Consider the following 50371-nt stretch of genomic DNA (forward strand, 5'->3'; position numbering starts at 1 on the left):
GCTCCTCAGTTTCTACCTTCTTTCAATCTTCTCGGTGCTGAAAACCGAACTTTTTGAACTCGCAATGATAGAATTCAGAGATCGATGCCAATATTTCGCAAGTCAGCAACAGGATGCATGCGTTGACACGACATAGCCCTTGTGATAAAGTGTTTAGGTAGGCCTGCAAACGGGTTCTTTTTTTGTTTGGCCGAAGTATTGGTGATGGAATCAATAAACTTGACTATAGAGTTTCGCGATTCGTATTTTTTAGCAGTTCGGGAGGTGTAATTCAATGCGGGTAATCATCACGTTGGCATGCACAAACTGCAAACAAAGAAACTATGCGACAACCAAGAACAAACGTAATCACCCCGACCGCATCGAGTTGAAGAAGTTTTGCAAGTTCTGTAACGAGCAGACTCCTCATCGCGAGACGAGATAGTCCATTGGAGGTGTAACCGTGACATTTTTGGCCAAACTGAAGCAAGGCTTTGGAACGACGTTTAGTTTTTTTGCCGACAGCTGGGCGGAACTGAAGAAGGTTCGCTGGCCAAGTCGTAAGGAGTTGACGAGCTATTCCATCGTCGTCTTGCTGACAGTTGTCGCTGTGACGATTTACTTCTGGCTTCTTGACATCGGAATCTCTGAATTGGTTCAACTCATTGTCTAATAAGGGACCAAAGGTGGATTTGTGATGGAAAAAAGATGGTATGTCGTACACACTTACTCCGGCTACGAGAACAAGGTGAAAGCCAACTTGGAGCGCCGGGTTGAATCGATGGGCATGGAAGACAAGATCTTTCGCGTGCTCGTTCCTATGGAAGACGAAGTGGTAGAAAAGGACGGAAAGAAGAAAACCGTCCAACGCAAGGTCTACCCTGGCTACGTTCTCGTAGAGATGGTTCAAACCGACGATTCGTGGTACGTTGTTCGCAATACGCCGGGAGTAACGGGATTTGTAGGTTCGACGGGCTCCGGTTCCAAGCCGACTCCTCTGCTGCCTGACGAAGTGGATCAGATTCTGAAACACATGGGCATGGAAGAGCCGAAGCCGAAGATCGAATTCGATCTAAAGGAAACGGTTCGCGTCAAAGTTGGTCCTTTTGCGGACTTTGTCGGATCGGTAGAAGAAATTTTGCTGGACAAGGCGAAGCTGAAGGTTCACGTCAACATGTTTGGCAGGGAAACCCCGCTTGAGCTGGATTACACTCAGGTGGAGAAGATATAATTATCCGGTTTCCGGAGCATACTCGCTGACGCGGGTTTGTATATCAGGGCAAGGAGGTGTGAATCATGGCAAAAAAGGTCATCAAGATGGTCAAACTGCAAGTTCCTGCAGGCAAAGCGAATCCGGCTCCTCCAATCGGTCCGGCACTGGGTCAAGCAGGCGTTAACATCATGGCGTTCTGTAAAGAATTCAACGCTCGCACAGCGGATCAAGCAGGTCTGATTATTCCAGTCGTGATCACGGTATTCGAGGACCGTTCCTTCACATTCGAGACGAAGACTCCACCGGCAGCAGTATTGCTTCGCGTGGCAGCTGGTATCGAGAAGGGTTCCGGCGAACCGAACAAGAAAAAAGTCGCAACTGTGAAACGTGACAAAGTTCGCGAAATCGCAGAAACGAAGATGCAGGATCTGAACGCAGCTTCCGTTGAGGCGGCAATGCGTATGGTTGAAGGTACTGCCCGCAGCATGGGTATCTCCATCGCCGACTAATGGGGGAAACGTCCATCGGGACGGGAAGCCCAAGGTGTCTTCGAAGACGCCGACGCTTGGCGAAGCATAAGCTTCGCGAGGTGGGAGGATCGGTCCCAGGAGGCCGTTCCGTTATAACCACAAAGGAGGACAATTTCAATGGCTAAACACGGCAAGAAATATGCAGAAGCAGCCAAGCTGATCGACAGCGAAGCCACTTACGAGCCGGCTGAAGCAATCGAGCTTGTAAAGAAAACGGCAACAGCCAAGTTCGACGAATCCGTCGAAGTGGCCGTTCGTCTGGGTGTAGACCCACGTAAACAAGACCAAGCGGTACGCGGCGTTGTCGTACTTCCGCATGGCACAGGCAAAACAAAACGCGTTCTCGTTTTCGCCAAAGGCGAAAAAGTGAAAGAAGCGGAAGCTGCAGGCGCTGACTATGTCGGCGACGCAGACATGATCAACAAAATCCAACAAGGCTGGTTCGAATTCGACGTCTGCGTAGCAACGCCGGACATGATGGCTGAAGTTGGTAAGCTCGGTCGTATCCTGGGCGGTAAGGGCCTCATGCCTAACCCGAAAGCAGGTACAGTAACGTTCGACGTTGCCAAGGCCGTTCAAGAAATCAAAGCAGGTAAGATCGAGTACCGTCTGGACAAAGCGGGTCAAATCCACGCTCCAATCGGCAAAGTATCGTTCGACGCTGAAAAGCTGAACGAAAACCTGAAAGCTCTGATCGACGCTCTGGTGCGCGCTAAACCGGCTGCCGCCAAAGGCGTTTACCTGAAAAACATCGCCGTTTCCTCCACGATGGGCCCTGGCGCTCGCGTATCAACTGCTAGCTACCGCTAAGCAAGAGGGAAACGACACTAAATTCGAATACGCATACCGTAGACAGTAGGTGTCCGGAAGGACTTAATTTCCTACCGAGGTGTTATGATAATACGTTAATGAAGTCGCGGCCTGCCGCATGTACTTAATAACGACATCATGGCCTTCGCAGTGTCTGCGAAGGCCTTTTCTCATGCACCCAAGGAGAAGGAAATTTATCGTATCACGGCATGTAAAATTTAACGGGAGGTGTACAGTTTGGCTAACGCTAAGATCATCCAAGAGAAACAAGAAGCGGTTGCGGTTGTCGCGTCGAAGCTCACTTCGAGCTCCAGCACGGTTATCGCCGACTATCGCGGATTGAACGTCGCGCAAGTAACTGAACTGCGTAAGCAACTCCGCGAAGCGGGCGTTGACTTCCAGGTTCTGAAAAACTCGATCGTTCGTCGCGCCACGGAAGGTACAGAACTGACGTCGCTGAACGACATTCTTACAGGTCCTACGGCAGTAGCATTCAGCGGCGAAGACGCTGTTGCTCCGGCCAAGATTCTTAACAACTTTGCCAAAAAGAACGATGCCCTGAAATTAAAAGGCGGCATTGTAGAAGGTAAAGTCGTTAGCGCTGAAGAAATCAAGGCGCTTGCAGAGCTTCCTTCCCGCGAAGGCTTGCTCTCCATGCTCCTCAGCGTGCTTCAAGCTCCAATGCGCAACTTCGCGCTTGCGGTTAAAGCAGTTGGAGAAAAACAAGAAGCTAGCGCGTAAGCAAAGCTTCTGCCCCGGCAAGACCGATGCCGCCTGACAGGTCAGGCATCATAACTAGCAATACAACAACCAAAACTAAACCATTCGGAGGTATATACCATGTCTAAAGAGCAAATCTTGGAAGCCATTAAAGGTATGACAGTTCTTGAACTGAACGATCTCGTGAAAGCAATCGAAGAAGAATTCGGCGTAACTGCTGCAGCTCCAGTAGCAGTAGTAGCTGGCGGCGGCGCTGCTGAAGCTGCTGCTCAAACTGAATTCGACGTTATCCTGACAAGCGCTGGCGCTTCGAAGATCAACGTAATCAAAGTTGTTCGCGAAATCACGGGTCTTGGCCTGAAAGAAGCTAAAGAGCTGGTTGATGGCGCTCCTAAAGCTATCAAAGAAAAAATCGGCGAAGACGAAGCTAACGGTATCAAAGCTAAGCTTGAAGAAGCTGGCGCTGCCGTTGAAGTTAAGTAATATCGCTTCTCGATAACCTGCAGCGGGATGATCGTCTGACGAAAAACCCGCTGGCGAACCCCTTGATACCGTGAGGTAACAAGGGGTTCCTTGCATGTTGCCGAGTTATGAGGATAAGGAGGCGGCGGAACATGTCGAATCACTATTATTCCAAAGCGCCGGAGGCGAAACATAATCGCCAAACCGTCGAGACGCTTCTAAGGGGACGTAAGCTGAAGTTTACGACAGATGCAGGCGTGTTCTCCAAGACGGGCGTCGATTATGGCAGTAAAGTGTTGATTGATGCCATGGAGCTGTCGGAGAGCGACCGAGTGCTCGATATCGGCTGCGGCTATGGGCCCATCGGGCTTAGCGCAGCAGGACTAGTCCCGCGAGGGTCGGTAACAATGGTCGATATTAATGAGAGAGCAGTAGAACTTGCGAAGGAGAATGCTGCGCTCAACGAGATTAGCAATGTGCAGATTATGCAAAGCGATCTCTATGAGTCCGTATCCGAGAGAGAGTTCGACGCCATTTTGACAAACCCGCCGATTCGTGCAGGGAAGGTGGTTGTCCACCGGATTTTTGAAGAAGGACATGCTTTTTTGAAAAAGGGCGGCAGCTTGTGGGTCGTCATTCAGAAAAAGCAAGGGGCCCCATCCGCGCTGGAGAAGCTGGAGCAATTGTACGAGGAAGTGGTCGAAGTGACCAAAGACAAGGGATACCGGATTTTTCGAGCCAAAAAATAGAAATACCCGATTTTTGATCAAATGTCAATGTTTTTTTGTTTGAAACGTTGGAAATGAATTGACTTGACAATTTGGATATGGTAATATTATAAAATGTCAGTATAAAATTGCTGTAATTCTCTTTAGTTAACTAAAATGTCAAGTGCAATTTTCCGTGGTGAATGCATACTTTTGGAGCATTTGACGTATAATGTTTACATTTTGGGCAAAATACTTGATATGGGACCTGCGCGGTCAGCCGCGTCAGGCAAACTGCCGGAAACATGCTCTTTTTTCGAACCTATTCGATAAGGGCTTTTCTTTATTTATCTGTATGGGCGGCTGCCGCCGCCTAAGAGAGTAACGCAGTAGTATCGATGCTGTGAGACAGACACGAGGGGTGAGGTTAAGTTGGCAGGACAACTTGTTCAGTATGGTCGGCGTGCTAGAAGAAGCTACGCTAGGATCAGCGAGGTGCTGGAAGTCCCGAACCTGATTGAAATCCAACAAAAATCGTACGAGAAATTTTTGGACAGCGATTTAATCGAATTGTTCCAGGATATCTCTCCGATTTCGGACTTTACGGGCAATCTTTCACTGGAATTTATCGACTATAGCTTAGGCGAGCCGAAGTATTCGGTGGATGAGTCGAAGGAACGCGACGTAACTTACGCGGCTCCGCTGCGCGTAAAAGTAAGGCTGTTCAATAAGGAGACGGGCGAGGTTAAGGAGCAAGAAGTATTCATGGGCGATTTCCCGCTTATGACCGAGACCGGCACATTCATTATTAACGGCGCAGAACGCGTTATCGTCAGCCAATTGGTTCGTTCCCCGAGTGTGTACTTCAGCACGAAGGTAGATAAGAACGGCAAGAAGACGTACACGGCGACGGTTATTCCGAACCGTGGCGCTTGGCTGGAACTGGAAACGGATGCCAAGGACATCATCTACGTTCGTATCGACCGGACCCGGAAAATTCCGGTAACGGTACTTTTGCGCGCGCTTGGGTTTGGCACTGACGCCGAAATTTTGGATTTGCTCGGACATGACGAGTACATCCGCAACACGCTGGACAAAGACAGCACGGATTCCACGGAGAAAGCGCTGATCGAGATTTATGAGCGTCTTCGTCCGGGCGAGCCGCCTACTTTGGACAACGCGAAGAGCTTGCTTGTCGCTCGTTTCTTCGATCCCAAACGATATGACTTGGCCAATGTTGGCCGTTACAAAATAAACAAGAAGCTGCACATCAAGAACCGTCTGTTCAATCAGCGTCTAGCTGAGAACCTCGTTGATCCGTCTACCGGCGAGATCATCGCGGAATCCGGCCAGATGATTGACCGTCGCCTTCTTGACGAAATTCTCGAAAAGCTCGAGACCGACGTGGGTTTCAAAACGTACCATGTCGCTAACGGCGTTCTGGATGCGGATAGTATTCCACTCCAAGCCATCAGCGTATTCTCGCCGCTCGACGAAAATAAGGTAATCAAAGTTATCGCGAACGGTATAATCGATAAATCCGTCAAACATATTACGTCTGCGGATATTATTTCGTCGATTAACTACTTCATTAACTTGCTGCACGGCGTCGGCAGCACGGACGATATCGATCACCTGGGCAATCGTCGTCTGCGCTCCGTAGGCGAGCTGCTGCAGAACCAATTCCGAATTGGTCTATCCCGTATGGAACGCGTTGTCCGCGAGAGAATGTCGATTCAGGACGCCAACGCGATCACGCCGCAGGCGCTGATCAACATTCGTCCCGTTATCGCATCCATCAAGGAGTTTTTCGGTTCGTCCCAGCTGTCCCAGTTCATGGACCAGACGAATCCGCTTGCCGAGCTTACGCATAAGCGCCGTCTGTCCGCTCTGGGCCCCGGCGGTCTGACGCGGGAGCGCGCAGGCTTCGAAGTTCGTGACGTCCATCACTCGCATTATGGCCGGATGTGTCCGATCGAGACGCCTGAGGGACCGAACATCGGTTTGATCAACTCTTTGTCGACGTTCGCCCGCATTAACGAATACGGCTTTATCGAAGCGCCGTATCGCTGGGTGGATCCCAAGACGGGTATCGTGACGGATCAGATCGCTTATTTGACGGCAGACGAAGAGGATAACTACGTTATCGCGCAAGCGAACGCGGAGCTCACTCCGGATAACAAGTTCGCCGAGTCGCAGACGATTGTCCGTTACAATAAACAAGCCGATAACATTTTGACTATGCCAAGCGACCGCGTCGACTATATGGACGTATCGCCTAAGCAGGTCGTGTCGGTTGCGACGGCGCTCATTCCGTTCCTTGAAAATGACGACTCCAACCGCGCGCTTATGGGTTCCAACATGCAACGGCAGGCTGTACCGCTGCTCATTCCTAAAGCTCCATTCGTGGGCACTGGCATGGAGCATAAGGGTGCGAAAGACTCCGGCGTATGTATCGTGTCGAAATACGATGGCGTCATTGAACGTGCGTCCGCCAACGAAATTTGGCTTCGCCGCGTCGAGATGATCGATGGCAAGCCGGTGAACGGAGATCTCGTGAAGCATAAGCTTCACAAGTTTATGCGTTCCAACCAGGGCACATGCATCAATCAGCGTCCGCTGGTCCGCAAAGGCGATATCATCAAGAAGGGTGATATCATGGCGGATGGTCCTTCCACGGAGATGGGCGAACTCGCGCTTGGCCGCAACGTTGTCGTTGCGTTTATGACGTGGGAAGGCTACAACTACGAGGATGCCATCTTGCTTAGCGAGAAGCTGGTTAAGGAAGACGTATACACGTCCATTCATATCGAAGAATACGAATCCGAAGCCCGCGATACGAAGCTGGGTCCGGAAGAGATTACACGCGACATCCCGAACGTCGGCGAAGAGGCGCTTCGCAATCTCGACGAGCGCGGTATTATCCGCGTCGGCGCCGAGATCGGCGCAGGCGACATTTTGGTCGGCAAGGTTACTCCGAAGGGCGTTACTGAGCTGACGGCCGAAGAGAGATTGCTTCATGCCATCTTCGGAGAAAAAGCGCGCGAGGTTCGCGACACTTCGCTTCGCGTACCGCATGGTACCGACGGCATCGTCGTGGATGTAAAAGTATTTACCCGCGAAAACGGCGATGAACTGCCTCCAGGCGTTAACCAGCTCGTTCGCGCTTATATCGCTCAGAAGCGTAAGATCTCCGAAGGCGACAAGATGGCCGGACGTCACGGTAACAAAGGGGTTATCGCACGTATCATGCCGGAAGAAGATATGCCGTTCCTGCCGGACGGAACGCCTGTAGAGGTCGTTCTGAATCCGCTCGGCGTTCCTTCCCGGATGAACATCGGTCAAGCGCTGGAGGTTCACCTTGGCATGGCGTGCAAGCATCTGGGCATTCATGCCGCTACTCCTGTATTCGACGGCGCGAACGAAGAAGACGTCTTCGATACGATGGAAGAAGCAGGCATGCAGCGGAACGGTAAGACGGTTCTGTACGATGGACGTACAGGCGAATCGTTCGAACGCGAAGTAACGGTTGGCGTCATGTACATGATCAAGCTCGCGCACATGGTCGACGACAAGATCCATGCCCGTTCCACGGGTCCATACTCCCTCGTTACGCAACAGCCGCTGGGCGGTAAAGCCCAGTTCGGCGGACAGCGCTTCGGCGAGATGGAAGTTTGGGCGCTCGAGGCTTATGGCGCTGCTTATACGCTTCAAGAAATTCTTACCGTCAAGTCCGATGACGTGGTCGGCCGCGTGAAGACGTACGAGTCGATCGTCAAGGGCGAGAACGTGCCGGAGCCTGGCGTTCCAGAATCGTTTAAAGTTTTGATCAAAGAGCTTCAGAGCTTGGGTATGGACGTTAAAATCCTGTCCGAAAATGAAGAAGAGATCGAAATGAAAGAAATCGACGACGAGGATGAGGGTACGGGCGACAAGCTGAACCTCAATCTGGAAGGCGCCGAAGCAGGAGCCGAATAAGCTTTATCGACCGCATAAGAATTTACAGGTTTCCGATCATGTCGGAAATCTGAAATTCTTATTGGCGATAAAACCTGTCTCGTGCTTACCTAGCGGCTTTGCTTTGCAAAGCAGGAGGTCGCACATCTTCGAATTGGCCTCGATAGAGGTTTTCTCAATAGACACCGTCATACATGACGAAGGAGGGTTGCTCCTTGTTGGACGTGAACAACTTCGAGTATATGAAAATAGGTCTGGCTTCGCCGGATAAAATTCGCTCGTGGTCCCGCGGAGAAGTCAAGAAGCCGGAAACCATTAACTACAGAACGTTGAAACCCGAGAAGGAAGGTCTCTTCTGCGAGAAGATCTTCGGTCCGACCAAGGACTGGGAGTGCCATTGCGGCAAATATAAGCGGGTTCGTTACAAGGGCGTTGTCTGCGATCGCTGCGGCGTCGAAGTAACTCGCGCCAAAGTTCGCCGCGAGCGGATGGGTCATATTGAATTGGCCGCTCCCGTCTCCCATATCTGGTATTTTAAAGGCATTCCGAGCCGCATGGGGCTTGCACTAGATATGTCCCCGCGTTCGCTGGAGGAGATTATCTACTTTGCATCCTATGTCGTAACGGATCCAGGGGATACGCCTCTCGAAAAGAAACAGCTCCTGTCCGAGAAGGAATACCGCAGCTACCGTGAGAAATACGGCTACGGCTTCCAGGCCGGCATGGGCGCCGAAGCGGTCAAGAAGCTGCTTCAGGATATCGACGTAGAGCGTGAGCTCGAGCAGTTGAAGGAAGATCTTCGTACAGCTCAAGGGCAGCGTCGTAACCGCGCTATCAAGCGTCTCGAAGTTATCGAAGCTTTCCGCAACTCCGGCAACGAGCCGGAATGGATGATTCTAGACGTGCTCCCGGTTATCCCGCCGGAGCTTCGTCCGATGGTACAGCTGGACGGCGGCCGCTTTGCGACCTCCGACTTGAACGATCTGTATCGCCGCGTAATCAACCGGAACAACCGTCTTAAGCGTCTGCTTGATCTCGGCGCGCCGGACATTATCGTACAGAACGAAAAACGCATGCTTCAGGAAGCGGTTGACGCCCTGATCGATAACGGACGTCGCGGACGTCCGGTAACGGGTCCCGGCAACCGTCCGCTGAAATCCCTCAGTCACATGCTGAAGGGTAAGCAAGGACGTTTCCGTCAGAACCTTTTGGGTAAACGGGTTGACTATTCCGGTCGTTCCGTTATCGTCGTAGGTCCAAACCTTAAGATGTTCCAATGCGGTCTTCCTAAGGAAATGGCACTGGAGCTGTTCAAGCCGTTCGTGATGAAGGAGCTTGTAAACAAAGGCCTTGCCCATAATATCAAGAGCGCGAAACGTAAAGTCGAACGCGTAAGCCCTGAGGTATGGGATGTTCTCGAAGAAGTAATTAAAGAACATCCGGTTCTCCTGAACCGTGCCCCCACGCTGCACAGACTCGGCATTCAAGCATTCGAGCCGATTCTTGTCGAGGGACGCGCGATCAAGCTGCATCCGCTCGTATGTACGGCTTACAACGCCGACTTCGACGGTGACCAGATGGCCGTTCACGTACCGCTCTCCGCGGAAGCGCAAGCGGAAGCGCGCCTGCTTATGCTGGCGTCCGGCAACATCCTTAACCCTAAGGACGGCAAACCGGTCGTCACGCCTTCCCAGGATATGGTGCTTGGCAGCTTCTATCTGACGATGGACAACAAGGAAGCCAAAGGCTCCGGATCCGTCTTCGCGACGGTCAACGAAGCGATCTCCTCGTACCAACGTGGTATCGTATCGCTGCATGCGCGTATTTTCATCCCGGTGAAAGTGCTCAACAAGAAAAACTTTACGGAGAAACAGCAAGCTTCTCTAATGGCTACTACGGTAGGTAAAGTGATCTTTAACGAAATCTTCCCCGAAGATTTCCCATATATCAACGAAGCGACGAAAGTAAACCTTCTGCAAGGTACGCCTGACAAGTACTTTGTGTACGAGAAGGGTTCGGACTTGACGAAGTTTGTCGATGAGATCGCAACAGCTGGCGCGGTAGGCAAAGACTTCCTCGGCACGATCATTGCAGAATGCTTCCGTCAGTACCATACAACCTTGACTGCGGTTATTCTTGACCGCATCAAGCAGCTGGGCTTCACTTATTCCACCAAAGCGGGCATTACGATCGGCGTATCCGACGTTATTGTTCCGAAGGAAAAAGCGGAGATCATGAAGGCTTCCGACGAGAAGGTCGCTACCGTTATGAATCAGTACCGCCGCGGTCTGATTACGAACGAAGAGCGTTATGACCGGATCATCAGCATCTGGAGCAAATGCAAGGATGAGATTACGGAAGTCCTCATGAAATCGATGGATCGTTACAACAACATCATGCTCATGGTCGACTCCAAAGCACGGGGTAACAAATCCCAGATTACACAGCTCGGCGGCATGCGTGGTCTGATGGCGAATCCATCCGGCCGTATCATCGAGTTGCCGATCAAATCGAACTTCCGCGAAGGTCTGACCGTCCTCGAGTACTTCATCTCGACGCACGGAGCACGGAAAGGTCTTGCCGATACGGCTCTTCGTACGGCCGACTCCGGTTACCTGACTCGCCGTCTCGTAGACGTTGCGCAGGACGTTATCGTTCGCGAAGACGATTGCGGCACGGACAAAGGGTTTACCGTTAGCAAGATCCAGGACGGCAAAGAAGTCATCGAGGACCTGTACGACCGTATCGAAGGGCGTTACGCATTCGAGACGATTCGTCATCCGAAGACTGGCGAAATTATCGTCAACCGCAGCGAACTGATCGACTCCGGCAAAGCAGATGCGATTATCGATGCGGGCGTAGAGAAACTTCAAATCCGTTCCGTACTAAGCTGCCGCGCGCGTCATGGCGTCTGCAAAATCTGCTACGGCCGTAACCTGGCAACCGGCAAGCACGTTGAGATCGGCGAAGCGGTAGGCATTATCGCGGCGCAATCCATCGGCGAACCGGGAACACAGCTGACGATGCGTACATTCCATACCGGCGGCGTTGCCGGCGACGATATTACGCAAGGTCTCCCGCGTATCCAGGAGCTCTTTGAGGCGCGTAATCCGAAAGGTCAAGCGATTATCTCCGAGCTCGACGGCGTTATCAAGGAAATTCGCGAGGCGAAGGACCGCAGAGAGATCGAAGTGCAAGGCGAAGCCGAGACAAAGGTGTACGCTGTGACATACGGCTCGCGTATTCGCGTAACGGAAGGACAGCACATCGAAGCAGGCGACGAATTGACCGACGGTTCCATCGATCCGAAGGATATGCTGCGCATTAAGGGTATCCGTGGCGTTCAGAACTATATCCTGCAGGAAGTACAGCGCGTATACCGGAACCAGGGCGTTGAGATCAACGACAAACACGTCGAGGTTATGATCAAGCAAATGCTCCGGAAGATCCGTATCGTGGACGCTGGAGGTACGACACTGCTGCCAGGCGCGTTCGTAGACATTCACGAATACGAGTCCGCTAACCGCGAAGCGATTTTCGCTGACAAGGAGCCTGCGGTTGCGAAGCCCGTACTGCTTGGTATTACGAAGGCGTCGCTGGAGACGGATTCGTTCCTGTCCGCGGCATCGTTCCAAGAGACGACTCGCGTATTGACCGACGCTGCTATTAAAGGCAAAGTCGACCAGTTGCTCGGCCTGAAGGAGAATGTTATCATCGGCAAGCTGATCCCGGCTGGTACGGGTATGCAACGCTACCGCAACATTCGCTTTGCCGGGTTGGAAGACGAAATTGTCGAAGGCATGGAGCTTGAAGAAGCTGCTGAAGCTGTAGTGGTTGAATAATGATTAAGGATCAGCACAGATGTGTTGATCTCAACAGAAACGATGCTTTTCCCTTGAGGGGAAGGTGTCGTTTCTTTTTTTTTTGCATGCGAAAAAGAGTCGAAAAAATAGATAAAAATTTTTTTATAAAACCTACAACTACTTGCGTCTTACAGGTGTTTATAGGATGAAGGTACATGCGCGATAGGAGAGGGATCCATGTTGTCGAATAGCCACGAAATCGACGAAGTGCTTGAATACATCAGAATTAAATTTGAGGTTCCACATGGAGACGTTGAGCTTGAGCTTGAGCTGGCCGGCATTCGGGCAGAGCTCGAGAAGCTGCAAAAAAAATCGGTGATTATACAAGCGAATTTTGGATAGCCTGTACCTGCTCCGGTCGTAACAGCGAGTCGATTCCGTATGAGAAACGGGTATTGCATATCGATAAAGATCGGGCAGGTATAGAGCGGTCGCTGGCCAATCCGTACCTTTCCGCCAAGTCAATTGACTAAGAGCGATATGCAAAATATTCGTAAATATGGCTAAACGACAAAAAGTGCCATTAATCTTGCTTGACATTGGTATAGGCGAAGTGATAATATATCGAAGTGTGCCTGATGACCGGGCTTATGGAATACTTTTGTTTCATTATGAACCGCCTGGGTCTGTGGGCTTAAACTGTGGATGAAATGTCTACTATGAGAAAACCTTTATCGAGGTCAATCAAAGATGAGAGACCGCGTTTTTAAGGTAGGTTTTATCGCCAATAAGACTTTATGTTTCCGACATGTACGGGAATTGTCAATTCTTATGTGGACATCAAGACATGAATAAGGGGAAGGGGGTGGCAACATGCCAACTATTAACCAGCTCGTTCGCAAAGGCCGTCAAGCGAAAGTCGTGAAATCGAAATCGCCAGCCTTGCAAAGAGGTTTCAACGCTCTGAAACGTGAAGCAACTGAAATCAGCGCTCCGCAAAAACGCGGTGTGTGCACTCGTGTAGGTACAATGACTCCGAAAAAACCGAACTCCGCGCTTCGTAAGTACGCGCGTGTACGCTTGACTAACCGTGTTGAGGTTACTGCGTACATCCCAGGTATCGGTCATAACCTGCAAGAGCACAGCGTTGTTTTGATCCGTGGCGGTCGTGTTAAGGACCTTCCGGGTGTACGTTACCATATCGTTCGCGGCGCATTGGATACTGCGGGTGTTAACAACCGTAACCAGGCCCGTTCCAAATACGGTACGAAACGTCCGAAAGTTAAAAAGTAAGAATAGTCCGATCGGGATATTCCAAGCAAGTACAAGCCACTATTAGAAGAAAGGGGGACTTTACATGCCACGCAAAGGTCCTGTAACAAAACGCGATGTGCTGCCGGATCCGGTTTACAATAGCAAACTGGTAACTCGTCTGATCAACCGTATTATGATCGACGGCAAGAGAGGTACTGCACAAACGCTGTTATACGATGCTTTCAAGCTGATCCAGGAGCGTTCCGGTAAAGATCCAATGGAAGTGTTCGAAGCAGCATTGAAAAACATCATGCCGGTTCTTGAGGTTAAAGCTCGCCGTGTAGGCGGCGCTAACTATCAAGTGCCAATCGAGGTTAAGCCTGAGCGCCGTACGGCTCTTGGTCTTCGTTGGCTCGTGAACTACTCGCGCAACCGCGGCGAGAAAACGATGACTGAACGTCTGGCTGCCGAGATTTTGGATGCTTCCAATAACACAGGCGCATCTGTTAAGAAGCGTGAAGACACGCACAAAATGGCTGAAGCGAACAAAGCGTTTGCTCACTACCGTTGGTAGGATAACCATAATCGAGAGGAGACAAATTTATGGCAAGAGAGTTCTCCTTGGAAAATACGCGTAATATCGGGATTATGGCGCATATTGACGCTGGTAAAACTACAACCACTGAACGGATCTTGTTCTTCACGGGCCGTACCCACAAAATTGGCGAGGTGCACGAAGGTGCAGCTACAATGGACTGGATGGAACAGGAACAAGAGCGCGGCATCACGATTACGTCTGCCGCTACTACCGCTCAATGGAAGGGTAACCGCATCAATATCATCGATACTCCGGGTCACGTTGACTTCACAGTTGAAGTTGAACGCTCCCTACGCGTATTGGACGGGGCCGTTGGTGTTTTCAGTGCAAAAGAAGGCGTTGAGCCGCAATCCGAAACGGTATGGCGTCAAGCCGACCGCTATGGCGTTCCACGGATCGCTTACGTTAACAAGATGGATATCATTGGCGCAGACTACCTGAATGTTGTCAAAGACATGCGTGAGCGTCTGCAAGCCAATGCCGTTGCGATTCAATTGCCTATCGGCGCAGAATCCGACTTCGTCGGCGTAATCGACATTGTTGAGCGTGTGGCTTACAAGTACGTTGATGATCTGGGCAAGGACCCGGTTAAAGGCGAAATTCCTGCTGAGTATGCTGACCAAGTTGAAGAACTTCGCAGCGAGCTCGTAGAGAAGGTTGCAGAACTGGACGAAGATCTGATGATGAAGTATCTGGAAGGTGAAGAAATCACAATTCCAGAACTGAAGGCTGTTCTTCGTAAAGGCGTTTGCGACGTTAAGATTTTCCCTGTAGTAGCCGGTTCTTCCTATCGTAACAAAGGCGTTCAATTGGTATTGGATGCGGTTGTTGACTACTTGCCTGCGCCAGTTGACGTACCATCTATTAAAGGTACGCTCGAGGATGGCGAAGAAGCAGTACGTCCTTCTTCCGACTCGGAGCCGTTCTCGGCTCTGGCATTCAAAATCATGACGGACCCTTACGTAGGACGTTTGACGTTCTTCCGCGTTTACTCGGGTATCCTGAAATCCGGTTCGTATGTTCTTAACGCAACTAAGGGCAAACGCGAGCGGATTGGCCGGATTCTGCAGATGCACGCGAACAGCCGTCAAGAGATTTCGGAAGTACACTCGGGCGATATCGCTGCCGCGGTAGGTCTGAAGGATACGACTACGGGAGATACGCTGTGCGACGAGAAGTTCCCAATCGTTCTTGAATCGATGAACTTCCCTGAACCCGTTATCCAAATCGCAATCGAGCCTAAGACGAAAGCAGACCAAGACAAACTTGGCGTTGCAATCTCCAAGCTCGCCGAGGAAGATCCAACATTCCGCGCTTATACGGATGAAGAAACGAACCAAACGATCATCGCTGGTATGGGTGAGCTTCACCTCGAGATCCTCGTTGACCGTATGCTTCGTGAATTCAAAGTAGAGACGAATGTAGGTAAACCTCAGGTTGCTTACCGTGAGACCTTCCGTCAAGGCGCTAAGGTTGAAGGTAAATTCGTTCGTCAATCCGGCGGTAAAGGTCAGTTCGGTCATTGTTGGGTCGAGTTCGAACCACAAGAGGCTGGAGCAGGCTTCGTCTTCGAAAGCAAGGTTGTGGGTGGATCGATTCCTCGTGAATACATCGCTCCAATCCAAGCGGGTATCGAAGAGTCGATGAAGAATGGCGTTATCGCCGGCTTCCCGCTCGTTGATATCAAAGCGACTGTTGTCGATGGATCCTATCATGACGTCGACTCCTCTGAGATGGCATTTAAGATTGCTGGTTCCCTGGCGCTTAAAGCAGCGAAAGACAAGTGTAAACCTGTCCTTCTCGAGCCAATCATGAAGGTCGAAGTTACGGTTCCAGAAGAGTACATGGGCGACGTTATGGGTATGCTGAACTCCCGTCGTGGTCGCATCGAGGGTATGGATTCCCGCGCAGGCGCGCAAATTATCCGTTCCAAGGTGCCTCTCTCCGAGATGTTCGGTTACTCCACAACTCTTCGTTCCGGTACGCAAGGACGCGGCGTATTCTCGATGGAGCTTTCTCACTACGAAGAAGTTCCGAAATCGATCTCCGAAGAGATCATTGCCAAGCACAAAGGTTCGGCTGAGTAATAGCCGACTGGCTGCTCTAGCATGAACAAGTTGTATTTTGGCCGGTGTTCAGGTGTGATTTCGCTCTCGATGCCGGCCCACACATAAAATATCAAGTGATATTGAGGAGGATTAAGTTCAATGGCTAAGTCTAAATTTGAACGTACTAAACCGCATGTTAACATCGGTACAATCGGTCACGTCGACCATGGCAAAACAACTCTGACTGCTGCGATCACAACTGTACTTTCCAAAAGATACGGCGGCGCGGCTATCGCGTTTGACCAAATCGACAAAGCTCCAGAAGAGCGCGAGCGCGGTATCACAATCTCCACATCCCACGTTGAGTATGAGACTCCTAACCGTCACTATGCTCACGTTGACTGCCCAGGTCACGCCGACTATGTTAAAAACATGATCACAGGCGCTGCACAAATGGACGGAGCGATCCTGGTTGTATCCGCATCTGACGGCCCAATGCCGCAAACGCGCGAGCACATCCTGCTCTCCCGTCAAGTAGGCGTTCCTTACATCGTTGTATTCCTGAACAAATGCGACATGGTTGAAGACGAAGAGCTTCTTGAGCTGGTTGAAATGGAAGTTCGCGATCTTCTGTCCGAGTATGACTTCCCAGGCGACGACACGCCAATCATCCGCGGCGCGGCTCGTGAAGCACTTGCTAACCCAGATGGTCCTTGGGCTGACAAAGTCATCGAGCTGTTCGAGCAAGTTGACACTTACATCCCAACTCCTGAGCGCGACACGGCTAAGCCTTTCCTTATGCCTGTCGAGGACGTATTCACAATCACAGGCCGTGGTACAGTTGCTACAGGTCGCGTAGAGCGTGGCGTTATCAAAGTTGGCGACGAGATCGAAATTATCGGTCTTGCTGAAGAAACTCGCAAATCCGTTGTTACGGGCGTTGAGATGTTCCGTAAATTGCTTGACTCCGCTCAAGCTGGCGACAACGTAGGCGCACTTCTTCGCGGTGTTGACCGTAAAGACATCGAGCGCGGTCAAGTTCTGGCTAAACCAGGTTCCGTTAAGCCACACACGAACTTCACAGCTCAAATCTACGTTCTGACTAAAGAAGAGGGTGGCCGTCACAAGCCTTTCTTTACTGGCTACCGTCCACAGTTCTACTTCCGTACAACTGACGTTACAGGTATCATCAACCTGCCAGAAGGCACTGAGATGGTTATGCCTGGCGACAACATCACAGTTACAGTTGAACTGATCGCTCCAATCGCGGTTGAAGAAGGAACTCGCTTCTCCATCCGTGAAGGCGGCCGTACTGTAGGCGCTGGCGCTGTTGCAACGATCCAAAAATAATGACATGCGGCGACTCGCCGCATGCATGGAAAACCTCCACTTCGGTGGAGGTTTTTTTTCGTTGGATAGCAAATTATGTTACTCCGAAAGACACTATGGGTTCGTAATGGAGCCAATTTGCGCGATGATGATAGGCAGAGAGTGACTGGACGTTTGGAGTTTAATCACCTCCAAGTGTTTTTTAACGTTTCTTAATGACAATAATTATCATAAAAATTGGCATTGACGAGGTCGCTAGTAAACAATTATGATTAAGTTTATATGAGTATAAACGCATTTTTTTGTATTTATATCAAAATTATTATCGTTTTCTCTAATACTTTAACGACAAAAAGCGATAAAGCTTTGATGCATCTACAGGGAATTGCGGGAAAGTAATACAAAATAATGAAAAGAGCGAGAGGGGTTTTAAGGTGAAGAAGAAAGTAATAATCGGTTTGGCCTTAACAGCAATGATGACTGTTACTGCCGCATGCAGCGAAGAGAAGGTTGATTACACAGTTGCAATCTCCCAGGTAGTCGAACATCCTTCTTTGGATGCAACGCGTGAGGGATTTTTGAAAGCATTCGAAGATGCTGGCATCAAGGTGAAAGCTGATTATAACAATGCACAGGGCGATCCTAACAACTATAAGTCCATAGCGGAAACGATTGCTTCCAGCAAGGCTGACTTGGCTCTTGGTATTGCTACTCCAACAAGCCAAGCATTGGTCGAAGCCATTACTGACAAGCCTGTATTGTTCGCCGCTATCACTGACCCTGTCGATGCGGGTCTTGTACCCAAATTGCAGGCTCCCGGCGGTAACGTTACGGGCGCTTCGGACTTGGATCCTCAATCCATTACGGACTTAATGGAATTTATCGCGAAAGAATTTCCTAATGTAAAGAAAGTAGGCACGGTGATTAACGAGTCTGAGGACAATTCCGTCATTATGAGCGGTATTGCCGCTGAAGCTCTTGCTAAACATGGCATTGAGTACGTTAAAGCAGCGGTGGCCAACAGCTCGGACGTTCAGCAGGCTGCTCAATCTCTTGTCGGCCGGGTTGATGCAATCTACATCGCTTTGGATAACACGGCTGTGGAAGGGCTAGATGCCATTATCGACGTAGCCGAAGAGAACGATATTCCTTTCTTCTCGGCTGATAGGGATACGGTTGTAAGAGGAGCCTTCGCGACAATCGGCTTCCAGTACTTCGACCACGGTTATGAAGTCGGCCAAATGGCAATCGAAATCTTAAAGGATGGGAAAAATCCGGGCGAGATGGATGTTAAAACTCCGCAAAAGTTGGACTTCGTCCTGAACTTGAAGGCAGCTAAGGAGCAAGGGATCGAAGTAACGGACGCTATGAAAGCTTATGTGAAAGACAAGGCCAATATATTGGAATAAATAACATCAGGATAAACAAAACCATGGGGTGATCGGGGGGCTGATTCACCCCATCCTTATGATTAGAGGAGGCAATTTCAATGCTCGTTTCTCTGACCGGTGCACTGGAAAGCGGTTTGTTATATGCGCTAATGGCGTTAGGGGTATTCATCACGTTTAGAATACTGGATTTTCCCGATCTTACGGTCGACGGAAGCTTCACGACAGGCGGTGCGATAGCTGCCGTCATGACCATATCGGGAGTTTCTCCATGGATCGCACTGCTTTGCGCCTTTTTAGGCGGAGCTCTGGCAGGGCTATGCACGGGTTTGCTTCATACCAAAGGCAAGATCAATGGCCTGCTATCCGGAATCATTATGATGATCGCTCTATATTCTATCAATCTTAGAATTCTGGGCAAACCGAATGTATCGTTGAGAAATGCGGACAATATATTCAATGGCATTGATCCGATAATTGCGGGCTTGTTATTCGCGATCATTATTAAAGTAGGTTTGGATTGGTTCTTCAAAACGGATCTCGGCATGAGTTTACGAGGAACGGGAGACAACAATCGCATGATAAGAAGCTTTGGGGCGAATACGGATCGAACGATCATAATCGGCGTATCGCTTTCGAACGCTCTCGTTGCCGGCTCGGGCGCACTGATCGCTTTTTCAAGTAACGCGGCCAATGCCACGATGGGGGTAGGTATTATCGTGGCAGGACTGGCTTCGGTTATTATTGGAGAGGCCATATTTGGAGCCAAAACCATATTCCGTGCTACTATGGCTATCGTTCTAGGAGCTATTATTTATCGCTTGATCTATGCCATTGCGCTTCGCGTAGGTTGGTTGGATGCCTCCGATATGAAACTTATTACCTCTATAATTATTATTGGGGCACTAATTATTCCAACGGCCCGCAAAGCCATGAAAAGCAAAGCTGTAGCTAAGCGGCGTACCGAAGAAGTCATGAATTCCATTCATGGTATAAACGGAGGTGATCGCTAATGCTAAAGGTCGAGAGCGTATCCAAACTGTTTAACCCAGGTACCGTAGATGAGAAAATTGCATTGATGAATGCGGAACTTCATTTGAAAAAAGGCGATTTCGTAACCGTCATTGGCAGCAACGGCGCGGGGAAATCAACGCTGATGAATTTAATTTCCGGTGTTATGAAGCCGGATGCGGGCAACATATCAATAGATGGCAATAATGTAACGTTGGTGCCTGAACATAAAAGAAGTCAGTGGATTGGCCGAGTGTTTCAGGATCCTATGGCAGGCACGGCGCCGCGTATGACAATCGAAGAGAATATGGCCATCGCGTACAAGAGAGGCCTAGCTCGCGGCTTCTCGCTTGGTGTAACGGGTAAAACCCGTAAAATCTTCCGAGAGGAGCTGCATCGTCTCGGAATCGGGCTCGAGAACCGTATGGGCGCCAAGGTCGGATTGCTGTCCGGCGGAGAGCGGCAAGCGTTAAGCCTGCTGATGGCCACGTTTACGCGTCCGCAGATCCTTTTGCTCGACGAGCATACGGCAGCGCTGGATCCTGCTAGAGCGGAGCTCGTGACGACGCTGACCGAAGCTATTGTGCGCGAGCTGAACTTGACGACGCTTATGGTCACGCACAACATGGAGCAAGCCATTCGTCTTGGAAATCGCCTCATTATGATGGATAAGGGCAGAATTATCTTGCAAGTCGATGAAGATCGCAAAAAAGATCTGACCGTCGAGAGGTTGCTTGGAGAGTTCGAACAGATCAGCGGCAAGAAGATGGCGGACGATCGCGTCGTGCTGGGGTAGCAGAACTAATCAATAAGCTCGGCAGTTTGCGGATGCAATTGGGTATCCGTTGGCAGCCGAGCTTTTTTGTGTTTGATCGGATAACACTGACGTGGACTGTCGCTCTGCCGCGCGCTCTCTAGTCTCGTAACTCCCGCGTCCAGCTAGCACTAGTGTAATGCCGCCCTGTACGTTGCATCCGCACCATTATATATAGAAGAAACACATAGAGCATCGCAAAGGGATGATATGGATTGTGGGGTCGGTCAAATATGCAACCTTCTCAAAGCCTTGCGCGGCGCGGGTTCCGGCGATCTCAACTTTTATTCAAATGATTGAATGTTTTAGTTGCAATCGCCCGCCCAATCCGATATAATATTGACTGTTGGTCTGACGTTGCGTTGATGTGAGAGGTTGCCGACACACCCGGCCCCTTTGCCATGGGACCTGTGCGGGTTATTCTCACGGAGTATGTCCGATTAAAAAATTGGGCGAAAGAAGGAGGGACTTATATGGCAAAGCAAAAGATTCGTATCCGCTTGAAAGCATACGATCACAGAATTCTTGATCAATCCGCAGAGAAAATCGTTGAAACTGCAAAACGTTCCGGTGCAGGCGTATCCGGGCCGATTCCGTTGCCAACGGAAAAGCAAATCATCACTATTCTTCGTGCGGTTCACAAGTACAAGGATTCCCGTGAGCAATTCGAGATGCGCACACACAAGCGCTTGATCGACATTGTGAATCCTACGCCGCAAACCGTTGATGCGTTGATGCGTCTGGATCTGCCGTCCGGTGTAGATATCGAAATCAAGCTTTAATTAACAAGAACATCCGTATATGCGATCATAGAGAGGAAATGAGGTGTCAACATGAAAGGTATCTTAGGGAAAAAGCTTGGAATGACTCAAGTATTTACCGCTGAAGGTAACGTGGTTCCAGTAACGGTAATCGAAGCTGGCCCAAACGTTGTTCTTCAGAAGAAAACAGTAGAAACTGACGGCTACGAAGCCGTTCAACTCGGTTTCGCTGATAAGAAAGAAAAAAGATCCAACAAACCAGAGATCGGTCACGCCAAGAAGGCTGACGCGACTCCTAAGCGCTACGTTCGCGAAATTCGCGGTATCAACCTTGGTGAGTATGAAGTTGGCCAACAAGTGAAGGCTGACCTTTTCGCAGAGGGCGAATTTGTTGACGTAACAGGTATTTCGAAAGGCAAAGGCTTTGCCGGCGTTATCAAGCGTTGGGGACAAAGCACGGGACCTATGTCCCACGGTTCCCGCTATCACCGCGGTCCAGGTTCCATGGGTTCCATCCAGGCGAACCGCGTGCCGAAGGGCAAACGCCTTCCAGGCCACATGGGTCATGAGACGATCACGATCCAGAAGCTTGAAGTTATCCGCGTCGATGCGGAACGCAACGTCATCCTCGTTAAAGGCTCCATTCCTGGACCTAAGAACGGATTCGTAAAAGTCAAACAAACGGTTAAGAACTAATCGTTCTTAAAAAGAAAGGAGGAACACGAAATGCCTAAAGTAACAGTATTTAATGTGAGCGGTTCGCAGGTAGGCGAATTGGAACTGGCCGAGAACGTATTCGGAATCGAGCCTAACACTCATGTTATGCATAGCGCAGTCGTTCTGCAGCAAGCTGCCGAACGTCAAGGGACGCACAAGACGAAAGGTCGCTCCGAAGTACGCGGCGGCGGTCGCAAACCTTGGAAACAAAAAGGCACGGGCCGCGCACGTCAAGGTTCCATTCGCTCCCCGCAATGGGTTGGCGGCGGAACGGTATTCGGGCCTACACCACGCTCTTACGGCTTCAAATTGCCTAAGAAAGTTCGTCGTCTGGCGATCAAATCCGCATTGTCTTCCAAAGTGATCGCGAACAACATCATTGTTCTGGATCAACTGACATTCGCGGCTCCTAAGACGAAGGAATTCCAAAGCATTCTAAACAACCTGAAAGCTGATCGCAAAGCTCTGGTTGTAACAGCTAACTATGAGGATAATGTAGCATTGTCCGCACGCAACATCCCTGGCGTGAAGTTCGTCGCTGCTGACGGCATCAATGTTCGCGATGTGCTTGTGTATGACAAGCTGATCATCACCAAGGAAGCAGTAGAGAAAGTACAGGAGGTGCTTGCGTAATGAAAAATCCACGCGATATTATCAAGCGCCCGGTTATTACGGAACGTACGAGCGATTACATGGCTGCCAAACGTTATGTGTTTGAAGTAGACCTTCGCGCGAACAAAACCGAAATCAAACAAGCTATCGAACAAATCTTTAACGTAAAAGTAACCGGCGTTAACACAATGCGTGTTGCAGGTAAACCGAAGCGTTATGGCAGACATAGCGGCTACAGACCTGACTGGAAAAAAGCAATCGTTCAGCTGAGCGATGACAGCAAAGAACTTGAGTTCTTTGAAACGTCTGTATAGAAAAGGAGGGAATACAAGTGCCAATCAAAAAGTACAAACCGACCTCTCCAGCTCGTCGTGCGATGTCCGTATCCACATTCGAGGAAATCACGACAAGCACACCGGAGAAATCGTTGCTTGCGCCGCTCTTTAAAAAAGCCGGCCGTAACAACCAAGGTAAAATTACGGTTCGCCACCATGGCGGCGGACATAAACGTAAATATCGTATCATTGATTTCAAACGTACCAAAGACGGTATCGCAGGTAACGTGGCAACGATCGAATACGATCCGAACCGTACCTCGAATATCGCACTGATCCACTACGTTGACGGCGCGAAAGCTTACATTATTGCTCCGCAGGGCCTTAAAGTAGGCGATCAAATCGTATCCGGAGCGGACGCGGATATTAAGATCGGCAACGCATTGCCGCTCAAAAACATTCCTGTTGGTACAGTTATCCACAACATCGAGCTTAAACCAGGCAAAGGCGGCCAATTGGTTCGCGCAGCCGGTACGGAAGCTCAATTGTTGGGTAAAGAGGAAGACTACGTATCCATTCGTCTGAGCTCTGGCGAAGTTCGTCGCATCCTGAGCACTTGCCGTGCTACAATCGGTTCCGTAGGCAACGGAGATCACGAACTCGTGAAAATCGGTAAAGCCGGCCGTAATCGTTGGCTCGGCAAACGTCCTCAAGTCCGCGGCGTAGTTATGAACCCGAACGATCACCCGCACGGTGGTGGTGAAGGCCGCGCTCCAATCGGACGCAAGTCGCCGTTGTCCCCATGGGGCAAACCGACACTGGGCTACAAAACTCGCAAGAAAAAGAAAGCATCGAGCCAATACATTATTCGCAAACGTACGAAGTAATAACTGCTTGATACAATCCGCGTGAGAGCAGTCTCACGCCAGCGCTTATGCGAAGGGAGGATTCTACATGGGTCGCAGTTTGAAAAAAGGTCCATTCATCGACGGTCATCTGCTTAAGAAAGTCGAGGGCCTGAACGAAACGAACAAAAAGGTCGTAATCAAAACATGGTCCCGCCGTTCGACGATTTTCCCGCAATTCATCGGACACACGATCGCGGTATACGACGGACGCAAACACGTGCCGGTATACGTGACTGAGGACATGGTAGGACACAAGTTTGGTGAATTTGCACCGACTCGTACTTACAAAGGCCATGCGAACGACGATAAAAAAACGGGCAGACGTTAATTTGCCCTTTATCTATTTTCTAACGAACGAGAGGAGGTTCCCACATGCCAGAAGCAAAAGCGCACGTTAATTTCGTACGTATCGCTCCTCGCAAAGCGCAGCTCGTAGCGGACTTGATCCGTGGCAAGAAGGTTGGCGAGGCGATCGCGATTTTGCGTCACACGCCTAAAGCTGCTTCCCCAATCATCGAGAAGCTGCTTAACTCTGCGATTGCTAATGCCGAGCACAACTACCAAATGGACGTAAACAACTTGGTCGTATCGCAAGTATACGCAAACCAAGGTCCTACTATGAAACGTTTCCGCCCGCGCGCGATGGGTCGCGCAAGCCGGATTAACAAAAGAACCAGCCACATCACCTTGGTGGTATCTGAAAAATAAGGAGGGATAACGTGTGGGTCAAAAGGTAAATCCAGTCGGTCTTCGTGTCGGGATTATCCGTGATTGGGAATCCAAATGGTACGCAGGCAAAGACTTTGGCGATCTTCTTTTGGAAGACGTAAAAATCCGTGAGTACTTGAAGAACAAGCTGAAAGACGCAGCAGTATCCCACATCGAGATCGAGCGCGCGGCTAACCGCGTGAACGTGACGATCCAAACCGCTAAACCAGGTATGGTTATCGGCAAGGGCGGTTCCGAAGTGGAAAACCTGCGTACGGAGCTGGGCAAGATCTCGAAGGGCAAAAAAGTCCACATCAACATCTCTGAAATCAAACAAGCCGATCTGGACGCTATCTTGGTAGCTGAAAGCATCGCACAACAACTTGAGCGTCGCGTATCTTTCCGTCGTGCATTGAAACAAGCAATTCAACGTTCCATGCGCGCTGGTGCCAAAGGGATCAAAACCGCTGTCAGCGGCCGTCTCGGTGGTGCAGAGATCGCGCGTAGTGAAGGCTACAGCGAAGGCACGGTTCCGCTTCATACGCTTCGTGCTGATATCGACTACGGCACAGCTGAAGCACATACGACTTACGGCCGCATCGGCGTAAAAGTATGGATCTACCGTGGCGAAGTCCTTCCTACGAAGAAGAAAGCTCCCCAGGAAGGAGGCAACTAATCATGTTGGTACCTAAACGTGTAAAACACCGCAAGCAACAACGCGGTAATATGAAAGGTCGCGCGAAAGGCGGCACTACGGTTGCTTTCGGCGAATACGGCCTTCAAGCTATTGAACCGTCATGGATCACGAACCGCCAGATCGAAGCGGCTCGTATCGCGATGACTCGTTATATCAAGCGTGGCGGTAAAGTATGGATCAAGATTTTCCCTGACAAACCGATCACTCAAAAGCCTCTCGAGGTGCGGATGGGTAGCGGTAAAGGTAACGTTGAGAAATGGGTAGCTGTTGTTAAGCCGGGCAAAATCATGTTCGAGCTGGCTGGCGTACCTGAAGAAGTAGCTCGTGAAGCAATGCGCCTTGCGGCTCACAAACTGCCTGTTAAAACGAAGTTCGTGAAACGCGAAGAAGTGGGTGGTGAAGCAAATGAAGGCTAGTGAATTTCGCAACCTAACCTCTGTTGAGATTGAACAACAAATCGCCGGTTTCAAAGAAGAGTTGTTTAACCTTCGTTTCCAATTGGCTACGGGTCAACTGGACAACCCGACTCGAATCCGTGATGTGCGTAAGGAAATAGCTCGTGCTAAAACCGTTTTGCGTGAAAGAGAACTCGGAATTACCAGCTAATTATAAACCTTGCACAAAAAACCGATCACGGATGAAGGAAGGAGGCAAAACATGAGCGAACGCAATGCCCGCAAAGTTCAAATCGGCAAAGTGGTAAGCGACAAAATGGATAAAACAATCGTGGTGGCTGTAGAAACTTACAAAAAACATGATTTGTACCATAAACGCATCAAATACACGAAAAAATATAAAGCCCATGACGAGAACAACCAAGCGAAAATCGGCGATACCGTCAAAATCATGGAGACTCGTCCACTATCCAAAGACAAGCGCTTCAGATTGGTTGAGGTTGTCGAAGTAGCCGTTGTACTTTAATGAGCGCAGCAGTGCCCGCATGAATGTCGAAAGGAGGACGTAATCCATGATTCAACCATTTACACGTTTGCGTGTTGCCGACAACTCCGGCGCTAAAGAATTGATGTGTATCCGCGTACTCGGCGGTACTGGCCGTCGCGTTGGCCACATCGGTGATCTGATCGTTTGCTCCGTCAAACAAGCAACGCCAGGCGGCGTTGTCAAAAAGGGTGACGTAGTAAAGGCGGTTATCGTTCGTACGAAGCGTTCGGTTCGCCGTAAAGACGGTTCCTACATCGCATTCGACGAGAATGCTGCCGTAATCGTCAAAGAAGACAAGAGCCCTCGCGGCACTCGTATCTTCGGACCAGTTGCCCGTGAGCTTCGCGATAAGGACTTCATGAAGATCGTATCGCTTGCACCGGAAGTAATCTAAGAACGACAAGATAAAGGCCTGATAGCTTAGCGAGCAGGAGGTGTAACAAATGCCAAGACTGAAAAAAGTATTGGAATCCCACAACAATAAATTGCATGTAAAGAAAGACGATACGGTCATCGTCATTACCGGTAAAGACAAAGGTAAGAAGGGCCGCGTCATCGCAGCTTATCCTCGTGAGAACCGCGTGCTGATTGAGGGAGTCAACATGGTGAAGAAGCATTCGCGTCCTTCCCAAGCGAACCCGCAAGGCGGAATCATCGAGCAGGAAGCTCCAATCCACGTCTCGAACGTGATGCACGTAGATCCGAAGAGCGGCGGCGTAACCCGTATCGGTTACAAAGTGCTGGATAACGGCAAGAAAGTACGGATTGCTAAAAAATCCGGAGCACAGATCGACTAATCGTTATGGTAAGAAAGGAGGTCCATGAACAATGACAGCAAGACTGAAAGGTCGCTTTCTTAATGAAATCACTCCTGCCCTGATGCAGAAGTTCAACTATACTTCGGTTATGCAAGTTCCGAAGATTGAGAAAGTCGTAATTAACATGGGTGTTGGCGAAGCAGTTTCCAACTCCAAAATTCTCGATGTTGCCGTAGAAGAGCTGCGCATCATCTCCGGTCAAAAGCCGGTTGTCACTCGTGCCAAAAAATCCATCGCGGGCTTCAAGCTTCGTGAGAACATGCCGATCGGGGTTAAAGTAACGCTGCGCGGCGAGCGCATGTACCACTTCCTCGACAAGCTGTTCAACATTTCCCTTCCGCGTGTACGTGACTTCCGCGGTGTATCGACCAAAGCGTTCGACGGACGTGGAAACTACACGCTGGGCCTTAAGGAACAGCTGATCTTCCCTGAGATCGAATACGATAAAGTTGATAAAGTACGCGGTATGGACATCGTCATCGTCACGACGGCAAAAACGGACGAAGAATCTCGTGAGCTGCTGACCCAAATGGGCATGCCGTTCACGAAGTAATCCACTTTAGGAGGTGTAATACCCAGTGGCAAAAACTTCGATGAAAGTGAAGCAACAACGCACACCGAAATTCAAAGTGCGCGCTTATACGCGCTGTGAGCGTTGCGGCCGTCCGCACTCTGTTCTTCAAAAGTTTAAAATTTGCCGGATTTGTTTCCGCGAGTTAGCATACAAGGGCCAGATTCCTGGCGTGAAAAAAGCAAGCTGGTAATCAAGCCTAGTTCGGGAAGGAGGTTCACATAAATGGTTATGTCTGATCCGATTGCAGATATGTTGACGCGCATTCGCAATGCGAACGTCGTTCGTCACGAAACAGTGGAGATGCCTGCTTCGAAAGTGAAGAAGCAAATCGCTGAAATCTTGAAGCGCGAGGGCTTTATCCGCGATGCTGAATATATCGAAGACAACAAACAAGGGATTATCCGTATTTTCCTGAAATACGGCCCTAACCAAGAGCGCGTTATCACTGGCCTTAAGCGTATCTCGAAGCCAGGTCTGCGCGTATACACGCAAGCAACTGAGGTTCCTCGCGTGCTTGGCGGACTGGGAATCGCGATTATTTCCACGTCCAAAGGCGTTATGACAGACAAGGAAGCTCGCCAGGTGAAATCCGGCGGCGAAGTCGTCTGCTACGTTTGGTAAGAAATAAGTCAGAAAGACAGGAGGTGTAACAATGTCCCGTATTGGTCGCAAACCAATTGCTGTCCCAGCTGGTGTAACTATCAACTTGGACAACACAATCATTACTGTTAAAGGACCGAAAGGCACGCTTACTCGCGAATTTCACAAGGACATGAAAGTGAATGTAGCGGAGAACGAGATCGTGATCGAACGTCCTTCCGACAATAAATTGCATCGTTCCCTGCACGGAACGACGCGCAGCATTATCGCAAACATGGTGACAGGTGTTACTGACGGCTTCACAAGAAATCTGGAGCTCGTTGGCGTAGGTTACCGTGCTAGCAAATCCGGTGATAAAATCGTGCTTAACGTTGGTTACTCCCACCCGGTTGAAATTGCTCCCGAGAGCAACATCGAGTTCGAAGTGCCAGTCAACACGAAAATTACCGTTCGCGGAATCGACAAAGAGCGCGTAGGCGCTGTTGCCGCTCAAATCCGTGCCGTACGCGAGCCTGAGCCGTATAAAGGCAAAGGTATCAAATACGAAGGCGAGCGCATCATCCGCAAAGAAGGTAAAGCTGGTAAGAAGAAGTAAGTTGAACGAACAGGGACGTGAGACGTTCCATGCAATAGCTTCCTAAGGCGTTAAGAAAGGAGGAACACAAGCATGATTACGAAAGGCGACAAAAACAAGGCCCGTCTGAAAAGACACCTTCGTGTTCGCAAGAAAATCAACGGCACGGCAGCACGTCCGCGTCTGTCCGTATTCCGTTCCGCCAAACATATGTACGCTCAACTGATCGACGACGTAGCAGGCGTAACACTGGCTGCAGCATCCACTAAGGATAAAGAGCTGGTAGAGGCAATCGGCAACGGCGGCAACGTTGAAGCTGCTGCTAAAGTTGGCGAGCTGATCGCGAAACGCGCTCAAGCAAAAGGCGTAACCGAGGTTGTATTCGACCGCGGAGGTTACTTGTATCACGGCAGAATTTCTGCGCTGGCAACCGCAGCACGCGAAGCTGGCTTGAATTTCTAATCACTCAATAAGGAGGTTAAACGACTTGCGTGTAGATCCTAATACGTTAGAACTGACTGAAAAAGTTGTTCATATCAATCGCGTTGCAAAAGTTGTAAAAGGCGGACGCCGTTTCAGCTTTAGCGCGCTTGTAGTAGTCGGCGACGGCAAAGGCTACGTTGGCGCGGGAATCGGTAAAGCAGGCGAAGTGCCGGATGCGATTCGCAAAGGCATTGAAGATGCGAAGAAAAACCTGATCCACGTTCCACTCGTAGGAACTACGATTCCTCACCTCGTACTTGGTCACTTCGGTGCTGGCGAAGTTCTGCTGAAGCCTGCTTCCGAAGGTACTGGCGTTATCGCCGGCGGCCCGGTTCGTGCGGTTCTCGAGCTGGCTGGCGTAGGCGACATTTTAACGAAATCTCTTGGTTCTTCGAACTCCCTGAACATGGTTAACGCGACGCTGGAAGGTCTGTCCCGTCTGAAACGTGCGGAAGACGTTGCAAAGCTGCGTGGCAAAACAGTCGAAGAGCTGTTAGGTTAAGGAGGGAAATAAGATGGCAAAATTGCAAATCACCCTCGTTCGCAGTTTAATCGGTCGCAACGAGAAGCAACGCGCAACGGTTGAAGCGCTTGGCCTTCGCAAGATTCGTCAATCGGTCGTTCATGACGACAACGTGGCGATTCGCGGCATGGTTAACGCAGTTAACCACCTGGTTAAAGTCGAAGAAGTTTAAATTACGATAATGCAGTACACGAAATAAACAAGGAGGTGCACGAACGATGAAATTGCATGAGTTAGCACCAGCACCAGGCTCGACTGCGGCGCCTAAGCGCAAAGGTCGCGGTATCGGCTCCGGCAACGGCAAAACAGCAGGCAAAGGCCATAAAGGTCAAAATGCTCGTTCCGGCGGCGGTGTTCGTCCTGGATTCGAGGGCGGCCAAAATCCTTTGTACCGTCGCGTTCCGAAGCGCGGTTTCAACAATCCATTCCGCAAGGAGTACGCGATTGTTAACATTGAAGATCTGAACAGCTTTGCTGCAGGGACAGAAGTTACACCAGAGGTTCTTCTTGAGCAAGGAGTTATCAGTAACCCTTTGGCAGGAATCAAAATCTTGGGTAATGGTGAATTGAAAGTAGAGCTCACTGTTAAAGCAAACAAGTTCTCTCAATCTGCGGTAGAGAAAATCCAGGCTGCCGGCGGTAAAACCGAGGTGATCTAATTGTTCACAACCGTGTCCAACATTTGGAAAGTGGCGGATCTGCGTACAAGGATCCTCTTCACGCTTTTCATTCTTTTCATTTACCGGATCGGTTCTTTCATTCCGGTACCGGGAGTAGACAAAACCGTATTCGAGAACATGGATTCGCAAGGCGCTGACTTGTTCGGCTTGCTGAACACGTTCTCGGGCGGTGCGCTCTTCCAATTCTCCATTTTCGCGATCGGTATTACGCCGTATATCACGGCATCGATCATCGTGCAGCTCTTGTCGATGGACGTTATCCCGAAGTTTGCGGAATGGGCGAAGGAAGGCGAAAACGGCAAGCGCAAGCTGGCTCAAATTACGCGTTACGGCACGATTATCCTTGGTTTGGTACAAGGCTTCGCAACAGCGATTGGCTTCAACCGCTCCTTCGGACTTGAAATGATTCCGGGCGCAAACTTCGTAGACTACTTGGTCATCGCAATCATCCTGACAGCTGGTACAGCTTTCTTGATGTGGCTCGGCGAGCAAATTACGGAGAGAGGTATCGGCAACGGTATCTCCATCTTGATCTTCGCAGCGATCGTAGCCGGTATCCCTGGTCACATCCGCACGTTGTATCAAGATCAATTCATCGATGCGCAAGACCAGCTTTTCTTGAACATCGCGAAGATGGTGCTGATCGTACTCGTGATTATCGCGATCATCGTCGGCGTTATCTTTATTCAGCAAGGTATCCGGAAGATCCCGGTTCAATACGCGAAGCGTGTTGTCGGACGTAAGATGTACGGCGGACAATCGACTCACATTCCAATGAAGGTTAACGGCGCGGGCGTAATCCCGGTTATCTTCGCGGTATCCCTGATCATGTTCCCTGTAACGATTGCCAACTTCTGGTCCACCAAGCCTTGGGCGCAATGGATCATCGACAATATGAACTATGACCGGCCGCTTGGCATGGTATTGTACGTATTGCTGATCATCGGTTTCACCTTCTTCTACACATTCGTGCAAATTAATCCTGTGCAAATGGCAGATCAGATGAAGAAGAACGGCGGTTATATCCCGGGCATCCGTCCTGGCAAGCCGACGTCCGCTTACCTGACTCGCGTTATGTCGCGGATTACGCTCACGGGTGCACTCTTCTTGGCAGCGATCTCCGTATTCCCAGTGTTCTTTGGAGCATTGGCGGGATTACCGCGGTCCGTGCAGCTTGGCGGCACATCGCTCCTCATCGTTGTCGGCGTTGCGCTTGATACGATGAAGCAGATCGAGAGCCAGTTGATCAAACGTCATTACAAAGGGTTTATCAATAAATAACAGCAGGTTCGAAAGCGGGCTGCCGCGCTCTTAAGGCTAGTGCGGTGCGGTGCCCGAACGAGCCTTCCTGCGTTTAAAGCGAGGAACACGGTAATGAACATTTTATTCATGGGCCCCCCGGGAGCCGGCAAGGGTACACAAGCAGAGCGGATCGTAGAAGAGTTCGGCATTCCCCACATTTCGACGGGCGACGCATTTCGTCTTGCGATGAAACAAGGCACGCCGCTCGGTCTGAAAGCGAAGGAATATGTCGATCAAGGTCTTCTTGTTCCGGACGAAATTACGAACGGCATCGTGAAGGAGCGTCTTGCTCTGGACGATTGCGAGAAGGGTTTCCTTCTGGATGGCTTTCCCCGTACGCTGCAGCAAGCCGAAGCGCTTGATGTCATGCTGACGGAGCTAGGCCGGAGCGTCGATCATGTCGTGAACCTGAAGGTTGACCGCGGATTGCTGCTTGCTCGTTTGACGGGCAGACGCATCTGCAAGTCTTGCGGATCGACTTACCATGTACTATTCAACCCGCCTAAGGTCGAAGGCATCTGCGACAAGGACGGTGGAGAGCTGTATCAACGTTCCGATGATACGGAAGAGAAGATGGGCACGCGCCTGGACGAATATACGTCCAAGACGGCTCTGCTTCTTGATTACTACAGCGGTAAAGGTCTGCTGCGCGAAGTCGACGGCGAGAAGGATATCGACGTTGTTACAAGCGATATCGTTTCCTGCCTGAAAGGTACGTTGTAATGATTATTTGCAAATCCGAATCGGAGCTGCGATTAATGAGGGAAGCCGGACGGATCGTTGCGGAAACGCATCGGTTGATGGCAGCAGCAGTAAAGCCGGGCATCACCACAGGTGAGCTTGACCGTATTGCCGAACAGTACATTCGAAGTCAGAATGCCGTTCCTTCCTTTAAAAGTTACAATGGGTTTCCTTCCAGCATTTGCGCTTCTGTAAATGACGAGTTGGTGCACGGATTCCCTGGATCACGCAAGTTGAACGAGGGCGATATAATAAGCATCGACATCGGAGCGCAGTTCGAAGGCTATCATGGCGATTCCGCTTGGACCTATGCGGTCGGGAGCGTGACGCCAGAAGTTCAGAGACTGCTCGACGTGACGGAAGAATCGCTATACGCGGGACTTGCGCTCGTTAAGCCTGATGTCAGGCTTTATACGATATCGCACGCCATCCAGAAGGTTATTGAAGCAGCAGGTTTCTCGGTAGTACGGGAATACGTAGGGCACGGAATCGGCGCGGAACTGCATGAAGAACCGCAAATACCGAACTATGGTATACCGGACAGGGGACCGCGGCTGAAGCCGGGTATGGTGCTTGCCATCGAGCCGATGGTTAATATCGGAGAACGATATGTACGAACGCTCGAAGACGATTGGACAGTCGTAACGCAAGACGGTTCCTGGTGCGCTCATTTTGAGCACACGGTTGCCGTCACAGAGGACGGCTTTGAAATATTGACCATTCTGCCGCAGCAGTCCGAGGTGTAAGGTGGATGCTCATCCCCGGATTGGTCAGTTCGTCAAAGTACTTCGAGGCAAGGACGAAGACAGTTATGCCGTGGTCATTGCCATTATCGACGACAAGTTCGTCATGATTGCGGACGGCGACAAGCGAAGGTTCGACCAGCCCAAGAAAAAGAACGTTCTGCATCTGATGTTACAGCCTGCCTTTAGTCATGAGGTAATAAGCAGCTTGCAAGAAACAGGCAGAGTGACGAATGCCAAATTACGTTACGCAATTCAGAAGTACGCGCATGCGAAAGGAGAATGACGGTGGCGAAGGAAGACGTCATTGAGGTCGAAGGTACGGTTATTGAGCCGTTGCCGAATGCGATGTTCAAGGTGGAGCTGGAGAACGGTCATCAAATTCTCGCACATGTATCCGGCAAACTTAGAATGCACTTCATCCGCATTCTGACCGGAGACAAAGTGGTTATACAGTTATCGCCTTACGATTTATCAAGAGGGCGCATCACCTATCGGAAGTAACCGCGGTTAGCGGCAAGCTTTTCGAAAGATTCGGGAGGTAATCACAATGAAGGTTAGACCTTCGGTTAAGCCGATTTGCGAGAAATGCAAAGTCATTCGTCGCAAAGGCAACGTTATGGTGATTTGTGAAAATCCGAAACACAAACAAAAACAAGGATAAAAGGAGGGAAATATAGCCCATGGCACGTATAGCTGGTGTAGATATTCCGCGCGACAAGCGCGTTGAAATCGCCCTGACGTATATTTTCGGTATCGGCAAAACGACTTCGCAAAAAATCCTGGCTTCCACGGAAGTTAACCCAGACACTCGCGTTCGCGATCTGACTGAGGATGAGCTGGCTCGTCTGCGCGAAGCCATCGACAAGAATGTTAAAGTGGAAGGCGACCTTCGTCGCGAAATTTCGCTTAACATCAAGCGTCTAACTGAGATCGGCTGCTACCGTGGTCTTCGTCACCGTCGCGGACTTCCTGTTCGCGGTCAACGTACGAAAACAAACGCGCGTACGCGCAAAGGTCCACGTCGTACTGTAGCGAACAAGAAGAAATAAGAAAGGAGGATAATGGACAATGGCTAAACCAAAAAAAGTCGTTCGCACAAAACGTCGCGATCGGAAAAACATTGACACTGGCGTGGCTCACATTCGTTCGACGTTCAACAACACGATCGTTACGATCACAGACCCGCATGGTAATGCAATCTCTTGGGCAAGCTCCGGCAACCTTGGTTTCAAAGGTTCCCGTAAAAGCACGCCGTTCGCAGCTCAGATGGCTGCCGAATCCGCAGCGAAAGCGGCTATGGAGCATGGCATGAGAACTGTCGAAGTTATGGTTAAAGGACCTGGCGCTGGCCGCGAGGCGGCGATTCGTTCGCTGCAGGCTGCTGGATTGGAAGTTAACCTCATTAAGGATGTAACCCCAGTTCCGCATAACGGATGCCGTCCACCGAAACGTCGTCGCGTATAGTTAGATCCACTGTGGTATCAAATGACTGCAACTTGTGAATAATGGTTGTGAAGGTTTGGCATACTACGAGATTTGACATAAATAACGACAAGGTAACGGAGCGACGTTTGAAGGAGGGTACTATTTGTGATTGAGATCGAAAAGCCGAAAATCGAAACCGTAGAGCTGAATAACGAGGGCACTTACGGACGTTTCGTGGTCGAGCCGCTGGAACGCGGATACGGCACGACGCTTGGAAATTCGCTTCGCCGAATTTTATTGTCGTCTTTGCCTGGCGCGGCGGTGACGTCGGTTCAAATCGACGGCGTGCTGCATGAGTTTTCTACGGTTCCCGGAGTGATTGAAGACGTAACGGAAATCATTCTGAACCTGAAAGGCCTCTCGCTGAAGATCCACTCCGACGAGGAGAAAGTGTTGGAGATCGACGCGGAAGGCGAAGGGAACGTAACAGCGGGCGACATTCGAGCTGATAGCGATGTCGAAATTTTAAGCCCTGATCTTCACATTGCGACCTTGGCCTCCGGAGCGCGGCTCCATATGCGGATTTTTGCTAATCGGGGACGCGGTTACGTGCAAGCGGACCGGAACAAGAGCGACGATCAACCGATTGGCGTCATCCCTGTCGATTCGATATACACGCCCATTACTCGGGTTAATTACAGCGTAGAGAACACACGCGTCGGCCAAGTCACCAACTATGACAAGCTGACGCTTGAAGTTTGGACGGACGGCAGTATTCGCCCTGAAGAGGCTGTAAGCCTCGGCGCTAAGATTTTGACCGAGCACTTGGACTTGTTCGTTGGATTAACGGATGAAGCCAAAGATGCCGAAATCATGGTTGAGAAGGAAGAGGACAAAAAAGAGAAGGTTCTGGAGATGACGATCGAAGAACTGGATCTGTCCGTACGTTCATATAACTGCTTGAAGCGTGCAGGCATCAACACCGTTCAAGAGCTGATCACGAAATCCGAAGAGGATATGATGAAGGTTCGTAACCTGGGCCGCAAATCCTTGGAAGAAGTTCAAGAGAAGCTGGAAGAGCTGGGTCTTGGCCTGCGCATGGAAGAGTAGTCTTGTAATCAGACAGCAATGTTAAACACAAAGCAAGGGAGGGGAAAACAAAATGGCATATCAAAAATTGGGCCGTGACGCAAGCGCGCGGAAAGCATTGTTCCGCGATCTCGTAACGGATTTGTTCCTGTATGAGCGCATCCAAACGACTGAAGCCAAAGCGAAAGAGGTTCGTTCTATCGCTGAGAAGCTGATCACGAAAGCGAAAAAAGGTGATCTGCACGCTCGTCGTCAAGTTGCTGCATTCGTACGTCGCGAGACTGTTGACGGCGAACAAGACGCAATCCAAAAGCTGTTCTCCGAACTGGCAACTCGTTATTCGGAGCGCGCAGGCGGATATACGCGTATCCTGAAGCTTGGACCGCGTCGTGGTGACTCCGCGCCTATGGTTTACCTTGAGCTGGTCGACCGCGCGTAGTCTATAAATGGTAATGGAACTTTGATTAAAAGGAAGGGTGGACTCTTGAGGCCACCTTTTTTTTATTGCGGCGGGACTATCGAAGAACGGGGAGGAGAGGCATGCGCAACATCGGCGTGAAAGTTAGTTATGACGGAAGCGGATTTAACGGCTTCCAATCGCAGCCATACGGAAGAACCGTTCAACACGAAATCGAGAAAGCGATTCGCCACCTTACGGGTGAAGAGATTGTCATAATCGGTTCCGGACGGACGGATGCCGGCGTTCACGCCATGGGCCAGGTTTTCAACTTTCATACGGCTTCGACGATTCCAACGGAGCGCTGGGCGATCGCGCTGAATACAAGGTTGTCGAAGGACATTGTTATTCTGGAGGCGTGGGACGTCCCGCTTGAATTCCATTCTCGTCGTTCCGCCAAACGGAAGACGTACCGTTACTCGATCGACTTAAATAAGTTTCCTGACGTATTTATGAGGCCCTATAGGTTTCATCATCCGACAAAGTTGAATATTGCCGCGATGGAGGAAGGGCTGGCTTACCTGGTAGGCAGACATGACTTTACATCGTATACATCGATTCACTCCACCAAACCTCACCATATTCGTACGATCTATGAAGCTAGCTTCCAATTGGAGGAAGGTGCGCTTCATATGTACATTACGGGTAACGGGTTCTTATACAATATGGTGCGCGTCATTATGGGAACGCTGCTGTGGGTGGGGCAAGGCAAGTTGAAGCCGGCCGATATGGGGCGGATTCTGGAAGGCAAGTCTCGTTCGCTTGCCGGACCTACGGCGATGGCGCACGGATTAACGCTGGTAGACGTAGAGTACGGCGGGTGGAGCGCGCCAGAACCTCTGGATGATCATGAAAGTGATTTTCGAGACGAGGATGAGGAGTAGGGGCTGGTCTTTGACGGAGTCGTAGCGGTCAGATTGGGAGACCTTCGCCGGCATGAAGAAGGGACAGCCTCGAGGGGGAGACTGTCCCTATAGGTTGGATCGGATTATCTCAAAATAATATCGCCGGAGCCGGTGCGTACGGTAAGCTTATGCTCGCCGCTTCCGAAAGCGCCGTTCACTTCCCGTTCTCCGTTCTTGCCCTGCTCGTTGAATCCGTTCATGCGGACGATGGCGTCGCCGGAGCTGGTGCGGAATTGCACGGCAAGCGACTCCGGCTCATGATCAAGCGAGATAAGGATATCGCCGCTTCCTGCCTTCAGATCGACATCGTGGTTGATCGTCGAGGTGTCCAATGTAATGTCGCCGGATCCCGTCAGGCCTTGGAGCGCGCCAGATCCATCCTCTAAGGAAACATCGCCGCTGCCGACATTGAATTTGAGTTTTTCCGCTTCGTAACGTTCCAGTTCCACATCGCCGCTGGCGGTATCAAGTTTTATAGACTGTGCAGTAATATCCTTGAGCTTGATGTCGCCGCTCGTTGCTTTTAATTCAAGCTCAGCGGAAGCTGATATCGATTGAACCTCGATGTCGCCGGAATTCGTTCGGAGCTCGACGGTTTCGAAGTCGGAGGAGCCAAGCTCGATGTCGCCGCTGTTTAGCTTGGCAGTTAACGTGCCCCAGGACTTCTCCGGCAGTTCGACGGTCAGCTTAACATTGGACCAATGGAATCCGAACCGGAAGCCACGATCCGATTGCAACGACAGATTCAGCGTATCGCCGTCTTGGTCTGCCTTGAGCAGCAAATCATTGGCAACACGTTTCGTAGCGCGTCCTTCTAAGGTTACTATAACTTCGTCTGAATGGCCTCGGACGATATTTACATCCAGGCTGCTGGAGTCGATGGCGATGTTCGATAATTCGTTAGAAGAGAATGTTCGCTCGTCATGGACGGGTTTGGTAAACCCGGAGAACAGGCTTCCAAACGAGGTATTGCCTTGATTGAAGAACAGGTAGACAAGCGCGATCGCTCCGAGGAGTACGAGCAGCGTACCGAGTGCTTTGTTTGGTTTCATTATAAACGCTCCTTGCATATTGGCTTGGATTCGCCGCATCGATCCGTGACGATTCCGATGTTCTTATTGTAACAATGGAGATACCAAGAAGAAACAGCCTGCTGGCTTACCCGAAGACTGGCCTTAGGTCCAGCATGGGGAGAACGTGAAGCAAAGAGAATTGCAAATACGGCTTGCACTTCCCTATTATTTATAGTAGAATATAACTTGTGCTTTCTTAGTGGCTCTCCCACAGCCCCGACTAAGAATGGCCATCCAAATGCAAGTTCCAACCATGAATAACAAACCAACGGCAACGTTGTTATAAAACGATTAATGTAAGAGAATTAAGGAGGATCATCCATGCGTACCACCTATATGGCTAAGCCGAATGAAGTCGAACGTAAATGGTTCGTCATCGATGCGGAAGGCAAAACGCTCGGACGTCTGGCTAGCGAAGCTGCAAGCCTGATCCGCGGCAAACACAAACCGCAATTTACGCCTCACATCGACACTGGCGATTTCGTTGTTATCATCAACGCTTCGAAAATCGTTCTGACAGGCAACAAAATGGCTGACAAAAACTACTACCGTCACTCCATGTACACAGGTGGCTTGAAAGTCACTCCTGCACACGAGATGTTGAAAAACAAGCCAGAGCGCATGATGGAGCTGGCTGTGCACGGCATGTTGCCTAAGAACCGTCTGGGCAACAAAATGAAACTTAAGCTGAAAGTCTACGCAGGTGCGGAACACCCACATCAAGCCCAAAACCCTGAAGTCTACGAGCTTCGCGGCTAATAAAGAGGAGGACAAGTTTCATGGCTCAAGTGCAATACTATGGAACAGGTCGTCGTAAACACTCTGTTGCACGTGTACGTCTCGTGCCGGGTGAAGGACGAATCATTGTTAATAAACGCGATTTAAACGAATATTTCGGTCTGGAAACGCTGAAGCTGATCGTTAAACAACCGCTTAACCTGACTGACACATTGTCCAAGTACGATGTATTGGTTATCGCTAACGGCGGCGGCATGTCCGGTCAAGCTGGCGCAATCCGTCACGGTATCTCCCGTGCTCTGCTCAAAGCAGACCCTGAGTTCCGTCCGTCCCTTAAGCGCGCAGGCTTCCTGACTCGCGATCCGCGCATGAAAGAACGTAAAAAATACGGTCTTAAAGCGGCTCGTCGCGCTCCACAATTCTCGAAACGTTAATATGACGAAATACCATCTTTGCTACATGCAAAGATGGTATTTTTTTTGCCCAGACAAGCGCAAAGCTGTCACTTCGAAAACTTTTTCTCATATTGGTGGAAAGAAGGATTGAACATTTGGCTTGAAAGTACTATAATCGATAATACAGACCAATTTACTTGGAATTAAAGACGGAGGTAACGACCAATGAATTTGTTTGAGAAAGAAGCGCTTATTGCGCAGAAGGCTGTAGAACTCGAGAATGCATCGCCGGAAGACATTATCCGATTCGCCGTCGAGACTTTCCCGAATATTACGTTCGCGTGCAGTTTCGGTGCGGAGGACGTCGTACTGGTTGATATGCTTCAGAAGATTAGCCCGAAGACAGACATCTTCTACTTGGATACGGACTTCCACTTCAAGGAAACGTACGAGACGCGCGACCGAATCGCGGAAGCTTATCCTGGCATTCCATTCGTGGAAGTGAAACCGGAGATTACTCCTGAAGAGCAAGCAGAGCAGTTCGGGGAACAACTGTGGAAGAGCGACGCCAACAAGTGCTGTGACATTCGCAAGGTACAGCCGCTGACGAAGATTCTGTCCAAATACGAGGCGTGGATCACAGGAATCAGACGTGATCAGGCTCCAACCCGCGCTAACGCGAAGAAGATCGAATATGACGTGAAGTTTGGACTCGTAAAGTTTAATCCGATCGCACATTGGACGTCTGACGATGTATGGAATTACATCCGCGAGAATAACGTTGTATACAATCCGCTTCACGATAATTATTATCCAAGCATTGGCTGCGAGTATTGCACGCGTCAAGTTATGCCTGGCGAAGACCCGCGCGCAGGACGCTGGTCGGGGCAAGAGAAGACGGAGTGCGGTTTGCATAAGTAAGATAATATAGAATAGCGTATTTTTGAACTTCCATTATAGGAGGCATTATCCCATCATGAGTCAAATTGCTCCCCATGGCGGCGAATTGGTCAATCGAATCGCAGCCGGCGAACAACGCGAAGCGCTTCTGGCAGAAGCCGCAAATCTTAATACCATCATCATTAACACATGGACGATCTCTGACCTTGATCTGATCGGAGTAGGCGCATTTTCCCCGCTTACAGGTTTCCTGGGTGAATCCGATTACCATGCCGTTGTCAGCCAAATGCGCCTGTCGAACGGAACGGTATGGAGTATTCCGATTACGCTGTCTGTAAGTGAAGCGAAGGCTGCCGAGTTAAAGACTGGCGAACGCGCCGCGCTCGTTGGCGAAGATGGCATCACTTATGGCATTATCGATGTAGAGAGCGTTTATATGGTCGATCAGAACATAGAAGCGGTCAAGATCTTCAAAACGGACGACCTCGCTCATCCAGGCGTTCAGAAGCTGTTTGAGCGCTCGAATATTTACGTAGGCGGCTCCATTACGGTATTGAACCGTCCGCAACCGGAGAAGTTCCAAGAGTTCTATTACGATCCGTCGGAGACACGCCGTTTGTTCGCGGAAAAGGGCTGGAAGACGGTTGTCGGCTTCCAGACGCGCAACCCGGTTCACCGCGCTCATGAATACATCCAGAAGACGGCTATGGAGATCGTAGATGCGCTTTTCCTGAATCCGCTTGTCGGCGAGACCAAGTCGGATGACGTGGCTGCCAACGTACGAATGAAGAGCTATCTGGCGCTTCTGGAGAACTACTATCCGCAGGACCGTGTGTTCCTGGGCGTATTCCCGGCAGCGATGCGTTATGCGGGACCGCGCGAGGCGATCTTTCATGCGATCGTCCGCAAGAACTATGGCTGCACGCACTTTATCGTTGGCCGCGATCATGCCGGTGTAGGCGACTACTATGGCACTTACGAGGCGCAAGAGCTGCTGAAGACGATTCCTGCCGAAGATCTCGGCATAACGCCGTTGTACTTCGAGCACAGCTTCTTCTGCAAGGCTTGCGGCAATATGGCTACAACGAAAACTTGCCCGCACGACAAGGAACAGCATCTGACGTTGTCCGGCACGAAGGTGCGCGCATTGCTTCGCGATGGCGTTTGCCCGCCGCCAGAGTTCTCCCGTCCTGAAGTGGCGAAGATTCTGATCGAAGGCATGTCGGAGCAGCCTGTAGGTTAAAGGAAAACGTTCGTATATTACCGCCTGTCAGTTGCATGTATAACGCATTCTTCAAGGAATATCGCACATGGCAACGTCCGCTTTCTTCGGAAGGCGGGCGTTTTGTCGTTCGTACCAATGATTGAATCAAAAAAATACACGCATAGGGTCAAAATTTGACCCGTCGCAGGGATACCCGCTCTTCTATGATGGATAGGTAAGTTTCGGAATATTCATCATTTGGAGGGAGGATTACCTTGAGAACTGCAACGAGAAAGCTTTCTATGCTGCTGGTGCTCTGTATGCTGACAGGTCTGTTCGGAGCGATACCGGGCTCCGCTAGCGAGGATGACGAGAATCTGTTCTCCAACGGCGGATTTGAGCTTGTAACCGCAACTGGAGCGGCGACCTGGAACGGAGGGCAACGTCCGGAAGATTGGACTTTATGGCGGGCCAGCGGTAATGCCGACATATCGGTTACCGATCAGGTCCGTTATTCGGGGCAATACGCCGCGCAGATCGTGCACGGCGCGTCAAGTCGTACGGCGTTGACGACAAACGCTCGTGTCGAGAGCGACCAGCGTTACCGATTGAGCGCATGGATCAAGACGGAGGAAGTCACGTCCGCTCTAGGTGCATTCATCCGTACGCAATATTACAAAACGTTAAACGGCGTTGACGGAAGCACGACTCACGAGAAGGTAAGCGATGGTCCGTCGACGGAACGGATGCGCGGTACGAATGACTGGACAAAGCTCGAAGTATTGGTAACCGTGCCTGCAGATGCCAGATACCTCGTCGTAGAACCGTTTTTCGAAACCGGTCTGGGGAAAGTCTGGTTCGACGAACTGCGGCTGGAAGCATGGGATGGACCGACGGGCTTGAAGCTGCAGCCTGAAGCGACGGCTTTAAATGTCGGAGACACCCAGCTCTTGACGCCGATATTTACGCCAGAAGGAGACTCTGTACCGCTGCAATGGCAATCGTCCAATGAAAACGTAGCGGCTGTTCTGAATGGATCCGTTACGGCAATCGCGAATGGAAGCGCTGTTATTACGGCAACCGGAGCTGACGGATTGCTGCGCGCCCAAGCCGCAATAACGGTCGAGTCTACGGAAACGGTCGCCGCATACAGCGAGCTTACGCAAAGATGGTTGGACAAGCTGACGGGCGTAACGCTTCTTCCGCCGGATGATTCCGATGCCGCAGCATTCCTGGTTAAGTTGGCAGAGAAGGTTTCCAACGGGGAAGGAACCGGAAGTTGGGATTTGCTTCATACGGCCGCCGATGCCGATACGTTGTGGGAGGGCGGAATTAGCAGAAGCAATACCGACTCCGCGGTTATGAGCAAAGCTTATTCGACGATCAGGGAGATGGCTGTCTCCTACGCAACCCCGGGCTCGCTCTATCATCACAATGAGGAGCTGGCCACAGATATCGTACGGGCGATGGAATGGATGCACACTTATCAATATAACGAAACCAAACCAATCGTCGGCAATTGGTATGATTGGGAAATCGGCACGCCGCAAGCGTTGATGGATTTGAACGTGCTGATGTACGACGTCCTGACCGCAGAGCAACGGGAACGTTATATGAAAGTGATTGACAAATTTGTACCCGATCCGAAAAAAAGGGTGCAAAATGCCAATGTTATCGAGGTTGGCGCAAATCTGCTCGATAAAGCGCTTGTTGTTGTGCTGCGCGGCATTGTCGGAGAGCGCGGCGACAAGATTGCGCTGGGCGGGGGCGTTCTGCCGGATGAATTCGAATATGCGACAAGCGGCGACGGAATCTACGCGGACGGCTCGCTGATTCAGCATTACAATGTCGCTTATTCCGGCGCATATGGCAGCGTGCTAGTCGGACGCGTAACCGATCTCCTGTACTTGCTTGACGATTCGCCTTGGCCTGTCGACGATCCTCGTCTTTCCCGCGTATACAATTGGCTGGAAAACAGCTTCGAGTCATTAATTTATGACGGGGCCATTATGGACAACGTCAAAGGCAGAAGCATTGCTCGTCAGCAAGATTCGGATCATCTGGCGGGAAGGGGAGTCATCCGTACTTTTGCCCGTCTGGCCGGGTTTGCGCCGGAGCCATATGCGAGCCAGATGAAAAGTACAATCAAGGAATGGGTGACGAAGGATACCAGCTTCGACAATTATTACGAGGGAGTGGCGTTGTACGACGTAGCTGCTCTGAAGGCGATCGTGAACGATCCGGCCGTAACGCCTCGCGGCGAGTTGATCAAACATCAACAATTTTCCGCGATGGATCGGATCATGCATTTGCGCCCAGGTTTCGGCTTCTCGGCAAGTATGTTCTCCGATCGCATCTCCGCCTTTGAATTCGGGAACGGAGAGAACAAGAAGGGCTGGTATACCGGTATCGGGATGACCACGCTATATAACAGCGACATCAAACAATACAGCAACGAATATTGGCCGACCGTGGACATGTTTCGACTGCCCGGAACGACGACGGACGGTTATGCGATTACCCCCGCTGCATGGGGAGCTTATATGAACGGCAAAGACTGGGTCGGCGGCGCATCGATCGATGAGCTGTACGGAGTCGCGGGGATGGATTTTGCTTTAGGAAAAAGCACCGGCAGCAAGCTGCAGGGCAAAAAATCCTGGTTTATGTTCGACGATGAAATCGTGGCGGTCGGCTCGGGCATTACGAACACCGATTCCCGCAAAGTCGAAACAATTGTGGAAAACCGCCAGTTAAATGAACAAGGCGGCAACAAGCTGATTGCGGATGGCGAGGCCATGTCCACGGAAGCAGGCTGGCAAGCGCAATTGTCCGGCATTAGCTGGGCGCATCTGGAAGGCAATACTTCAGGCTCCGATATCGGGTACTACTTCCCCGGTACAGCCGATATTAAGGGCATACGCGAGGCAAGAACCGGCTCGTGGCGAAATGTGAACGACAGCGGTTCGACGGAGCCGATCACACGCCATTACGCCAGCCTTGCTTTCGATCATGGCACAGCGCCGCGCAACGAGTCTTACTCGTACGTGCTGTTGCCTGGCTTTGAAGCGGAACAAACGGAGAGCTACAGCGGGCATCCGGATATTGAAATTATTAGCGACAGCTCCAATGTGCATGCGGTGCGCGAGAGCGGACTCGGACTGACCGCGTTCAACTTCTGGACATCGGATACAGCCGACTTCGTTCGCAGTTACCAGCCTGCATCCGTCATCGTGAAGGAGGATGGAGAGAAGCTGACCATCGCCGTCTCCGACCCGACTCAGAAGCAGAACAAGCTGGTGCTCAATGTAGGCAAGGTCGTGCTGGAACAACTGGAGGCAGACTCCGGCATCAAGGTGACCCAGACGGAGCCGTTCCTGAAGCTTGAGGTGGATACTGCGGGAGCGCTTGGAGGCACGAGGACCGTAAGCTTCCGTTATGACGCTTCGCAAACTCCGGATATCGGGACTGACGAACCGGAGGTTGGCAAGCAGGAGATTGTATATGTGTCGGAAGATACGTATACCAATGCCGGCAGCAAGGCGGCGCAGAACTTTGGATCGGTTGGTTATCTGAATGTCAAGAAGGGCGTAGGAGACTACTTGCGTCAAACTTGGCTGAAGTATGATATTAGCCATCTCGAAGGCCCGATCCAATCAGCCAAACTGATCGTTTACGGGAAAACCAATGATTCTCGTTCCACGGAAACGGAAATTACCGTTCACGGAGCCGCTTCCGATGACTGGAAAGAACAGGAGCTTACCTGGAATACGATGCCGGCTGTCGGGGGAGCGCTCGACCGGACCCTTATTGACGGACCGGATGACTGGCGGGAGCTCGATGTAACCGGCTTTGTGCGCGAACAACTGGCGGGCGATGGAACCGTCAGCCTGGTCTTGCAGGGTACAAACGACTATACGGTGGAAATTCGCGGCAAGGAGAATCAAGCCGGGTTGTACAAATCGTATTTGCTGATCTCGTTCGCAGCCGCCGAAGGCGATCTGAACGGCGATGGCGAGTTGACGCTTGGCGACCTGTCGATTGCTTCGGCCCATTACGGTTTAAGCAAAAACAGTCCCGGATGGGATGGCGTCAAGGCTGCGGACCGGAACGGCAACGGGAAAATCGACGATGCCGACTTGCAATGGTACGGTTCGCGATTGCTGAGTGGAAATCCATCTGAAAGGGGAGCTGGGGACAAGTGAAATCGGGCAAACTGCGAACGGGTCTCATTATTACGACGATATTGTCATTGGTGTTTACGCTGCTGCAGCCGACTCCTGCAGCTGCCGCGCAGCAGTCGGAAAAGCTTGGCGAGCTGCGTCTGAAATGGTTCGATTTCCTGACTGGCGGTACAGATATTGATCTGCAGGACGAAGATATTAAACGTGCCGCTCAGGCGAACGCGGCTAAGGTGACCAATGAGTCTGGCACCGGGGCGTGGGATACGATGAACAAACAAGAAGGTCGTTCATCCTTGTGGGCGGACTACAACAGCACAACCAATTCGAGTCATATCACGAATTCCTACAATCGATTAAAGGATATGGCGATTGCGTTTGCGACGCCTGGAACGGAGTTGCATAAGGATACCGGGCTGCGGGATGATATCCTCGCGGGTATCGATTGGATGTATCAGAATCGCTACAACGTAACCAGAGCTTCATACAACAACTGGTGGGATTGGGAGATCGGAGCGCCGCTTGCGCTTGCCGATATCGTCACGCTGATGTACGACGATATGAGCGAGGAGCAGATTTCGGCTTATACGAGCACGATCGACCGTTTTGTGCCCAATCCGGGCAAAAGATTGATCGGCGCACCCGGGTTGACGGAGACGGGAGCCAATCTGATGGACAAAGCGCTGGCTGTCGTGCTGCGCGGCATTCTGGGGAGCAACGAGGCCAAAATCGCGCAGTCGCGCGACGCGCTCGATTCGGTGTTCCCTTATGTGAGCGGCGGAGATGGCTTCTATAAGGACGGTTCGTTCATCCAGCACAACAATATCGCGTACACGGGAAGCTACGGAAGCGTGCTGCTCGGCAATATGGGCAAGCTGCTGACTCTTCTGGCTGATTCCGACTGGCCGATCGACAGTCCCGGCTTTGAAAATGTATGGAACTGGGTGACTGATTCGTTCGAGCCGGTTATTTATAACGGGCATATAATGGAGATGGTTAGCGGCAGGGCGGTATCGCGTTACAATAACAATACAAGAGGCGCTGTATGGACGATTCTGCGGCTGTCGCAGTTTGCACCGGCTGAAGAAGCGCAGCGCTACAAGGAGATGGTGAAGGAATGGCTCCTTGCGGATCAGTCGGTTGCAAGCCCGTATGACGGAGTACCGATTCGCGACATCGTGGCGCTGAAGAAATTGCTGAACGACGATTCGATTGAACGTCGCGGCGGATTGGCCCGCAACTATGCGCTCACGGCCATGGATCGTATCGTCCATTCGCGCGAGGCGTTTACTTTCGGAATCAGCATGTCTTCTACACGCATTGCCAACTACGAAGGCAGCACGAACGGCGAACATACGAAGGGCTGGTATACAGGCGACGGCATGACGTATCTGTACAATCAGGACGCCGGTTATTATCGGGACGGCTTCTGGCCGACGATTGATCCGCTGCGACTCGCGGGTGTCACTTCGGACGGCAAGCAGCGCACCGCAACCAGGACGACAAGCTCTACTTGGGTCGGCGGTTCGTCGCTGGACAAGGCGTACGGCGCGGCAGGCATGGATTTGTCTCCGCCCGGCAGCGATCTGAGAGGCAAGAAGTCGTGGTTTATGTTCGATGATGAAATTGTGGCGCTTGGCGCCGACCTGACGACCGGAACGCCAAGAACGGACGGGAAACAGGTCGAAACGATCGTTGAGAATCGGATGATTGCATCGGCGGACGAGAATGCGCTGACTGTCGACGGCGAGATGATGCCGGCACAGTCCGACTGGTCGGAGAAACTAAGTCAAGTACAGTGGGCACATATTGCGGGTACGTTGCCGGGGGCGGATGTCGGCTACTATTTCCCGGGGGGCTCGGATGTTAGCGCGCTGCGCGAGACGCGAAGCGAAGCGTGGAGCTCGATCAATCCTTCGGGGCCGACGACTCCGCTTACGCGCAATTATTTGAGCCTGGCTGTCGAGCACGGCGCGAAAGCGACGGCTGCGGAGTATGCGTATGTACTGCTTCCGGGCAAAAATACCGGGGATACGAACATGTACAGCGAAAATCCGGATATTCGCATCCTGAGCAATACCGCCGCAATGCAGGCGGTGCAGGAGACGAAGCTCGGCGTTACGGGCATCAACTTCTGGCGGGCCGGGGAAACGGAGCAAGTACGCGCCTATCAGCCCGCTTCCGTGATGGTGAAGGAAGCAGGAGACGAATGGACGGTTGTGGTTTCCGACCCGACGCAAGCACAAGCCAAAGTGAGAGTAGAGCTGGCGGCAGTCGCGCTGGAACAGCTTGAGGCCGATTCGACGGTTACGGTCTTGCGCTCTTCGCCGTCCGTGTTGCTGGAGGTGGCGACCGCGGGTACGAAAGGCGCCAGCCAAACGATCAAGCTGAAGGTAGATCCGGACGCCGATACCGACTTGCCTGTCGAGGAAGGAGTTTCCCCGGATCCGGAAGCGGTGATCCGAGTGGATGTGACCGCGGATGCTTATGTCAATGGCGGAGCCAATGCCGCTGTCAATTATGGAAATACAGGTTACTTGAACATTCGTAACGGTACGGGTTTATATGACCGCAGAACGTATCTGAAATACGATCTTTCCACGCTGAGTTCCGAAGTCGAACGCGCTTATCTTTATGTCTACGGCAGAGTGAACGACAGCGCGGGAGGCACTGCGAACATAGGCGCTTATGCCGTGGAGGATGACAGCTGGACGGAAACCGGCCTGAATTATAACAATAGGCCGGCCGAAGGCGCTCGCATGGACGACGTAACCTTCAACGCGACTAATGAGTGGAGAAGCTTCGATGTGACGTCGTTTATGAATCAGGAGCTCCTGTCCAATGAAACGGCGACGGTTATGCTGCGCCAATTCAATGGCGACAAGAGCTCGGAAATACGAAGCCGCGAGAATGAAGGCGGCACTTACCGTTCGTATCTGGAACTGTTGATGAAGGATGAGACTGCGCCGGCCACGACCGTTCGTTTCGAAGCGGAAGCGGCATCGGCCGGTCTCAACGGTCAGCCGGTAACGCTGCTGGTTGAAGCCGAAGACAATGAGGGCGGCTGGGGCGTATGGCGCACGCAGTACCGCATCAATGGCAGAGGCTGGATGACGGTTGATGCGGGCCGGATCGTACTGCAAGGCGACGGCAGCTATAGGGTGGAATACCGCTCCACCGACAAGGCGGGCAATGTGGAGCAAACGAAACAGCTTGCCGTTACGATCTCTACTCCGACCGCAGAGCTTGTCGGACCGGAGCAAGCGGTCGCCGGCGAATCGATCGAAATCATGTATCGCATTAACACGGGTTTGAATCATTTGTACGCAAGCGAATTTGTAGTGGAGTATGATTCGGAAAAGTTGATCTTCGATTCTGCCGAAGCCGCTCAGCAGCACATCATTGTGGCCGGTCTGGCCAATGAACCGGGCCGTCTCGGCGTAATCGTGGCCGGGCTTGGCCAGCCGCTTGGCGGAAATGAAAATTTGGTCAAGCTTGTGTTCAAAGCAGCATCGGTCGAAGAAACGGCAACGACGCGACTTGAAGTTGTCGAAGCACAAGCAGCGGACCGCACCGGCAAGGAGCTGACGCTGCGTCCGACTTCGATTGCCGTCACCGTCAAGGCGCAGAAGGAGGAACCGGGTACGGGCGAACCTGGCACCGGGGAACCTGGAACGGGTGGACCAGGTACAAGTGATCCAGGTACAAGCGAACCAGGAACAGGCGGACCGGGTACGGATGAACCGGGTTCGGAAGAGCCAGGAACAGACGAACCAGGTACGGATGAGCCGCGCGAATGGTCGGATGTGCAAGGACATTGGTCGGAGAGCGTAATCAAGGAGGCAGCCAAGCTGAATTGGCTGAATGGTTATCCTGACGGTACGTTCCGTCCGGACAAGGCGATGACCAGAGCGGAGTTCGCCGTATTGGTGGTCAGGGCGCTCGGACTGAATAAAGCGAATACACTGGCCTTTGCGGACACGGAGCAATTGCCGGAGTGGGCGCGCGATGCGATTGCCATTGGCGTAACCAATGGATTTATCGCCGGATACGAGGATAACACATTCCGCGCGAACCGTCCGATTACCCGCCTGGAGATGGCGGTCATGATCGCCAGAGTGCTGGAGTTGACACGCAGCAAGCAGACGGAGCATGTGTTTGCTGATGCCGGTGACATACCGGCATGGGGGCGTGACAGCGTTGCCGCCGTATTCGAGAACGGACTGTTCCAAGGTAAAGGAGGCAATCGCTTCGTGCCGAATGCAGGAGCAACCAGAGCCGAGGCGGTAACAGTCCTTCTGCGCGCTTTGAATCGGGAATAGATGAAACGGTGAAACGATGAATCAGCGAATCAGCTAAACGAGGAGGCCCTCAACCCCATTTCATTTTGGGATTGGGGGCTTTTCATTTGGACTACAACAATTGGCTAGTTTCGGGTGAGGTTTGTCGGTGTGACCGACAAACTTGGGCCAATCGCACCTCGCGATCGCAAAAAACGGGAACGATGGGGAAAAGGTAAAAATAGTGCACGTATCAACCAAAAATTTCGCCTGCCATCAGCCCCCGCTCTGCTTATCCTAAAGTTGCCAGGGTTATATGAATAGCCGGTCCTCGGCTTCATTGGTATAATTTTTTCATAGAGTGAGAGTTCAAAAAGTACGGTTTTCAGCACCGAGAAGATTGAAAGAAGGTAGAAACTGAGGAGCGGAGCGTAGTGGAAGCT

Annotated in this window: 57 protein-coding genes and 1 other annotated feature; of the genes, 56 read left to right on the forward strand and 1 reads right to left on the reverse strand. The window is 51.1% G+C overall.

Annotated features, from left to right (window positions below; genetic code table 11):
- Positions 1 to 274: 274 nt before the first annotated feature.
- The 50 genes from rpmG to truA all read left to right on the forward strand — a co-directional run bounded on the left by rpmG (position 275) and on the right by truA (position 37139).
- On the forward strand, positions 275 to 424 hold the full coding sequence (gene rpmG, locus PAT3040_RS05620) for a 50S ribosomal protein L33 (RefSeq protein ID WP_082967189.1): 150 nt from the start codon (positions 275 to 277) through the stop codon (positions 422 to 424).
- A gap of 18 nt (positions 425 to 442) precedes the next feature.
- Positions 443 to 652, forward strand: a complete 210-nt coding sequence (secE, locus tag PAT3040_RS05625) for a preprotein translocase subunit SecE (RefSeq protein WP_087570293.1) — start codon at positions 443 to 445, stop codon at positions 650 to 652.
- Between the two features lie 24 nt (positions 653 to 676).
- A complete protein-coding gene (gene nusG / locus PAT3040_RS05630) occupies positions 677 to 1210 on the forward strand; it encodes a transcription termination/antitermination protein NusG (RefSeq protein WP_087570294.1) in 534 nt (177 codons plus the stop codon).
- A gap of 65 nt (positions 1211 to 1275) precedes the next feature.
- A complete protein-coding gene (gene rplK / locus PAT3040_RS05635; protein WP_087570295.1) occupies positions 1276 to 1701 on the forward strand; it encodes a 50S ribosomal protein L11 in 426 nt (141 codons plus the stop codon).
- 138 nt (positions 1702 to 1839) lie between these two features.
- Positions 1840 to 2532, forward strand: a complete 693-nt coding sequence (rplA, locus tag PAT3040_RS05640; protein WP_087570296.1) for a 50S ribosomal protein L1 — start codon at positions 1840 to 1842, stop codon at positions 2530 to 2532.
- Positions 2533 to 2550: 18 nt separating this feature from the next.
- Positions 2551 to 2712, forward strand: a sequence feature (ribosomal protein L10 leader region).
- A gap of 57 nt (positions 2713 to 2769) precedes the next feature.
- Positions 2770 to 3273 (forward strand): 50S ribosomal protein L10, encoded by a 504-nt coding sequence (gene rplJ / locus PAT3040_RS05645; protein ID WP_108991864.1) that lies wholly within the window; start codon positions 2770 to 2772, stop codon positions 3271 to 3273.
- Between the two features lie 99 nt (positions 3274 to 3372).
- A complete protein-coding gene (gene rplL / locus PAT3040_RS05650; protein ID WP_087570298.1) occupies positions 3373 to 3735 on the forward strand; it encodes a 50S ribosomal protein L7/L12 in 363 nt (120 codons plus the stop codon).
- Positions 3736 to 3866: 131 nt separating this feature from the next.
- Positions 3867 to 4463 (forward strand): class I SAM-dependent methyltransferase, encoded by a 597-nt coding sequence (locus PAT3040_RS05655; RefSeq protein ID WP_108991865.1) that lies wholly within the window; start codon positions 3867 to 3869, stop codon positions 4461 to 4463.
- Between the two features lie 390 nt (positions 4464 to 4853).
- Positions 4854 to 8399 carry a DNA-directed RNA polymerase subunit beta gene (gene rpoB, locus PAT3040_RS05660; RefSeq protein WP_087570300.1) on the forward strand — a complete coding sequence of 1182 codons (3546 nt, stop codon included), beginning with the start codon at positions 4854 to 4856 and terminating at the stop codon, positions 8397 to 8399.
- Positions 8400 to 8593: 194 nt separating this feature from the next.
- On the forward strand, positions 8594 to 12220 hold the full coding sequence (rpoC, locus tag PAT3040_RS05665) for a DNA-directed RNA polymerase subunit beta' (protein WP_087570301.1): 3627 nt from the start codon (positions 8594 to 8596) through the stop codon (positions 12218 to 12220).
- 198 nt (positions 12221 to 12418) lie between these two features.
- On the forward strand, positions 12419 to 12583 hold the full coding sequence (locus PAT3040_RS36795) for a hypothetical protein (RefSeq protein ID WP_179215758.1): 165 nt from the start codon (positions 12419 to 12421) through the stop codon (positions 12581 to 12583).
- A 471-nt stretch (positions 12584 to 13054) separates the two neighbouring features.
- Positions 13055 to 13474: a 30S ribosomal protein S12 gene (rpsL, locus tag PAT3040_RS05670; RefSeq protein ID WP_087570302.1), complete on the forward strand. Its 420-nt coding sequence runs from the start codon at positions 13055 to 13057 to the stop codon at positions 13472 to 13474.
- 64 nt (positions 13475 to 13538) lie between these two features.
- A complete protein-coding gene (gene rpsG, locus PAT3040_RS05675; RefSeq protein ID WP_087570303.1) occupies positions 13539 to 14009 on the forward strand; it encodes a 30S ribosomal protein S7 in 471 nt (156 codons plus the stop codon).
- Positions 14010 to 14038: 29 nt separating this feature from the next.
- Entirely contained in the window at positions 14039 to 16120 is a 2082-nt protein-coding gene (gene fusA, locus PAT3040_RS05680; RefSeq protein WP_087570304.1) for an elongation factor G, read from the forward strand.
- Between the two features lie 120 nt (positions 16121 to 16240).
- Positions 16241 to 17431, forward strand: a complete 1191-nt coding sequence (gene tuf, locus PAT3040_RS05685) for an elongation factor Tu (RefSeq protein WP_087570305.1) — start codon at positions 16241 to 16243, stop codon at positions 17429 to 17431.
- Positions 17432 to 17844: 413 nt separating this feature from the next.
- Positions 17845 to 18819 carry an ABC transporter substrate-binding protein gene (locus PAT3040_RS05690; protein ID WP_108991866.1) on the forward strand — a complete coding sequence of 325 codons (975 nt, stop codon included), beginning with the start codon at positions 17845 to 17847 and terminating at the stop codon, positions 18817 to 18819.
- A gap of 80 nt (positions 18820 to 18899) precedes the next feature.
- Entirely contained in the window at positions 18900 to 19811 is a 912-nt protein-coding gene (locus PAT3040_RS05695) for an ABC transporter permease (RefSeq protein ID WP_108991867.1), read from the forward strand.
- On the forward strand, positions 19811 to 20605 hold the full coding sequence (locus PAT3040_RS05700) for an ABC transporter ATP-binding protein (RefSeq protein ID WP_087570308.1): 795 nt from the start codon (positions 19811 to 19813) through the stop codon (positions 20603 to 20605). Before PAT3040_RS05695 ends, PAT3040_RS05700 begins: the two co-directional genes overlap by 1 nt.
- A 491-nt stretch (positions 20606 to 21096) precedes the next feature.
- Complete coding sequence (gene rpsJ / locus PAT3040_RS05705) at positions 21097 to 21405, forward strand: 30S ribosomal protein S10 (protein ID WP_005544556.1); 309 nt, start codon at positions 21097 to 21099, stop codon at positions 21403 to 21405.
- A 51-nt stretch (positions 21406 to 21456) separates the two neighbouring features.
- Entirely contained in the window at positions 21457 to 22080 is a 624-nt protein-coding gene (gene rplC, locus PAT3040_RS05710) for a 50S ribosomal protein L3 (RefSeq protein WP_087570309.1), read from the forward strand.
- A 30-nt stretch (positions 22081 to 22110) separates the two neighbouring features.
- Positions 22111 to 22734 carry a 50S ribosomal protein L4 gene (gene rplD / locus PAT3040_RS05715; RefSeq protein ID WP_087570310.1) on the forward strand — a complete coding sequence of 208 codons (624 nt, stop codon included), beginning with the start codon at positions 22111 to 22113 and terminating at the stop codon, positions 22732 to 22734.
- On the forward strand, positions 22734 to 23027 hold the full coding sequence (gene rplW / locus PAT3040_RS05720) for a 50S ribosomal protein L23 (protein ID WP_087570311.1): 294 nt from the start codon (positions 22734 to 22736) through the stop codon (positions 23025 to 23027). The genes rplD and rplW overlap by 1 nt, the downstream gene beginning before the upstream one ends.
- Before the next feature lie 17 nt (positions 23028 to 23044).
- Positions 23045 to 23875 carry a 50S ribosomal protein L2 gene (gene rplB, locus PAT3040_RS05725; protein ID WP_087570312.1) on the forward strand — a complete coding sequence of 277 codons (831 nt, stop codon included), beginning with the start codon at positions 23045 to 23047 and terminating at the stop codon, positions 23873 to 23875.
- Between the two features lie 67 nt (positions 23876 to 23942).
- Positions 23943 to 24224, forward strand: a complete 282-nt coding sequence (gene rpsS, locus PAT3040_RS05730; protein WP_087570313.1) for a 30S ribosomal protein S19 — start codon at positions 23943 to 23945, stop codon at positions 24222 to 24224.
- Between the two features lie 44 nt (positions 24225 to 24268).
- Positions 24269 to 24604: a 50S ribosomal protein L22 gene (gene rplV, locus PAT3040_RS05735; protein WP_087570314.1), complete on the forward strand. Its 336-nt coding sequence runs from the start codon at positions 24269 to 24271 to the stop codon at positions 24602 to 24604.
- A gap of 13 nt (positions 24605 to 24617) precedes the next feature.
- Positions 24618 to 25280 carry a 30S ribosomal protein S3 gene (gene rpsC / locus PAT3040_RS05740; protein WP_087570315.1) on the forward strand — a complete coding sequence of 221 codons (663 nt, stop codon included), beginning with the start codon at positions 24618 to 24620 and terminating at the stop codon, positions 25278 to 25280.
- Positions 25281 to 25282: 2 nt separating this feature from the next.
- Positions 25283 to 25717 carry a 50S ribosomal protein L16 gene (gene rplP / locus PAT3040_RS05745; protein ID WP_087570316.1) on the forward strand — a complete coding sequence of 145 codons (435 nt, stop codon included), beginning with the start codon at positions 25283 to 25285 and terminating at the stop codon, positions 25715 to 25717.
- Entirely contained in the window at positions 25707 to 25907 is a 201-nt protein-coding gene (gene rpmC / locus PAT3040_RS05750) for a 50S ribosomal protein L29 (protein ID WP_087570317.1), read from the forward strand. Before rplP ends, rpmC begins: the two co-directional genes overlap by 11 nt.
- 51 nt (positions 25908 to 25958) lie before the next feature.
- Complete coding sequence (rpsQ, locus tag PAT3040_RS05755; RefSeq protein WP_068679351.1) at positions 25959 to 26222, forward strand: 30S ribosomal protein S17; 264 nt, start codon at positions 25959 to 25961, stop codon at positions 26220 to 26222.
- 46 nt (positions 26223 to 26268) lie between these two features.
- Positions 26269 to 26637 carry a 50S ribosomal protein L14 gene (gene rplN / locus PAT3040_RS05760; protein ID WP_087570318.1) on the forward strand — a complete coding sequence of 123 codons (369 nt, stop codon included), beginning with the start codon at positions 26269 to 26271 and terminating at the stop codon, positions 26635 to 26637.
- A 49-nt stretch (positions 26638 to 26686) separates the two neighbouring features.
- On the forward strand, positions 26687 to 27040 hold the full coding sequence (gene rplX / locus PAT3040_RS05765; RefSeq protein ID WP_087570319.1) for a 50S ribosomal protein L24: 354 nt from the start codon (positions 26687 to 26689) through the stop codon (positions 27038 to 27040).
- 31 nt (positions 27041 to 27071) lie between these two features.
- Positions 27072 to 27614 carry a 50S ribosomal protein L5 gene (gene rplE / locus PAT3040_RS05770; protein ID WP_087570320.1) on the forward strand — a complete coding sequence of 181 codons (543 nt, stop codon included), beginning with the start codon at positions 27072 to 27074 and terminating at the stop codon, positions 27612 to 27614.
- Between the two features lie 25 nt (positions 27615 to 27639).
- Positions 27640 to 27825 (forward strand): type Z 30S ribosomal protein S14, encoded by a 186-nt coding sequence (locus PAT3040_RS05775; RefSeq protein WP_013312154.1) that lies wholly within the window; start codon positions 27640 to 27642, stop codon positions 27823 to 27825.
- A 32-nt stretch (positions 27826 to 27857) separates the two neighbouring features.
- Entirely contained in the window at positions 27858 to 28256 is a 399-nt protein-coding gene (gene rpsH / locus PAT3040_RS05780) for a 30S ribosomal protein S8 (protein WP_087570321.1), read from the forward strand.
- 31 nt (positions 28257 to 28287) lie between these two features.
- Complete coding sequence (rplF, locus tag PAT3040_RS05785) at positions 28288 to 28830, forward strand: 50S ribosomal protein L6 (RefSeq protein ID WP_087570322.1); 543 nt, start codon at positions 28288 to 28290, stop codon at positions 28828 to 28830.
- Between the two features lie 72 nt (positions 28831 to 28902).
- Complete coding sequence (gene rplR, locus PAT3040_RS05790) at positions 28903 to 29271, forward strand: 50S ribosomal protein L18 (protein WP_087570323.1); 369 nt, start codon at positions 28903 to 28905, stop codon at positions 29269 to 29271.
- Between the two features lie 25 nt (positions 29272 to 29296).
- Entirely contained in the window at positions 29297 to 29794 is a 498-nt protein-coding gene (gene rpsE / locus PAT3040_RS05795) for a 30S ribosomal protein S5 (protein WP_068679339.1), read from the forward strand.
- A 13-nt stretch (positions 29795 to 29807) separates the two neighbouring features.
- Positions 29808 to 29987 (forward strand): 50S ribosomal protein L30, encoded by a 180-nt coding sequence (gene rpmD / locus PAT3040_RS05800; RefSeq protein WP_087570324.1) that lies wholly within the window; start codon positions 29808 to 29810, stop codon positions 29985 to 29987.
- A gap of 46 nt (positions 29988 to 30033) precedes the next feature.
- Positions 30034 to 30474, forward strand: a complete 441-nt coding sequence (gene rplO, locus PAT3040_RS05805; RefSeq protein WP_087570325.1) for a 50S ribosomal protein L15 — start codon at positions 30034 to 30036, stop codon at positions 30472 to 30474.
- Positions 30475 to 31776: a preprotein translocase subunit SecY gene (gene secY, locus PAT3040_RS05810; RefSeq protein ID WP_087570326.1), complete on the forward strand. Its 1302-nt coding sequence runs from the start codon at positions 30475 to 30477 to the stop codon at positions 31774 to 31776.
- 93 nt (positions 31777 to 31869) lie between these two features.
- Positions 31870 to 32520 (forward strand): adenylate kinase, encoded by a 651-nt coding sequence (locus PAT3040_RS05815; RefSeq protein WP_087570327.1) that lies wholly within the window; start codon positions 31870 to 31872, stop codon positions 32518 to 32520.
- Entirely contained in the window at positions 32520 to 33284 is a 765-nt protein-coding gene (gene map, locus PAT3040_RS05820) for a type I methionyl aminopeptidase (RefSeq protein WP_108991868.1), read from the forward strand. The genes PAT3040_RS05815 and map overlap by 1 nt, the downstream gene beginning before the upstream one ends.
- Before the next feature lies 1 nt (position 33285).
- On the forward strand, positions 33286 to 33567 hold the full coding sequence (locus PAT3040_RS05825) for a KOW domain-containing RNA-binding protein (RefSeq protein WP_087570329.1): 282 nt from the start codon (positions 33286 to 33288) through the stop codon (positions 33565 to 33567).
- 2 nt (positions 33568 to 33569) lie between these two features.
- A complete protein-coding gene (gene infA / locus PAT3040_RS05830) occupies positions 33570 to 33785 on the forward strand; it encodes a translation initiation factor IF-1 (RefSeq protein WP_015847200.1) in 216 nt (71 codons plus the stop codon).
- 46 nt (positions 33786 to 33831) lie between these two features.
- A complete protein-coding gene (gene rpmJ / locus PAT3040_RS05835; RefSeq protein WP_003333770.1) occupies positions 33832 to 33945 on the forward strand; it encodes a 50S ribosomal protein L36 in 114 nt (37 codons plus the stop codon).
- Between the two features lie 19 nt (positions 33946 to 33964).
- Entirely contained in the window at positions 33965 to 34333 is a 369-nt protein-coding gene (gene rpsM, locus PAT3040_RS05840) for a 30S ribosomal protein S13 (protein WP_087570330.1), read from the forward strand.
- A gap of 19 nt (positions 34334 to 34352) precedes the next feature.
- Positions 34353 to 34748 (forward strand): 30S ribosomal protein S11, encoded by a 396-nt coding sequence (gene rpsK, locus PAT3040_RS05845; protein ID WP_028609630.1) that lies wholly within the window; start codon positions 34353 to 34355, stop codon positions 34746 to 34748.
- A 126-nt stretch (positions 34749 to 34874) separates the two neighbouring features.
- Positions 34875 to 35819 (forward strand): DNA-directed RNA polymerase subunit alpha, encoded by a 945-nt coding sequence (locus tag PAT3040_RS05850; RefSeq protein ID WP_087570331.1) that lies wholly within the window; start codon positions 34875 to 34877, stop codon positions 35817 to 35819.
- Positions 35820 to 35871: 52 nt separating this feature from the next.
- Complete coding sequence (rplQ, locus tag PAT3040_RS05855; RefSeq protein ID WP_087570332.1) at positions 35872 to 36237, forward strand: 50S ribosomal protein L17; 366 nt, start codon at positions 35872 to 35874, stop codon at positions 36235 to 36237.
- A gap of 101 nt (positions 36238 to 36338) precedes the next feature.
- Positions 36339 to 37139 carry a tRNA pseudouridine(38-40) synthase TruA gene (truA, locus tag PAT3040_RS05860; protein ID WP_108991869.1) on the forward strand — a complete coding sequence of 267 codons (801 nt, stop codon included), beginning with the start codon at positions 36339 to 36341 and terminating at the stop codon, positions 37137 to 37139.
- A gap of 104 nt (positions 37140 to 37243) precedes the next feature.
- Here truA and PAT3040_RS05865 read toward each other — a convergent pair whose 3' ends face one another.
- Entirely contained in the window at positions 37244 to 38212 is a 969-nt protein-coding gene (locus tag PAT3040_RS05865) for a DUF4097 family beta strand repeat-containing protein (protein WP_181376456.1), read from the reverse strand.
- A 342-nt stretch (positions 38213 to 38554) separates the two neighbouring features.
- On the opposite strand from PAT3040_RS05865, the gene rplM reads away from it, so the two are divergent.
- From rplM to PAT3040_RS05895, 6 genes are all read left to right on the forward strand, one after another.
- Positions 38555 to 38992, forward strand: coding sequence for a 50S ribosomal protein L13 (gene rplM, locus PAT3040_RS05870; RefSeq protein ID WP_087570335.1), 438 nt, complete (start codon positions 38555 to 38557; stop codon positions 38990 to 38992).
- A gap of 20 nt (positions 38993 to 39012) precedes the next feature.
- Positions 39013 to 39405, forward strand: a complete 393-nt coding sequence (gene rpsI, locus PAT3040_RS05875; RefSeq protein WP_087570336.1) for a 30S ribosomal protein S9 — start codon at positions 39013 to 39015, stop codon at positions 39403 to 39405.
- 186 nt (positions 39406 to 39591) lie between these two features.
- Positions 39592 to 40287 carry a phosphoadenylyl-sulfate reductase gene (locus tag PAT3040_RS05880; protein WP_108991871.1) on the forward strand — a complete coding sequence of 232 codons (696 nt, stop codon included), beginning with the start codon at positions 39592 to 39594 and terminating at the stop codon, positions 40285 to 40287.
- 55 nt (positions 40288 to 40342) lie between these two features.
- Entirely contained in the window at positions 40343 to 41509 is a 1167-nt protein-coding gene (gene sat / locus PAT3040_RS05885; protein WP_108991872.1) for a sulfate adenylyltransferase, read from the forward strand.
- A gap of 236 nt (positions 41510 to 41745) precedes the next feature.
- Positions 41746 to 45672 carry a polysaccharide lyase family 8 super-sandwich domain-containing protein gene (locus PAT3040_RS05890; RefSeq protein ID WP_146200369.1) on the forward strand — a complete coding sequence of 1309 codons (3927 nt, stop codon included), beginning with the start codon at positions 41746 to 41748 and terminating at the stop codon, positions 45670 to 45672.
- Positions 45669 to 49970: a polysaccharide lyase family 8 super-sandwich domain-containing protein gene (locus PAT3040_RS05895; RefSeq protein WP_108991874.1), complete on the forward strand. Its 4302-nt coding sequence runs from the start codon at positions 45669 to 45671 to the stop codon at positions 49968 to 49970. Before PAT3040_RS05890 ends, PAT3040_RS05895 begins: the two co-directional genes overlap by 4 nt.
- Positions 49971 to 50371 lie beyond the last annotated feature (401 nt).

The sequence above is a fragment of the Paenibacillus agaridevorans genome (assembly GCF_003112455.1).
Lineage (GTDB): Bacteria > Bacillota > Bacilli > Paenibacillales > Paenibacillaceae > Pristimantibacillus > Pristimantibacillus agaridevorans.

Coding starts and splice junctions, on each gene's coding strand:
- rplO (WP_087570325.1), top strand. CDS start 30,034: ATGAAATTGCATGAGTTAGCACCAGCACCAGGCTCGACTGCGGCGCCT.
- rpsM (WP_087570330.1), top strand. CDS start 33,965: ATGGCACGTATAGCTGGTGTAGATATTCCGCGCGACAAGCGCGTTGAA.
- rplN (WP_087570318.1), top strand. CDS start 26,269: ATGATTCAACCATTTACACGTTTGCGTGTTGCCGACAACTCCGGCGCT.
- rplM (WP_087570335.1), top strand. CDS start 38,555: ATGCGTACCACCTATATGGCTAAGCCGAATGAAGTCGAACGTAAATGG.
- map (WP_108991868.1), top strand. CDS start 32,520: ATGATTATTTGCAAATCCGAATCGGAGCTGCGATTAATGAGGGAAGCC.
- rpsS (WP_087570313.1), top strand. CDS start 23,943: ATGGGTCGCAGTTTGAAAAAAGGTCCATTCATCGACGGTCATCTGCTT.
- rplR (WP_087570323.1), top strand. CDS start 28,903: ATGATTACGAAAGGCGACAAAAACAAGGCCCGTCTGAAAAGACACCTT.
- rpmG (WP_082967189.1), top strand. CDS start 275: ATGCGGGTAATCATCACGTTGGCATGCACAAACTGCAAACAAAGAAAC.
- rpsK (WP_028609630.1), top strand. CDS start 34,353: ATGGCTAAACCAAAAAAAGTCGTTCGCACAAAACGTCGCGATCGGAAA.
- PAT3040_RS05880 (WP_108991871.1), top strand. CDS start 39,592: ATGAATTTGTTTGAGAAAGAAGCGCTTATTGCGCAGAAGGCTGTAGAA.
- PAT3040_RS05815 (WP_087570327.1), top strand. CDS start 31,870: ATGAACATTTTATTCATGGGCCCCCCGGGAGCCGGCAAGGGTACACAA.
- rplX (WP_087570319.1), top strand. CDS start 26,687: ATGCCAAGACTGAAAAAAGTATTGGAATCCCACAACAATAAATTGCAT.
- rplL (WP_087570298.1), top strand. CDS start 3,373: ATGTCTAAAGAGCAAATCTTGGAAGCCATTAAAGGTATGACAGTTCTT.
- rpsH (WP_087570321.1), top strand. CDS start 27,858: ATGGTTATGTCTGATCCGATTGCAGATATGTTGACGCGCATTCGCAAT.
- rpsG (WP_087570303.1), top strand. CDS start 13,539: ATGCCACGCAAAGGTCCTGTAACAAAACGCGATGTGCTGCCGGATCCG.
- rpsL (WP_087570302.1), top strand. CDS start 13,055: ATGCCAACTATTAACCAGCTCGTTCGCAAAGGCCGTCAAGCGAAAGTC.
- rplA (WP_087570296.1), top strand. CDS start 1,840: ATGGCTAAACACGGCAAGAAATATGCAGAAGCAGCCAAGCTGATCGAC.
- nusG (WP_087570294.1), top strand. CDS start 677: ATGGAAAAAAGATGGTATGTCGTACACACTTACTCCGGCTACGAGAAC.
- rplC (WP_087570309.1), top strand. CDS start 21,457: ATGAAAGGTATCTTAGGGAAAAAGCTTGGAATGACTCAAGTATTTACC.
- PAT3040_RS05865 (WP_181376456.1), bottom strand. CDS start 38,212: ATGAAACCAAACAAAGCACTCGGTACGCTGCTCGTACTCCTCGGAGCG.
- rplE (WP_087570320.1), top strand. CDS start 27,072: ATGACAGCAAGACTGAAAGGTCGCTTTCTTAATGAAATCACTCCTGCC.
- rpsI (WP_087570336.1), top strand. CDS start 39,013: ATGGCTCAAGTGCAATACTATGGAACAGGTCGTCGTAAACACTCTGTT.
- fusA (WP_087570304.1), top strand. CDS start 14,039: ATGGCAAGAGAGTTCTCCTTGGAAAATACGCGTAATATCGGGATTATG.
- sat (WP_108991872.1), top strand. CDS start 40,343: ATGAGTCAAATTGCTCCCCATGGCGGCGAATTGGTCAATCGAATCGCA.
- PAT3040_RS36795 (WP_179215758.1), top strand. CDS start 12,419: ATGTTGTCGAATAGCCACGAAATCGACGAAGTGCTTGAATACATCAGA.
- rplW (WP_087570311.1), top strand. CDS start 22,734: ATGAAAAATCCACGCGATATTATCAAGCGCCCGGTTATTACGGAACGT.
- rpmJ (WP_003333770.1), top strand. CDS start 33,832: ATGAAGGTTAGACCTTCGGTTAAGCCGATTTGCGAGAAATGCAAAGTC.
- rplQ (WP_087570332.1), top strand. CDS start 35,872: ATGGCATATCAAAAATTGGGCCGTGACGCAAGCGCGCGGAAAGCATTG.
- truA (WP_108991869.1), top strand. CDS start 36,339: ATGCGCAACATCGGCGTGAAAGTTAGTTATGACGGAAGCGGATTTAAC.
- tuf (WP_087570305.1), top strand. CDS start 16,241: ATGGCTAAGTCTAAATTTGAACGTACTAAACCGCATGTTAACATCGGT.
- rpsQ (WP_068679351.1), top strand. CDS start 25,959: ATGAGCGAACGCAATGCCCGCAAAGTTCAAATCGGCAAAGTGGTAAGC.
- PAT3040_RS05695 (WP_108991867.1), top strand. CDS start 18,900: ATGCTCGTTTCTCTGACCGGTGCACTGGAAAGCGGTTTGTTATATGCG.
- PAT3040_RS05700 (WP_087570308.1), top strand. CDS start 19,811: ATGCTAAAGGTCGAGAGCGTATCCAAACTGTTTAACCCAGGTACCGTA.
- rplD (WP_087570310.1), top strand. CDS start 22,111: ATGCCTAAAGTAACAGTATTTAATGTGAGCGGTTCGCAGGTAGGCGAA.
- rplP (WP_087570316.1), top strand. CDS start 25,283: ATGTTGGTACCTAAACGTGTAAAACACCGCAAGCAACAACGCGGTAAT.
- rpmD (WP_087570324.1), top strand. CDS start 29,808: ATGGCAAAATTGCAAATCACCCTCGTTCGCAGTTTAATCGGTCGCAAC.
- rpmC (WP_087570317.1), top strand. CDS start 25,707: ATGAAGGCTAGTGAATTTCGCAACCTAACCTCTGTTGAGATTGAACAA.
- rplV (WP_087570314.1), top strand. CDS start 24,269: ATGCCAGAAGCAAAAGCGCACGTTAATTTCGTACGTATCGCTCCTCGC.
- PAT3040_RS05655 (WP_108991865.1), top strand. CDS start 3,867: ATGTCGAATCACTATTATTCCAAAGCGCCGGAGGCGAAACATAATCGC.
- rplF (WP_087570322.1), top strand. CDS start 28,288: ATGTCCCGTATTGGTCGCAAACCAATTGCTGTCCCAGCTGGTGTAACT.
- rpsJ (WP_005544556.1), top strand. CDS start 21,097: ATGGCAAAGCAAAAGATTCGTATCCGCTTGAAAGCATACGATCACAGA.
- rplK (WP_087570295.1), top strand. CDS start 1,276: ATGGCAAAAAAGGTCATCAAGATGGTCAAACTGCAAGTTCCTGCAGGC.